Raw genomic sequence first — 44,352 nt, 5'->3', positions numbered from 1 at the left:
GGAACGCCGCCCCTGCCGGAGCAGGGGCGGCGTCTGGTCAGCCGTCGATCGGGTGCAGGAACAGCTTGATCCCCTTCTCCTCGGCGTACGGGACCAGCTCCAGGACCCGGTCCATGTATCCGGGCGGCGGATCCTTCGGGTACGCGACGCGCAGCACCCAGTTGTCGATGTCACCCCGCTTGTACTGCGGCGAGAGAGTCCAGCCGTCGTCGACGCGCTTGCCCTCGTCCAGCTTGTTGATGAGCTGCTTGACCGCGCTCTTGAACCGGCCCGGCGTGTCGTAGCTGTCGCCCCGCCAGTCGATGCTCTTGATACTGGTCCCGGTCCTGGTCGCCGAGTCGTAGCTGTCGATGAACGGGTGGCCGGCCTTGAGGTTGCCGCCGAGCGCGTTCTCGATGGTCAGCCCGTCCGAGCCGGTCTTGTTGTCCCAGAGCCCGGACCGCAGGCCGGCAACCTTCTTGACCGCCTGGACCACCGGGCAGGCGTTGTGCACGAGCACCGGCAGCCCGCCGTTGGCCACGAAATAGGTGTGCACGTCGCGGACCGACAGGTCGTACGTCGTCATCGAGCCGGCGTAGTCGCGGACCGCCAGAACGGTGACCGCCTCGGCGCCGTCGGACAGCAGCCGGTCCCCGGCCGCCAGGCGCCCGGCCTCCACGAACTCGCCGCGCGCCACGTCGTAGAACGGGTGGTTCTGCGTACCGGTGATGACGGTCCGCCGCACCGAGCCGGCCACGGTCAGCTCGGTGAACGCGGTGTCGGTGGTGGTGACGTGCAGCTCGGTGACCTGGTGTGCCTGGAGCCCGCCGCCGGGCTCCGCGTTGCGCACCCAGTCGCCGACCCGGACGTCCTCGATCGGCTTGACGCTGCCGTCGGCCATCAGCACCTTGGTGCCGGCCGCGAAGCTGTGGCCGGTGGCGAGGCAGGAGTTCAGTCCTTCGAGGATGGCCCGCGACCGCGCCGCCATCGCCGCCGCTTCGAGCTTGGCCAGGGTCCGCACGTTGATCGCGGAGGCCCGCAGCATCACGAGCGCCGCGTCGATCCCGCCCACGTTGTACGCCCACATCGCGACGCGCAGTTCCTTGACCGCGAGCGCGACACCCTTGAGCGCGAAGGGCAGAACCAGCTCGGCGGCGACGAAGCCGCAGTCCATCCAGCTGCCGCCGGTGCCCGCGAACTTCTTGTAGCAGCCGATGAACTCGCCGAACAGGATGCCCGGCAGCGCCCGGATCGTCTGCTCGAGGAACTCCTGCTGGGTGATGTGAATCTTCGCGGGGGTGGTGACGTCGAACGGCTCGGTCATCAGCTCGTCGAGCACGACCTGCGGCCCGCTGCCGGTGTTGATGCAGACGTTCGGGTCCGCGCTCGGCGTGACACAGCTCGCCAGCAGATAGACGTAGTAGCCCTGCGAGCGGTAGTTGCCGGTGACGTCGCAGCCGCCCGTGCCGACGCAGTCGCTCGTAGGGTCGAAGCTGTAGCCGGTCTGGACCGTCACCATGTAGACGTTGTCGAGCGAGGTCGCGACGGCGTCGGAGCCGGGACCGGCGAGATCGCCGGGCGACTGCGGGCTGCCGGCGAGCGCCTGGTTGATCGCGGTGAGCGCGGCCTGCGCGGCGTCCGCCGACGCCTCCGCGTTGTCGGCGGCCTCGCGTGCCGCCACCGCGGAGGCCTCCGCGTCGTCGGCGAACAGGTCCGCGAAGTACGCGTCGGCCGCCGCGTCGTCGGCAGCGCCGCGGGCCGAGTCGGCGTCGCGTTCCGCGTCGTCGGCCGCCGCCTCGGCTGCCGAGGCGTCGGCGTCCGCGGCCGCCGCCGAGGCCCGGGCCCGTTCGACTGCGGCCTGCGCCTTGGCGTCCATCTCGTCGATGCGGGCGGACGCCTGCTGGGTCGCCTTGGCGTCCGCGGCCGCCTGCGCGGCGGACTTGGTCGCCGCGGCCGCCGAGGCCGCCGCCTTCGACGCCGACACCGCCGCCTCCGCCGCCGCTTGGGCGGCCAGCTTCGCGTCACCCTGCGCCCGATCCGCGGCCTGCTGGGCCGCGACAGCGAGCGCCGCCGCGTTCGTGGCCTGCGCCGCGGCGACGTTGGCCTGCGCCTCGGCGATGCTCTTCGCCGCCTGCGAGCTCAGCACCGCCAGGCCGGCCGCCGAGTCCGTGGTCGCCCACGGGTCGGCCAGCCCGATCGCCGTGTCCGCGGGTGCGGCCACCTTGGCCGCCGCCGCGGCGGCCTCCTGCGCCGCCTGACCGGTCGCCACCGCCTGGCCGATCGCCACGGCGCTGTCGGCCAGCGCGGCGGCGGCCTCCTGCTTCGCCGCGATCGCCGCCGCTCTCGCGTCGGCGGCCTCCTGCTTCGCCTCCGCGGCCGTCTGCCGGGCCGCGGCCGCGTAACTCGCCGACTCCCGGGCGTTCCGGATCGCGTCGGCGGCGAGCGCGTGGCCCTTCACCGAGGCGGCCCGGGTCTGGGTGGCCGCCGCCTCCGCCTTGGTGACGTCGGCGTAGGCCCGGTCCGAGGCCGCCCGCGCGACGGTGGCCGCGGCTCGTGCCCGGCCCGCGGCCCGCTCCGCGGCGACCGCCTGCTGGTTCGCGTTGTCCGCGGCGACACCTGCCGCATTGGCGGCGGCCCGGGCGGTCCGCGCCTCCGCCTCGGCCTCGTCAGCGGCGTCCGATCCCTGCGCGGCCGCCGCCCGGGCGTCCGCGACGGCCGCCTCGGCCATCGCCTTGTCCAGCGTCTTGCGGGCGGCGTCCGCCCGTGACCGCGCGGCGGCGGCGTCGGACTCGGCCTGCTTCGCGGCCGCCTCGTCGGCGTTGGCGCGCGCCGCGGCGGCCTGCGCCTCGTTCTTCTTCGACTCGGCGATCGCGGCCTGCTGCTGGGCGGCCGCGTTCGCCGCCGCCGCCTTCTGCCGCTCGGCCTCGGCCGTCGCCCGGGCGTCCGCCGCGATCTTCTGCTGCTTGGCCGCGTCCGCGGCGGCCGCCTCGGCCTTGGCCAAGGCCGTCTTGGCGTTCGCCTCGACGACCGCGATCTTCGCCTTGTCCGCCGCGACCTTGGCGGCCGCGTTGGCCGCGGCGGTCGCCTGCTGCTGGGCCTGGGCGGCCAGCCGGGCCGCGTTCGCCGCACTGTCCTGTGCGGACTGCCGCAGGTAGAGGGCCCGGGCGGCGTGCGCCTGGGCGCTGGCGTTCGCGAGCAGGGTCGCCGAGTTGGCCAGCGTCGCGTTGGTCGCGGCCACCACGGTCTGCATGGCGTTCGCGGTGGCCTGGGTCGCGGCCGCCGCGGCCTGGGCGATCTGCGCCGACTGCTGCGTGTACGTCAGCCCGCGCCCGGCCGGGAGCCCGCCGGTGGTGGCGATCGTGTACGCGGCGTCGCGCGCGGCGACCGCCTTGTCCGCGGCCTCCTTCGCGACCGCCGCCTCGTTCTTCGCGGCCTCCGCCAGCGCGGCGACCTTCGCCTTGATCAGGTTGAGGTTCTTCGGCGCGGCCGTCATGTCCACGTCGGACCAGTCGGACGGATACTTCGTCTTCTGGTCCTGGGCCCACAGGATGCCGCGCGCCGTCCAGGCGTAGCCGAGGCCGTCGTGCATCGTCTCGGCGCTGGCCTTGAGCGCCTCCAGCCCCTGAAGCTCGGCGGCGAGGATGTTCGCGCGCTGCTGCGCCTGCGTGTTGACCTCGGCCTGCCACTCGGCCCAGGCCGTCTCCACCACGTCGTAGAGGACCTCTTCCGGGTCCAGCGGGTTGGACGGGTCGCCCTGCGCCCACCGGGTCTTGACCGCTTCGACCTCGACCCGGAACTCCGGGGTGCCCGGCTCCGGCGCGACCGTCGGCCATCCGTCGTACTGGATGAAGCGCCGCACGTCGTCGGCCGAGCCCTCGATCGCCTTGCGCGAGTACCAGCTCCAGTCCGACGCGTTGGCCGGGTCGGCGGCCGCGCGGCGCTCGGCGATCTCGCGCACCTTGGCCTGCGCGGCCGGCTCCGCCTTCGGCATCGGCAGGTCGGCGTGGATGGCGTTGGTCGCGGTCCAATAGGTCGAGCTCTCCGACATGAAGTCGGTGACGTCCGTGTCGTAGTCGGGAAGCGAGCCGTAGCCGGACATCGGGTAGCCGCTCAGGAACTTCGAGCGCCCGAGCTCACGCTGGGCCCTCGCCTGGTCGGCGACCTGCGCCGCCGCGACGTCCTCGCCGAGCGGGCCGCTCTCGCCGTGATACCACTCGGCCAGCCAGCTCTGGTCGGTCCAGCTCGACCACGACATGTTCAGCGGCTCGTCCGGGCCGGCCAGCGTCGTGGCGGCCGCCTCCCGGACCTTGCTGCCGCCGGCGTGCAGCACCAGCGCGATGCGCGCGCGGTTCGTCCGGACGAGCTCCGCGTCCTGAAGCGCGGCGCGCCGCTCCCACCCGGTGCCCGGCGGGATCACCGACGTCGTGGCGGTGGCCGGGCCGGCGAACGTGCGCCCGGCGTGCGGGATGTTCCAGACCTGGGCGTTGGTGTTGTTGCAGGTGTAGATCTGGAGTTGGGTGCCGTTCGTCGTCGTCGAGTTGGGTACGTCGAGGCAGCGGCCGGAGTTCGGGTTCAGCAGCCGCGGCCGCCCGCTCGTGTCCCAGGCCACCGCCCACTGCTGGTCCAGCGTGCCGGCGCACTTCGCCACCGCGGTCAGCGTGCCGTTCGCGGTGGCGGTCTCTCCGCCGTTCAGGCCGAGGCACATCCCGCCCGCGCCCAGGGAGCCGTCGGTGTTGAGCCGCCACGGGATCACCGGCCCGGTCGAGTAGCCGACGCCGCAGCCGTAGAGCACGACCCCGGTGCCGGCGGCCGGCGCGGCCGTCGTGGACGCCGGGACGGCGCACTTGTTCATCAGGCTGTTGGTGATCGGCCCGGTCGGCGCGGTGGGCCGGGTCGGCGGGATGAACCGCTGCGCGTCGCTGCCGTTGCACGCGTAGATCCACAGCGCCACATTGTTGGCGGTGGACGAGTTGGGGGTGTCCACGCAGCGGTTCGACGCCGGGTTGGCGAGCTCGATGCTACCGGTCTTGTTGTACCGGAACAGCCACTCCTGGTTGTCCCAGCCCTCCTGGCAGTCGTACATCTGGACCGGGCGGCCGCTGTCCTTCTCGGTCGTCAGGTCGGTCTCGGTGGTGAAGGCGGTGCCGATGCCGGTCCGCGCGGCGATCAAGCCGTTGCTCAGCACGACGGCGTGCAGGCCACCCGCGCCGGCGGCCAGCGAGTCACCGAAGCCCGGCGACGAGGGCGCCGACACCTCCTTGGTCCAGCCGCCCGCACCGACGCCCTTCTTGGCGTACACGAAGCCGTCCGAGCCACGCATCACCTGCGTGCCGTCCGAACCGGCAGCGATCGCGGTGTCGAAGTCCGGGTCGGTGGCGGTGATCGTGCTTTCCTTGACCCAGCCGCCCATCCCGATGCCGGTCTTGGCGTACACGTAGCCGTCGCTGCCGACCAGCATCTGCACGCCACCGTTCGTGGCGATCGCCTGCGCGCCCGGCGCCAGCTCCTTCACCCAGCCGGCGGAGTTGCCGATGCTCGACCGCGCGTACACGGCGCCGTCGCTGCCGATCATCATCTGCGTGCCGTCGGAGCCGACGGCGATCGCCTTGGCGCCCGGGGCGCTCTCCGCCGTCCAGCCCGTCGAGTCGCCGATGCCCTTGCGGGCGTACACGGTGCCGTCGCTGCCCAGATACATCTGGACGCCGCCGTTGGTGGCGATGTCGTCGACCGAGGAGCCACCCTCGTAGACCCAGTCGTTCGCGCCGATGCTGCTCCGCGCGTAGATCCCGCCCTTGGAGATCATCTGCGTGCCGTCGGAGCCGACCGCGATCTCGTGAGCGTTGTAGTCGTGCTCCTTGATCCAGCCGCCCAGCCCGACGCCGGTCTTGGCCCACACCTGCCCCGACTCGGTCAGCAGCATCTGCACCGTGCCGCCGATCGCGATCGACTGGGCCGCGCCGCCGTTCGTGCTGGTGATGCTCAGGCACTTGGTGGCGTTGGCGACCGGCCGGATCGTCCCGCCGTCCCAGAGACTGGTGAACCGGTTGTAGCTCCAGTTCTGCGCCGCCGCCCCGCTACAGGCCGACGAGACGACCGCGGCGCCGTTGGCCGTGTTGCCGTTCAGATCATCGAGGCACTTGCCCAGCCCGTCGTTGCGGACGATCCCCGACGCCTCCGCGTTGAGGTCGCTGATCTGCGACGCCCCCGTGTTGCCGAGGTTCCAGTCCACAGCGGCATGAGCCGGCGGTACGGAGAGGAGCGACATCCCCAGGGCGACAACGGCCCCCACCGTCGTGCCCCAGACAGCCCGCCCCCCACGTCTGCGAAACAGTTTCGAGCGCACGCCAACAGCCACGACCCCACCCCCGTACCGGCCGTGCGGAAACCGTCGCACACAGCCACGCCCCGATGTTGAGCCGAGACGCTAACGGCCAGGAGATCCACAATGCAATAGACAAACGTCGAAAAGTTACCGGCGAGTTTCCCCACCCTCACATCGACGCCCGTGAAGCACCCGCCCCGCCGACCAAGCAGCCCGACATGGGAGAACAAAACGCGCAACTTGATCAGAAGCACGCCGCCAATGACCTTGCCGGCCGCCACCCCCGGCGCCACCGCCGGCGCCGCCACCGCACCGGGGTCAACAGCCGCATCCGGCCGATCCGGCCGCAGCCGCCCCTCCGCCAAGTCGGACCCTGGCGGCGGCGCCCGTCGCCCCCGCGCAGCCATGCAAAAAGCCCTGCCCGCAAACTCGCGGACAGGGCTTTCTCACTTTGTAGCGGGGACAGGATTTGAACCTGCGACCTCTGGGTTATGAGCCCAGCGAGCTACCGAGCTGCTCCACCCCGCGTCGGCCCATTAACCCTACCCCGCCCCCTAACCCCGCGCCCACCCACCCCCGCCCCGGCCCAGAGGCAAGACAGCGGAAACCCACGAGACCAGGCACAACGCCCCACCCGAAGGACCAGAACGCCGGGAAGGCGAAAGGCCAGAGAGGCGGGAGCACGGGGAGGCAGGACGGGAAGGCGGGAGGACGGGAAGGCGCGAAGACGCGAGAACGCGAAGGCGCGAAAACGCGAGGACGGGAAGGCGCGAGCACGCGAGGACGGGAAGGCGCGAGCACGCGAAGACGGGAAGGCCCGAGCACGCGAAAGCGGGAAGGCGGGAAGGCGGGAAGGCGCGAGGACGCGAGGACCGGAAGGCGCGAGGACGCGAAGACGCGGAGGCCCGAGCACGCGAAAGCGGGAAGGCGCGAGGACGCGAGGACCGGAAGGCGCGCGGACGCGAAGACGCGGAGGCCCGAGCACGCGAAAGCGGGAAGGCGGGAAGGCGCGTGGACGCGAGGACCGGAAGGCGCGCGGACGCGAGGACCGGAAGGCGCGAGAACGCAAAGGCAGGGAAGCAGGAGACGGGAAGGCAAAGGCGCGAGGACGGGAGGGCAGAAAGGCGCGGGGATGAGAAGACCCAACTGCCAGCCAGGCCAAACAGCCGAAGGGCCAGACAGCGAAACGGCCGAACAGCAAAGGCACGGCAAGTCCAACAAGGCCAGAACACCGAACCCAGAAGCCACCCGGCAGACATCAAAGGAAACGAAGCCAACACCAGGCCGGACAAACCCAAAGGGAGATCCTCGCGAGGAAGACCCAGAGCAAGCGCAAGGCCACCCAGAAGCCCACCAACAACCGATGACAACCCAAGGCCAGCGAAGCCGAAGGCGAAGCAAAGCCGACCCCCCACCGAGCCGCAACCGACCGTAACGTGGGGGTCTGGGGGGTCGCCCCCCAGGTAGGTATGACGAAAAAGCCCCGTCCGCGCACTCCGCGGACAGGGCTTTCCTACTTTTCTCGTAGCGGGGACAGGATTTGAACCTGCGACCTCTGGGTTATGAGCCCAGCGAGCTACCGAGCTGCTCCACCCCGCGTCGGCCTGTTAACACTAGCGCAACCGTGCCTTCGCCTGCAAAACGGGTGCCGGTGGCCCTCCTCACGGGGGGCCACCGGCGTTTCGTGTGTCAGCCGCTGGGGGTCGGCGAGGGTGCTGCCGAGCCTGAGGGTGTGGCCGAGGGGGCCGTCGAGGGCGCGGTTGACGGGTTCGGTGTGGCGCCGGTGGCGGCCTTCTGGGCGTTCTGGAAGTTGGTCATTGCCGTGTCGAGCTGCTGGAGGGCTTCGCCGTACTTGGCGAAGTCGCCGGACTGCTGGGCGGTCTTGACGTTGGCGATGGCCGTGTCGAGGGCCGCGGCGGCCTGGGCGAGCTCGCCGGTCAGGGAGGCCGGTGGCGGGTTCGTGGTGTTGCCGTCGCCGGTGTTGTTGTTGCCGGTGTTGTTGTTGCCCGTTCCGGCGCTGGCGTTCTTGCCCTGGTCGACCAGCTGTTCGAGGCCCTGCTTCAGGTTGTCGGCGAGGACCACGTAGGTGCCGCCGTCGCCGTACGACATGAGGACCTTTTGCAGCAGCGGCGCCGCGTTGTCCTGGTTGCCGGTCTTCACGTAGACCGGTTCGACGTACAGGACGCCGCCCTCGACCGGCAGGGAGATCAGGTTGCCGTACAGGACCTGACTCTGGGCATTGTTGGACAGCAGGTTGAGCTGCTGCCGTACCGCCGCGTTGTTGGTCATCTTTTGATGGACCTGGACCGGTCCGGGGATGACCGTCTGGTCGGGTAGTTCGAGCACTTCGAGCACGGGCTTGTTGTCGACGTACGAGCCGGAGATCAGCGCGGCCAGGTTTTCGCGGTTGGCCGGTGTGACGCCGGCGGTCAGCTGGAATCTGGTCTGTTCCTGCTCAGGCAGTTGCACGTTCAGGTAGAACGGCGGCTGCTTGATGTTGCTCGACGGCGAGTCCGGCGCGTTCGGCACCTGCCAGAAGTCCTGGCCGGAGAAGTACGCCTGCGGGTCGGTCACGTGGAACTTGGTGAGCAGGTTGCGCTGCACCTTGAACAGGTCCTGCGGGTAGCGGAAGTGCGCTTCGAGCGATTCCGGCGTGTCGGCCTTCGGGATGATCAGGTCACCGCCGAACGCCTTGTTCCACGCCTTGAGGACCGGGTCATTCTCGTCGAACTCGTACAGCTTGACCGTGCCGTCGTAGGCGTCGACGGTCGCCTTGACCGAGTTGCGCATGTAGTTGACGTCGTCGCGGGCCAGGGCGAACTGTCCCTGGCCGGTGAGCTCGTCGCGCGTCTCGTTCGCCAGGTTGATCTTCTGGCTGTACGGGTAGGTGTTGGCCGTCGTGTAGCCGTCGAGGATCCAGGTGATCCGGCCGTCGACCACCGCGGGGTACGGGTCGCCGTCGATGGTCAGGAACGGCGCGACCTTTTCGACGCGCGAGCGCGGGTCGCGGATGTACATGAGCCGCGACTTGGAGTTGACCGCGTCGGAGAGCAGGAAGTTGCTCTCGGTGTTCTTGACCGCGAAGACGAGCCTGCGGAAGAAGGAGCCGATCGGCACGCCGCCCTTGCCGTCGTACGTGTAAAGCTCCTCGGCGTTGTTGTTCTCCTCCTGCGGACGGTCGAACTCGACCTTCTTGTTGGCGTCCTCCTGGCCGACGATCGCGTATTCGGTGGACTGCTCGCCGAAGTAGATGCGCGGCTGGTCGACCTTGATCTCGTCGGTGGCCGAGGAGCAGCCCGGCGGGCGGTCGTCGCCGAGGAAGCCGGAGACGAAGTAGGGCAGACCACCGCAGACGACCTGGTTGGCCGGGGCCGCCACCAGGCCGTAGCCGTGGGTGTAGACGGTGTGCCGGTTGAGCCAGTTGCGCTGCTGGGCGGTCAGCTTGTCGTCGTTGATCTCGCGGGCGCCGACCACGTAGTCGGCGGTCTTGCCGTCGAGCGTGTAGCGGTCGACGTCGAGCTTCTTGCCGAAGTCGTAGAAGCCGCGGGACTGCTGCGACTGGGTGAAGGCCTGCGAGACCAGCTGCGGGTCGACGAGCCGGGCGTTCTGGGCGCTCGTGTCGCTGGTCAGCCCGGCCTGCGGGACCACGTTGTTGGCCCGGTACGGCGCCGTCTCGGTGCTGTCGATGCCGAACGCCGCTCTCGTGGCCTCGATCGAGCGCTTGATGTAGGGCGCTTCCTTCTCGGCGAGGCTGGGCTTGACCGAGAAGTTCTGCACCGCGAGCGGGTAGATGCCGCCGATCGCGACCGCGGAGATGGCCAGCAGGGCGAGGGAGACACCGGGCCATACCAGATTGCGCATGCCCGCGTTGGAGAACACGATGATCGCGATCGCCACGACGATGGAGATGTACGCGAGGATCTCCTTGGCCGGCAGCAGCGCGTTGACGTCGGTGTAGCCGGCGCCGTAGAGACCCGGCGACACGTGCTGCTCGAGCAGCAGCGCGCGCCGGTCGAGCACGTACGCCACCGCCTTGAGCAGCACGAAGATCGCGACCAGCGTGGTCAGGTGGGCCCGGGCCGCGGTGGTCATGCGGTCGCCGACGCCCTGAAGGCGTACGCCTCCGAAGATGTAGTGGACCGCCAGCGCGCCCAGGACCGAGAGGACGACGGCGGTGAACGCCACGCCGAGCAGGTAGCGCCAGAGCGGGTACTCGAAGATGTAGAACCCGATGTCCACCTTGAACTGCGGGTCCTTGACGCCGAAGCTGCCACCGTTGCGGAACAGCATCCAGTCCTTCCACCGGCCCTGCGCGGAGAGGCCGGCGAAGAAGCCGATGATGACGGTGATCACGGTGATCCACGTGCCCAGGCGCGGCGCGATGATCATGCGGTAGCGCTCGAGGGTCGCCTGCTCGGCGGAGTGCGGCCGCAGCAGGGGGCGCAACCGGTATGCCAGGTAGAGGTTGGCGGCGATGATGACGGCCACGGCGATGCCGATGGCGAGGAACAGCAGGAGCCGGGTGAGCAGGACACCGGAGAAGACGTTGACGAAGTCGACCTCGTTGAACCAGAGGTAATCGGTGTACGCGTCGATGCCCCACCCGAGCAGCGTGAAAAGAAGGAAGACCCCGACCAGGACGCCGACGGTGACGCGACCGCGCCGGCTCATCCTCGGAAGAGGGCTATTTCGCATAACCAACGGAGGCTCCACAAATCAGTCGGGCCGGTGTCTCACAGTACGACATCTGTCACGCGGCCGAGCACGGCTTCGGTGTGCCGCCGCTGGTGAAGGTCTTGATGGCGGTCAGCGCGTCGTCCACGGTCGCGACCTCGGCCATGGGCAGCCCGTCCACCGCGTTCTTCAGGGCCTCGGCGCAGTTGTCCTTGGGCACCAGGAAGATCTGCGCTCCGGCCTTCTCGGCGCCGACCAGCTTCTGCGGGATGCCGCCGATCGGGCCGACCTCGCCGGCGTCGTTGATGGTGCCCGTACCAGCGATGATCTTGCCGCCGGTCAGGTCCTCCGGCTGGAGCTTGTCGAGGATGCCCAGGGTGAACATGAGGCCGGCGCTCGGGCCGCCGATCTTGTTGAGATCGATCTTGACCTTGAACGGGGCGTCCTGCTTGGTGCCGATCTCGATGCCGAGCCGCGGCGTCTTGTCGTCACCGGAGGCCTTGGTGGTGACCTTCGCGGTCGCCGCCTTGCCCGCTCGCGTGTAGGAGATGGTGAAGGTGGTGCCCGCCGGCTTGGCGCGGACCAGCTCGGTCAGCCTGCCCGGCTCGGTGATCTTCGTACCGTCCACGGCGGTGATCACGTCGCCGGCCTGGAGGATGCCGGACGCGGCGCCGCCGTCGGTCACCTTCTTGACCGTGGTCAGCACCGGGTAGCCGAGCTTCTTGAGCGCGACGGTGACGGCGCTGGCCTGCGACTCCGTCCACTCCTCGGCGTTCTGCTGCTCGACCTGCTTCTCCGACTTGTCGGGCGGATAGATCAGCTCGCGCGGCACCACCGCGTCGGACTTGTTGAACCAGCTGCTGATCGCCCAGACCAGCTCCACCTGCGACTGCACGTTCACCGTGGTCAGCCGGAGCTGCCCGGCCGACGTCGAGGTCTTGGAGGCATCCGTCACCTGGATCACCTCGGCGCCGTTGTCCGAACCGAGCGTGTTCACCGTCGGACCGGGCTTCAGCACGACATAGGGCAGGGGTGCGGCCATGACACCGACTGCCAGCAGGGCGGTGATCAGGGCGCCGAGGATTACCGTGACACCACGACGTCTCATGCGCGTGAGACTATCGCCCCTCCCTGAGTGCTCTCTGAGCTGAGGCGGAGTTCTCTCTGAGCTGACACCGCCATCGGTCCGGAGCGGGCGTTTCCCGCGTACGGTTGACTACGTGCCTGATATCCCGTTCGGCTTCTCCCTGCCGGGCGCCCAGCCGCCCGACCCCTCCGACCCGCAGCAGATGCAGCAGTTCATGGCGCAGCTGCAGCAGATGTTCGCCGGCCCCGGCAGCGGCCCGGTCAACTGGGACCTGGCCCGGCAGGTCGCGGCCAGCCAGCTGTCCGCGTCCGGCGACCCGGCGGTGAACATGTACGAGCGCAACCAGGTCGAGGAGGCCCTGCGCCTCGCCGACCTGTGGCTCGACCCCGCCTCCGCGCTCCCGAGCGGCATCCGCACGGCCGCCGCCTGGAACCGCAACGAGTGGATCTACAACACCCTCGACGTCTGGAAGAAGCTGTGCGACCCGATCGCGGGCCGCATGGTGGGCGCCATGGGCGATCTCGTCCCCGAGGAGGCGAAAGCCCAGCTCGGCCCCATGCAGTCGATGGTCGCGACGCTCGGCGGCGCCCTCTTCGGTGGCCAGCTCGGCCAGGCGCTGGGCCAGCTCGCCGCCGAGGTGCTCTCGGCCGGCGACATCGGCCTGCCGCTCGGCCCGACCGGCACGGCCGCGCTCGTCCCGGCCAACATCAAGGCCTACGGCGACGGTCTCGAGATCCCCGAGGACCAGGTCCGGCTGTACGTTGCCCTGCGCGAGGCGGCGCACCAGCGGCTCTTCGGGCACGTCCCGTGGCTGCGGGCGCACGTGCTGAGCGCCGTCGAGACGTACGCGAACGGCATCACGGTCAACCGCGAGGCGATCGAAGAGGCGATGAGCCGCGTCGACCCCACCGACCCGGAGTCGATGCAGGCCATGGCGCTCGAGGGCATCTTCACGCCCGAGGACACCCCGCAGCAGAAGGCGAGCCTCGCGCGCCTCGAGACCGCGCTGGCCCTGATCGAGGGCTGGGTCGGCCACGTCGTCGACTCCGCGGCCGGCGACCGGCTCCCGTCGGTCGTCCAGCTCGGCGAGGCGTTCCGCCGCCGTCGCGCCGCGGGCGGCCCCGCCGAGCAGACCTTCGCCGCCCTGGTCGGCCTGGAGCTGCGCCCCCGCCGCCTCCGCGAGGCGGGCGCGCTGTGGGCCGCCGTCACCGAGCACCGCGGCATCCAGGGCCGCGACGCTCTGTGGGGTCACCCCGACCTGCTGCCCACCGACGAGGACTTCGCCAACCCGCAGGTCTTCGCCCAGGGCAGCCTCGACTGGGACATCAGCGAGCTCGACGACCTCGACAAGGGCGACGACTCCGCGAAGGGCGACGACAAGTAGAAGCGCCTTCGAAGGGCTGAGCCGTGACTCGCGGTTCAGCCCTTCGCCGTTCCGCCGCTGCCGTGTCTCAGCCGCTTCGCCGCTGCCGTGTCTCAGCCGCCGAGCAGGGCTCGGGTGTTCTCCCAGCCCTCGAGGGCCGGGTCGAGGGAGGCCAGCTCGGCCGGGCCGCGCAGACGGCGCCACTCGGGGGTCGAGCTCACGTCGCCGGGCTGGGGAGCAGCACGGCGGACGATCTGGGCGGTCGCCGCATCGAGGTCGTGATCGGCCAGCCAGGACGGGGCGGGCAGGCTCGTGGCCAGGCCGAGGAGGCCGTTCCCGGGTCCGCCGGGGGCCACGGCGACAGCCTTGCTCTCGAGCGGACGCAGGAGCTTGCCGAGGATCATGCCGGGCAGGTCGGGGGCGTCCGCCGCGATCACCGCGGCCTGGTCGAACCCGTCGGCCGCGGCAGCGGCCAGAACGGGCAGGTAGGTGGCCGTGGGCACCTCATAGATCCGCATGCCGGGCCAGGCGATCTCCTCGGCCAGCTCGCGGTCGGCCGCGGTCGCCGCGATGGCGGCCTCGGCCTGGGCCAGGCGGGCCAGGAGGTCGACCACGTCCTCGGCCAGCGCCGCACGCCAGGAGGCGAGCTCGACGCCCGGCGGGCTCCATGCGACGGGCACCAGGAGCGCAGCCACGAGCCGTTTCACCACGGCTTCACCCTAGTGGTCGCGCTCTAGTCGTCGGCCAGCACGAGGCCGGTGGCGGCGGAGATGCCCTCGAGGTAACCGCGGGCCCGTTCGGCCTTGGGGTAGCGGTTGACGAGATCCCAGAAGCGGGCGCTGTGGCTGGGGACGACCAGGTGGGAAAGCTCGTGCAGGAGCACGTAGTCGATCACCCAGTCGGGCATCTCCTGGATGCGGTGGGAGATGCGGATGGTGCCGTCGTCGGGAGTGCACGAGCCCCAGCGGCCGTTCTGGTTGGTCACCCAGCGGACGCTGGCCGGCTGCACGCGGGCGGCGTGGTCGGCGAGGTAGCGGGACGTGAGGCGGCGGGCCCGGGCCAGCAGCTCGTCGTCGGTGCGGCGGATGCGTTCCTCGCGGGCCGCGAGGCGGGCGAGCATGCGCTCGACCCATTCGGTCTCCTCGGCACGGGAGAACCTGTCGGGGATGAGCACGACGACGCGCTCGCCGTCCCTGTACGCGGACACTGTGCGACGCCGGCGTTGGCTACGCCGCACTTCGACGACAGGCTTGCGCGTCCGGGCCATTACCGGCTCGCGCGGCCCAGATTCGGGTTCACGTTGAGACGCTAATCCGTGAGACCCATGTCACCGCAAGAGTACGGCGGATGACACCCGCCTGATATGTGTACTTCGTCCCGGTACTACCGAAAAAATTTTCCACTGCCGCAACATCGGTGTCCGCACGCCAACCTAGCGCACTCCGTTACAGGGCGCTCAGCGTCCTATTTCTGCCCGTTTGACGGCAATCCCCGGCGTGTTGCGGCACAACTTCCCAAAAAGGGCGATTCCTCCCGGCACACTCACGTCGGCGCCGACACCAGCGGCGCCGCGCTGACATGGAACCGGCTTGACCTGGGTAGTGGACGGCCCTGACGGGTGGCCACATCCACGTGGTCGCGGAGCGGTCCAGTCGCGGCCTGTCACCGCAGCAGGCATCGGGGCCGACCCCGGCCGACAACATGACGAGGAGGAACCGTGGCCGACAACACGTACAACGGCTACTGCGTGAAGTGCAAGGAGAAGCGTGACTTCCAGGGGACCGTCGAGGTCTCGAAGACCGGCATGAACATGGCGAAGGGCAAGTGCCCGGTTTGCGGCACCACCGTGAACCGGATCCTGGGCAAGGCCAAGGCCTGACCCCGGCGCGCCCTGGGCATGAAGTGGCTTAGGCCAGTTCGGCGCCCATGGCAAGGCTGTTCACCCACCCGGGGAGGGCAGGTCGCCCTCCCCGGTGCATTACCCCCGCACCGCCATATCCGCATCGAACCGGGCACGTTGAGTGAGGTTGTGGACAACCGTCTAGCCTGTGGATAACTTGCCCAGGCTTGTGGATAACCCGCTTCACACGCGGTACGGGCCTGTGGACAACGAACTCGCTCCGCATCGCCGCGGTGACATGCTGTCATCCATGAACCGCCCCCTCCTCCTCCCCGGGCTTCCCCGAGTCTGGCGCGACGACACCGAGCTCCAGCTGGGCGCCGACCCGGCCGGAGCGGTCCTGCTACGCCTGCCCGACCCCCGGGCCGCCGAGATCCTCGACCTGATGGACGGCCGGCGCCCCGAGCGGCTCGTGCTGCTCCGAGCCGTCGAGATGGGCATTCCCGCCGCCGAGGCCCGGGCCCTCATGGAGTCGCTGCGCGTCGCCGGCCTGGCCGTTCCGGCCACCACCCTCATCCCGCGTACGGCGGAGGGCGTCGTCCAGCAGCGCCTGGTGAGCGAGGCCGCGGCCCTGGCCTTCCGCGACCGCCGAGACGTCCCCGCGGCGTGGCGCGCCACCCGGGGCGAGGACCGGGGCCACCGGTTCCGCCGGAGGGCCACACCGGCGACGACATTGCGCCGCAGGCGGACGGCCTGCGTGGTGGTCGCCGGGCACGGCCGCCTCGGCGCCTCCATCGCCGTCGCACTGGCCGAGGCGGGCGTCGGTCACGTGGCGCCCGAGATGCCCGGCACCGTCACCAAGGACGAACTCGTCGGAGGGCCGCTCCGCGCCGGGGCGGAGGGCCTGCCGAGGAACGACGCGATCGACGCCGCCATCGCCGCCGTCGCTCCCGGCGTCATCCGGCGCCGGCTGCGCACAATGCGGCCGACCCTGGTGGTCCAGCTCGATAACGACAAGCCCGCGCCGCTGCTCGCGGCCGTGCACGGTGGCCGCCGCCAGGCGCACCTCGCCGTGACCATCCGCGAGGGCACCGCGGTGATCGGACCCCTGGTCCCGCCGACGGGCGGACCCTGTCTCGGGTGCCTCCACCTGCACCGGCTCGATCGCGACGCGCGCTGGCCCGGTCCGCCGCGCACGGACGTCCCGGAGCCGTGCACGGTCACGACGCTGCTGGCCGCGACCGGCTACGCGACGGCGCAGGCCCTCGCCTACCTCGACGGCGACATCCCCGAGACGCTCGGCGCCTCCGTCGAGATCACCTCCGCCGGGAGCTTCCGCCGCCGTACGTGGCCTCCGCACCCCCACTGCGACTGCACCCGGCGACGCCCCCGCCCCGCGGCCTCGAAGCAGCCCACCAGGAAGGCGATCCAGGCCGGGGAGCGCCGACCCGCTTCCTCGTAGCCCCGCAGCAGCGACGCGCCCAACAGCGCCGCCCGCGAAGCGGCCCGGCAAGGGCGCGGCCCCGAAGAAGGCAGGGCCACAAGGGGGCGAGGCCGTGAAGCGATAGGCAGCGCGGAAGGCGAGCCAGACGGAAGATGCGGCCGCACAGCGACGCGACCGAGGGAAACAAGGGGAAAGGTGTGATCGATTGGCGGAGGAGCTGTGCAACGGCGGGAAACTCGGAGCGGACTTTTGGGGCAAGCCGCCCGAAGGGTCCCCAGCCGGGCCGAGGAACGGCGCGGCGTCGGTCACAATGATCTGGTGAGCGACATACCGCGGCGGGCGGCGGCCCGGACGGCCAAGCTGGCCTCGCTTCCTCTGGGGTTCGCGGGGCGGACGGCTCTGGGGCTGGGCAAGCGGGCCGTCGGGATCGCCACCGACGTCATCTCGGCCGACATTCAGCAGCGCACCGCCGAGCAGCTCTTCAGCGTGCTGGGGCAGCTCAAGGGCGGCGCCATGAAGTTCGGCCAGGCGCTGTCGGTCTTCGAGGCGGCGATGCCCGAGGAGATGGCCGGCCCGTACAGGCAGGCGCTGACCAAGCTGCAGGAGGCCGCGCCGCCGATGCCGGTGGCCAGCCTGCACAAGGCGCTCGCCGAGCAGCTCGGGCCGGACTGGCGGGAGCTGTTCGCCGAGTTCGACGACAGCCCGGCCGCGGCCGCCAGCATCGGGCAGGTGCACCGCGCGGTGTGGAAGCTGCCGCCGGCGCGCAAGAACGCCAAGCCCAAGACCCTGCCCGTCGCGGTGAAGGTGCAATATCCGGGCGCGGGCGAGGCGCTGCTGGCCGACCTCAAGCAGCTGTCCCGCCTCGCCGGCATGTTCAAGATCATCCAGCCGGGCATGGACATCAAGCCGCTGCTGGCCGAGCTCCGCGATCGGATCACCGAGGAGCTCGACTACGCGATGGAGGCCGAGACGCAGAGCGCCTTCGCCACCGCGTACGCCGGCGATCCGGAGATCTTCGTTCCCCGGGTGATCGCCTCGGCGCCCAAGGTGCTGGTCACCGAGTGGGTCGAGGGCACGCCGCTGGCCAAGGTGATCACCGACGGCAGCGAGGCGGAGCGGGACGAGGCGGGCCGGCTGATGGCGCTGCTGCACTTCTCGGCGCCGGCGCGGGCCGGTCTGCTGCACGCCGACCCCCACCCGGGCAACTTCCGCATCCTGGCCGACGGCCGGCTCGGTGTGATCGACTTCGGGGCGGTCGCCCGGCTCCCCGAGGGGCATCCCGAGCCGATCGGGCGGCTGGTGCGCCTCGCGCTCGAGGGCGACGCCGACGCGGTCGCCGACGGGCTGCGCGAGGAAGGCTTCATCAAGCCCGACGACGAGCTCGACGCCCAGGCCGTGCTCGACTTCCTGCGGCCGATGATCGAGCCCGTGGCGGTCGACGAGTTCCGGTTCACCCGGGCCTGGCTGCGCGGCGAGGCGACACGGCTCAGCAGCCCGCGCTCCCCGGCCTACCAGCTGAGCCGCAAGCTCAACCTGCCGCCGTCCTACCTGCTCATCCACCGGGTCACGCTCGGCTCGATCGGCGTGCTCTGCCAGCTCGAGGCGTGCGCGCCCTACCGCGGGATCCTGGAGAAGTGGCTTCCGGGGTTCGCCCCGGTGCGCTGAGCGGGCCCGGCTCCCCGGTGAGCAGAATGGGCACATGAACGCCCACATCGACGACCTGGCCGCATTCGTCTCCGCCTCCCCGAGCTCGTACCATGCGGCCGCCGAGGTGGCCCGCCGGCTCGGCGAGGCCGGGTACCGCACGCTCGACGAGACCGCCGACTGGCGCGACGACGTACACCCGGGCGCCCGACTGCTCGTCGTCCGGGACGGCTCGGTGATCGCGTTCGCCGTGCCCGAGGGCGCGCACGCCGGCACCCCGTTCCGCATCCTCGGCGCGCACACCGACTCGCCCGGCTTCAAGCTCAAGCCCAAACCCTCCCTGTCCAGCCACGGTTGGCTGCAGGCCGGCGTCGAGGTGTACGGGGGACCGATCGTCGCCTCGTGGTTCGACCGCGAGCTGGAGCTGGCCGGGCGCGTCGTGCACCGCGACGGCACCAGCCACCTCGTGCGGACCGGACCGTACGCCCGCATCCCGCACCTCGCCATCCACCTGGACCGCGAGCTCAACAACGGCTTCTCCCCCGACCGGCAGCGCGAGGTCCAGCCGGTCTTCGGGGTGGGCACCGCCCAGGACGCCGACGTCGTGGGGCACCTGGCCGAGCTGGCCGGCATCGACAGCGAGGCCGTCGCCGGATACGACATCATCACGGTCGACAGCGCCGCGCCCGCCCGCTTCGGCCAGGACGGCAAGCTCTTCGCCTCGGCCCGGCTCGACAACCTCTCGTCGGTGCACGCCGGCCTCACCGCCCTGCTCGCCGCCGAGCCGGCCAACGCCATCGCGGTGCTCGCCGCGTTCGACCACGAGGAGATCGGGTCGGAGAGCCGCTCCGGCGCCGCGGGCCCCTTCCTCGCCGACCTTCTCGAGCGCATCTCGTACGCCCTGGGCGGCAGCCGCGAGTCCCTGGCGCGCGCGATCGCCGGCTCCTGGTGCCTCTCCTCGGACGCCGGCCACGCCGTCCACCCGAACCGCCCCGAGAAGCACGACCCGGTCAACCGCCCACTCGCCGGCGGCGGCCCCCTCCTGAAGATCAACGCGAACCAGCGCTACACCACCGACGCGACCGGCGCCGCCCTGTGGGCCCGCACCTGCGCCAAGGCGGGCGTCCCGTGGCAGGAGTTCGTCTCGAACAACGCCGTCCCGTGCGGCTCGACGATCGGCCCGATGACCGCCGCCCGCCTCGGCATCCCCACCCTCGACGTCGGCATCCCGCTCCTGTCGATGCACTCGGCCCGCGAGCTGGCCCACGTCGACGACCCGTCCTACCTGGCCGCCGCGATCACGGTCTTCCTCTCCGCCGGCGCCTGACGCATCCCGCCCCACCCCTTTCCGCCGCGCGGAGGAGGGACCGGAGGGCGCCTGACACATCCCACCTCACCCTTCGCTCGACACGACCTCCGCGCGAAAGAAGGAAAGGGAGAGCGCCTACCGCATCCCACCCCACCGTTCCCTCGACACGGTCCTGATCGGCGTCCTCGTCGCGCTCGCCGCCGGCGCGGGCGGCACGAGCGCGGTCGTCAACGCATTCCGCGACGAGGAACGGCAGTATGCGGTCTTCATCGCGCACCTCCGCGCGAAAGAGGGAAGGGAGAACGCCTACCCATCCCACCCCACCCTTCCCCTCGACACGACCTCCGCGCGGGAAGGGCGCCTGACGCATCGCCTCGACATTGCTCGCGGAGAGTGCGTCAGAACAGGAAGGGAAAGATGGGAGGAAAGAGGCGCCCGCGTCACCTTGGTCCGCTTCGCCACCACACCCCTTGAAACGCTCCCTACGCACAACCCGACAAAAGGGATCCGGAAAGGGCAGGAGGCGTCCGCAGGGAGACGGCGCAGGGCGGAAGTGGGCCGCCTGCTGCATCCGCGCTCGTTCCGCCACCACATCCCCCTCCCTCGACACGGCTCCAACGGTGAGGGGAAAGGGTGACCCCTGGCTCACGAAGCCAAGGGAAGGGGAAGAGCGACCCTCGCCCACAAAGCGCGGGGCAAGGGCAAGGGGCAGGCCTCGCCCACAACGGAAGGGGCGAGGGGCGCCCCTGGCCCACGAAGCAGGAGGAGCGGAAAGAGAGCGCCCTCACTGGACGGGGGCGCCCGGCCGGATGGACACGAAGAGGCCCGGCCGTGTGGCCGGGCCTCTTGCTGTGTGTGGAGCTCTTCAGTGGCGCCGGATCAGAAGCGTCCACCACCGAGTTCGCGGGAGGCTCGGTGCTGGGCCTCCATGGCTACTCGACGAGCGGGACGGTGTGCCTCAGGTGTGTAGTCACGCTGAGGCCGACGCATTCGGGCACGGGACAACGCTTCTTGGAGGAGTCTCATCTTCGTTCCGTTCGTGTGCATCTCGATGCTCGGCTTTCGGGTAAGGAGGTCGATGTTCGTGTTCATGTCATGCCGCCAGGCGGACGGAGTTGCGGGAGTCGAGCCCGTTCGCGGCGAGCCGCTCCTCGACCTCGTGGGCCAGCTCGGCGTCGCGCGCCACGTCGGCCTTACGGGGACGGCCACGCGGCCGCTTGCGCGGAACCACGGCACCGCGCTCGAAGATCTCGCCACCCCAGACACCCCAGGGCTCGTTGCGCTCCACCGCGCCGGCCAGGCACTCGACGCGCAGCGGGCAGTCCCCGCAGAGCGACTTGGCCAGTTCCAGCTGGGCCGGGGAGTCGGAGAACCACAGGTCCGGGTCGAACTTCCGACAGGGCAGGTTTGCCTCGATCTCGACGCTCACGTCGAGTGGGGCCAGCGCCAGACTCATAAAGCCCGGTCACCTCTCTCTTCTCATCGATCTTCTGGATCGCCGTACGGGTCGTGCACCGGCCGGTGAGCCGGCAAAAAAGTAAGGCCGCGGATCCCGGTTACGGGTTCCGCGGCCTCGAGGTGAGCCGGAGGTCTGAGTCTGTCAGACCGGCCTTCCTCGAGGCGGGACACCGCTGCCACCATCCGTGTAGCGCTTGGAGATGGAGACATTGCTGCCCTTGAACCCAGGGGTGTTGCCAGTGGTGCCTTCGATGCGACCGCGCTCGCTCAGCTCGGCCTGAGCGGAGACCTGGTGCACCCGCGACACCGGAGCCCGCTCGGCAGCCAGCACAGCCACCGGGGCAGCGAGCTGGAGAGCGGACGGAGCGCAGGCAAGGGTCAGCGGCATCGACGGTCGCGTCATCGTCATCTCGAAGATCTCCATGTCTGCCACCTCCTCCATGTGCTTGCACTCGTGTCGTGAATCCCGCCGAACATTGCTGCTCGGCGAGCTGTGTCCTGAGGCTATGCCTGCCCCTACGGCGAGGGCAAACGAATTAACGGGTTGATTCTCAAAGATTTTCCGAGGCCGCCGCGACGGGGTCCGCGCCGCCCACCAGAGCGAACACCGCGGGCCCGTACTGGCCGAGCTTGCGTGGCCCGATCCCGGCGATCGCGAGAAGCTCCGCCGGGGTGCTCGGCCGGCGCTCCGCGATGGCCACCAGCGTGGCGTCGGTGAACACCACGTACGCAGGGACGCTGAGCTCCTCGGCCATAGTCGCGCGCCAAGTCTTCAGTCGCTCGTAGAGATCCTCGTCGAGGTCCGACGGGCAGGTCGGGCAGCGGCCCAGCTTGCGGTCGGCGCCGGCCAGCAGCGTGGCACCGCAGATGCGGCAGGACGACACCTGCGGCCGCCTGCGGTCGGGTTTCCGACTCCGGTCCCCGGCCCGCTCGGTCGTCGAGTTGCGCTCGAGCTGCGGCAGGAACCGGCAGGGGCGGCGCGCCCGGCCGCCCGACGCGCGCGTCTGCCCGTACGAGAGCCAGAGGTATTGCCTTGCCCGGGTGACCCCCACGTAGAGCAGCCGCCGCTCCTCCTCGAGCTGCTCAGGGGTCTTGGCGTACGTCGTCGGCAGCGTGCCGTCGGCGAGCCCGACCAGGAAGACCGCGTCCCACTCCAGGCCCTTGGCGGAGTGCAGCGAGGCGAGCGTGACCCCCGCGACGGTCGGCGCGTGCTGCTGCTCGGCGCGGCGGGCCAGCTCGTCGTTGAAGCCGGCCAGCGTGAGGTCGCGCTGCACGGCGCCGGCCTGGCCGATCGGCTCCAGGGTGGGCGTCTTCGCGTACTCCTCGGCGAGGGTGACCAGGGCGGCCAGCGCCTCCCACTGCTCGCGCGCGGCGCCACCGGCCGGCGGATGGCCGCGCTGCCAGCCGGTCGCCGCGAGCCCCTCCTCGACCGCCTGCACCAGCGGGGTCTCCCCCGGGATCGAGCGCACGGCGGCGCGCAGCGCGATCATCGCCTGCCGGATCTCGGTGCGCTCGAAGAACCGCTCGGCCCCGCGGACCACGTACGGCACCTCGGCCTCGGCGAGTGCCTTTTCGTACGTCTCGGATTGCGCGTTCGTCCGGAAGAGCACCGCGATCTCGCTCGCCGGGGTGCCCGCCGCGATCAGGTCGCGGCACTTCTTGGCGACCGCGGCCGCCTCGCCCGTCTCGTCCGGGAAGATCTTCAGCTCCGGCTCGGCGCCGGGCGGGCGCTGGCCGACCAGCTCGAGCCGCAGCCGCGCCTCGCTGCCGCGGGCCTGCCGGATCACCGCGTTGGCGAGGCCGACCACCTGCGGCGTGGAGCGGTAGTCACGCACCAGCCGGACCACGACGGCGTCGCGCCGCTGCCGGGGGAAGTCGATGAGGTACGCCGAGGTCGCGCCGGTGAAAGAGTAGATCGTCTGGCTGGCGTCGCCGACCACCGTGAGGTCGTCGCGCCCGCCCAGCCACGCCTCCAGCAGGCGCTGCTGCAGCGGGTTGACGTCCTGGTACTCGTCGACGACGAAGTGCCTGTACTGCGCGCGGATCTGCTCGGCGACGTCCGGGTGCTCCTCGATGCCCCAGACCGCGGCGCGCAGCATGTCCTCGAAGTCGATCACGCCCTGCCGCCGCTTGAGCTCCTCGTAGGCGGCGAAGACCTCGGCCACCTTGGCCGGCTCGAACGGCGGCTCGCGCAGCGCCTTGGTGGCCGCGACGGGGTATTCGCCGGGCTCGACCAGCGACGACTTGGCCCACTCGATCTCGCTCGCCAGGTCGCGGGCGCCGGTGCGGTCGGCGCGCACGCCCACCCGGGCGGCGGCGAGGCCGACCACGCGCGCCTTGCTCTCCAGCAGCTCCGGCATCGCCCGGCCCTCGAGCAGCCGCGGGGCGAAGTAGCGCACCTGCCGCAGCGCCGCCGCGTGGAACGTGCGCGCCTGGACGCCGCCCGCGCCGAGCTCGGTGAGCCGCGAGCGCATCTCGGCGGCGGCCCGCGCGGTGAAGGTGACGGCGAGAACGTGCCGCGGGTTCACCTCGCCGGTGAGGGTGCGGTACGCGATGCGGTGGGTGATCGCCCGGGTCTTGCCCGTGCCGGCGCCGGCGAGGATGCAGACCGGTCCCGCGGGAGCGGTCACCGCCGTCCGCTGCTCAGGGTCGAGCCCGGCCAGCACCGCATCAGTCAGCACAACAGGGAATCATGACACCTGCCCGGGACGTTGTTGCTGAAGGCGCTGTGCCATGTGACCCATCCGAAGGGATCCTGACCGATGCTGACCATGTACTCGACGTCCTGGTGCGGGTATTGCCACCGCCTCAAGTCGCAGCTCGACCGCGAGGGCATCGCCTACGACGTCGTGGACATCGAGCGCGAGCCGGCCGCGGCCGAGTTCGTGATGAGCGTCAACGGCGGCAACCAGACGGTCCCCACGCTCAAGTTCGACGACGGGTCGGCGCTGACCAACCCGTCCATCGTCCAGGTCAAGGAGCATCTGGCGGCGCTGAGCGCGAGCTGACGTCTTCCTCGCCGGAAGGCTCGGGAATCGGGGCGGCGAGTTCTTCGGCCTGTTTGACCAGGTCGTCGAGCTCGCCGTCGGTCATTGCCAGCTCGTCGGCGAGCGAGGCCGACAGCAGCAGGTGCACGCCCGAGCGCACGGTCGCGTCGATGTCCTCGACCGGCACCTTCTCGCCGAGCGCCTCGCGCACCAGCATCTCGGCGTCGAGGGCCGGCAGCGCCGCGGCGGCGTGGAAGTGCACGGCGGTCGCCACGCTGCGGCCGATCTCGGCGAGCGGGCTGTCCGTCAGGAAGCGGCGGCGCACCATGAGACCGAAAGCGATCTCCCAGACACGCCGTTCCGTGTCGGACAGGGGGGCGCCCAGCCGGGCCGGCACGTCCTGGCGGGAGACGGCCTGGAGCAGGTGGCCGAGCCGCGGCGGGGGCGGGAAGACGGCGCTCACCGGGCACGCTCCGCGCGGCGCTCGGCCTGCTCGACGAGGTCGATCAGGTGGGCGGGCGGGATGCCCGGCGGGCGCACCAGGTCACCCACGACGTAACAGATCAGCTCGAAGCGGCGCAGGTCCGGGATGCGGTACGCCAGGTCGGGCTCGCCGACCGCGGAGCGGATCACCGCCTCGGCCTCGCGGGCGAGCGCCCCGCCGGTCGGCATCGACTGGTATTCGAGCAGGTCACGCACGTAGCCGGTGACGTCTCGCGGGTCGCGCCCGACGAAGCTGCGGCGCACTGCCACGGTGAACAGCTCGCGCAGCAGCCGGACCGCCCCCGGCGAGTCGCTCAGCCGGGACAGCGACCGCGCCGGGTGCTCCTCCCCGAGCGCATCGAGGACGTGCCGGCCCGCCGCCGTCGCCGTCTGAACTAATGTCCCGTTTTGTACCACATACGGATGTTAATGCGGATCTACGGAATCAGTGCCGGAATGCTGGAGTCCAGCAGCCCCTGCTCGCGGAGCACGCCGTAGAGCGGCGTGGTCTGCGGGAAGTGACCCCACGCGTGGTCGCCGCTGCCGTCCCCGGCGTGACCGAGCAGCTGGCGCTGCACGCCGGAGAAGCCGGCCCACTCCGGGCGGTTCGGCAGGTCCGCCGTCTCGTCGCGGCCGGCGATCCAGCGGTACGTGTAGCCGAAGAACGCGCCGACGCGGGTGATCGGCGAGTAGTTGTCGGAGCGGGCGTGCCACAGCCGGCGGTCGAAGACCACCACGTCGCCCGGATTCGCGGTGATCTGGATGGCGCCCTCGGGCTGCGGCCACGGGACCCCGCGGGTCGGCGGCCCGGGCAGCCAGTTGGTCTTGTGGCTGCCCGGCAGCACGGTGAAATTGCCCCGGCCGGGCTCGCTCACGTCGGACAGCCAATAGGCCAGTTTGACCGACATCATCGGCCGCGGATCGGTCTCGATCTCACGATTCTGCCGGCCGCCGTCCTGGTGCCAGTGCCACCAGTCCTTCTGTTTCTCGTGAATCTGCGGATGCACATCGATGTGCGAGTGATAGACGTGCACGTTCCAGCCGAGCAGCGACCAGATGTAGCGGAACGCCACCGGATGGTCGAGCAGGAACGCCAGCTCGGGCAGGGTGGTCACCGCGGAGAGCTGGTGCAGCGAGCCGGTCGCGCTGAGGCCGTGGCCACCCGGCTGGGCGGCCCGCTCGAAGGCGCCCAGAATGGCCCCGCGGGCGATGTCGATCTCACTGGGCGACAACACCCCGGGCACGACGAGAAAGCCGTCCCGGTCGAAACGGGCGCGCTCGTCCGCCGTCATCGGGGTCCAAGCGGGCGCTTCCACCTGCGTCATCGAATTCCACCTCTCGGTCTTTGTATATCGAAGACGCGGCTGGCGCGTGTTCTGGTTACCGAGGAAGCGAAAAACTTTTCTGATTAGAGGAATTTCAAAGCGCGAGCCAGCTCTCGATGAGATAGAAAGCAATCGAAGAAGGCATCGGCAGGCCCATCGGGACACCCGTTTCGGGATGGCGATAGTCGCCCGCGATCATGCGCTTGATGTCGTCGCGGGTGAACCAGTGCGCCTCGTCGATCTCGGCGGGATCGAGGGTGAGCGGCTGCGCCGGGTCGGCGGTCGCGTGGTAGCCCAGCATCAGCGAGCCCGGGTAGGGCCAGGACTGGCTGCCCGCGTACCGCAAGGAGGTCAACCGCAGCCCGACCTCCTCGCCGACCTCACGCACGACGCTCGCCTCGGCCGACTCCCCCGGCTCGACGTAGCCGGCCAGGCACGAGAAGCGCAGGCCGCCGTCGGGCGCGGCCCCCCAGGTGGCGTTGTGGCCGAGCAGGCAGCGCCCCCGCGGGCCCGGCTCGCCGTCGTGCACCAGCACGATCATGGCCGGGTCGGTGCGCGGCCACATGAGCTTGCCGTCGGTGTCCGCCCGCGCCCAGCCGGCCTCGACCGCCTTGGTGGGCTCGCCGGTGCGCGGCGAGAACTTGTGGCTCAGGTGCCAGTTGCCGAGCGCGGCCGCCGTGGTGAAGACGCCGGCGTCGCGGTCGTCGAGCAGGTGGCCGACCTCGCGCAGCGTCGCCGCGCGGGCGCCCTCGACCTCGGGCAGCGCCGTGTCGATGGTCCAGAGCGGGGTGCCGTCACGGTCGACGCCGAGGAACCAGTGCTCGCCCTCGGGCGCCTCCGCCGAGGGGACGAGCACCAGGGCGTTGTCCTTGACCAGCGCGCGGCCACCCTTGGCCAGGTCGACCACGAGCACGAGGCCGCGCTGCCAGGCGTCGGCGAGCCAGGCCTCATCGGTACGGCGGTGCGCCGCCCGGTCGAGGGTGGTGCGCGCCAGCGGCGGCGAACCGGGCTGCTCGTGGATGTCGGGCTGATCCGGAGCGCTCACTCGGCGCCGCGTTCCACGGTGGTGAGCGCGGCGAGCGGGCCCTCCACCTTGTCGGCGTCGCCGAGCACGACGGTGACCGCCTTGGCCGGCGCCAGGAAGCGCGACGCCGCCTCGGCCACCTGCTCGCGGGTCGCCGAGGCGAGCGCCGCCGAGTAGTCGCGCAGGTAATCGAGGCGCAGGCCGAAGCCCGCGTACATGCTCGCCAGGCCCGCGAGGCCGGCCTGCGTGGACATGCCCAGCCGCAGCGTGCCCAGGGCGTAGCGCCGGGCCTGCTCGAGCTCGTCGTCGCCCGGCGGCAGGCTCGCGATGCGGCCCAGCTCGTAGAGCGTCTCGAGCAGCGACGGGCCGGTCACCTCGGTGGCCACCTCGGCCGCAACGAGCAGCGCGGAGCCGGCCGCGAAGTGCTCGATCGACGTGTGCGGGCCGTACGTGTAGCCCTTGTCCTCGCGGATGTTCTCGACCCAGCGCGACGAGAAGTAGCCGCCGAAGATCAGGTTGGCCAGCTGGAGGGCGGCGTAGTCGGGATCGGTGCGCTCCACGGCCGGCAGCGCCATGCGCAGCGACGACTGCACCGCGCCGGGCCGGTCGACGAGCAGCAGCGGGCCGGCCTCCAGCGGCGGGGTCGGCGGGATCGTGCCGTCCTTGGCCGGGCCGGTCCAGCTGCCGAGCGCCTTCTCGGCGGCGTCGATCGCCTTTTCCGGGTTGATGTCGCCGACCAGCACCAGCACGGCGCCCTCGGGGCGCACCCGATCGGCGTGCAGCGCGCGCAGCTGGGCCGGGCGCACCGCGCGCACCTGCTCGGGCTCGGGGGTCTGCACCGCGTACGGATGCTTGCCGTAGATCCTCTTGAGCAGCGCGGTGCGCGCCAGGTGGGCCGGCTGGGTCAGCGCGACCTGGATGTGGTCGATCAGGCGGTCGCGCTCGGTGGCGACCTCCTCGTTGGGGTACGCCGGATCGGTCAGCACCGCGGCGAGGATCTCCAGCATGCGGTCGAGCCCGGAGGCGAGCGCGTTGCCGCTGATCAGCAGCTTGTCCGGGTCGAGGCCGGCGGAGAGGCCGCCGCCGACCGCCTGAAGCTCGGCGGCGATGTCGACGCTGGTCATCGTGCCGGTGCCGGTGAACAGCGCCTGCGACAGCAGGGTGGCCCGGGGCAGCGGCGTCTTGCCGAACGGCACCCGCAGCCGCAGCTCGACCAGCGGCACCGCCGGGCGCCGGATGGCGATCACGGTGAGCCCGCCGGCCAGCGTGCGCTCCGCCTCCTTGGGGAGCTTGAGCTTGGCGTCCGGGATCAGGTCGGGAAGGGGTTTGACGGTCATGCGGTGGCTCCCGGGAGGACCTCGACGGTGGCGCGCCGCTCGGGGCGCAGGGTGGCCGCGGCGGCGACGATCTGCGCCTCGGTCACCTCGCCGATCAGCTTGGGCAGTTCGTTGAGCATCTCGGGACGGCCGCGCTGGAGCTCGAGCACGGCCATCGGCAGCGCCCGGCCGAGCACGGCATCGGTGTCCCGCAGCAGGTGGGTGGCGATGCGGGCCTGGGTGCGCTCCAGCTCGCCGGGGCGCAGCCCGTCGGTGGCCAGCCTGTCGAGCTCCTCGTCGACGGTGCGCAGCACCTTGTCGGAGTCGCCGCCGGGCGGCATGTGGGCCTGGAGCAGCAGCGCGGTGGGGTTGCGCACCTGGAACTCGTCGCCCATGAAGCCGATGTAGCCGCCGATGCTGGTCACCGAGCGGTCGCGCTGGACCAGCCGCTCGACCAGGCGGGACGCGTCGCCGTCGGTGAGCACCTCGGCCAGCACCACGAAGGGCAAGTAGTCGGCGAAGGAGCCGATCGGATCGGGCACCCGCCACGCGCTGGCCACGCCGGGCAGCGGGGCGAGCTTGTCCGTGTAGGTCTCGCGGCGCTCGGCGTCGAGGTCGGGCTCGTCGAAGTCGGGCCGGTCGGGCGCCGGGCGGGCCGGGACGTCGCCGAAGTGCCGGCGGATCATCTCGGTCGCGGTGGCCACGTCGAAGTCGCCGGCGACCGCGAGGGTGGCGTTGCCGCACGCGTAGTAGCGGTCGAAGAAGGCCTGCGCGTCCTCGACGGTGGCGCTGTCGAGGTCGCCGAACGAGCCGTACCCGTCGTGGGCGTTGGCGAAGGTCCGGAACATCACCGGGGGCAGCTTGAGCCACGGGAACCCGCCGTAGGGCCGGTTCATCACGTTGACCCGGATCTCCTCCTTGACCACGTCGATCTGGTTGAGGAGGTTCTCCTCGGTGAGCCGGGGCCCGCGCATGCGGTCGGCCTCGAGGAAGAGCGCCCGCTCGAGCGCGCCGGAGGGCAGCGCCTCGAAGTAGTCGGTGAAGTCGAGGTGGGTGGAGCCGTTGAAGGTGCCGCCGGCTCCCTGCACGTGCCGGAAGTGAGCCAGCTTCTCGAGATTTTCCGAGCCCTGGAACATCAGGTGCTCGAATAGGTGGGCGAAGCCCGTGCGCCCCTCGGGCTCCGAGCGGATGCCGACGTCGTAGACGACAGCGACGCCGACGACCGGGGCGCTGCGGTCGGGGGTCAGCACCACCCGCAAACCGTTGTCCAGGGTGAATCGCTCGACCGGATACTTCGTCGCGGGGATCTTGATTCTGCGCGCCACGAAATGACATTAGCGCCTTACGTGGTCACCGGCGCGACTGCATGTCACCGCGCGGCCACCGAGTGATCCGGGTCCCGTGATACGGGCGGGGCTTGACGACAATCCCTACCTAGGAGATTATTCCTATCCGCTAGATAGATTAAGCAGACTTTGGTGCGGACGGTCAGGGGGACCCGTGTACGTCTCGGCACGAACCGACTACGCCGTCCGCGCGATGCTCGCCGTCTCGGCGGAGCACCCGAGCCTGGTGAAAGCCGCCTCGCTCGCCGCCGCGCAGGACATCCCGCTCAGCTTCCTCCAGGGCATCCTGCTCGACCTGCGCCGTGCCGGGCTGCTGCACAGCCACCGCGGTGTGGACGGCGGTTACGCCCTGGCCCGCCCGGCCACCGACATCACGGTCGGCGACGTCGTACGCGCGGTCGGCGGCGCGCTGACCACCGTGCGGGGCCTGCCCACCGGCACCACGACCTACCACGGGGCGGCCCGCGGGCTGCGTGACGTGTGGGTCGCCGTCGAGGAAGCCATCGAGGGCGTCGTCGACCACCGAACCCTGGCCGAACTCAACACCATCTAGGAGTAGTGAGCCATGAGCTCCCGCCCCATACGCGCGCTTGCCCTCGCCGCCACCGCCCTGCTGTCCGTCTCTCTGCTGACCGCCTGCGGCGGCGACGACGACAGCACCTCCGCGTCCGGATCCGGCGAGGCGAGCGCCCTCCGGCTCGGATACTTCCCGAACATCACCCACACGCCCGCGCTGATCGGCGTGAACAAGGGCTACTTCCAGAGCGCGCTCGGCAGCACCAAGCTCGAGACCAAGACGTTCAACGCGGGGCCCGCCGCCATCGAGGCGCTGTTCTCGGGCGCGATCGACGCCACGTACATCGGCCCGAACCCGGCGATCAACGGCTGGGCGCAGTCGAAGGGCACCGGCCTCAAGATCATCGCGGGCAGCACCTCCGGCGGCGCCGGCCTGGTCGTCAAGGAGGGCATCAACAGCCCGGCCGACCTCAAGGGCAAGAAGATCGCCACCCCGCAGCTCGGCAACACCCAGGACGTCGCGCTGCGCGCCTGGCTCAAGGAGCAGGGCCTCAACGCCGACACGCAGGGCGGCGGTGACGTGTCCGTGCTGCCGCAGGACAACGCGACAGCGCTGCAGGCCTTCGCGCAGGGCTCGATCGACGGCGCCTGGGTGCCCGAGCCCAACCTGAGCCGCATGGTGCTCGAGAGCAAGGGCAAGGTGCTGGTCAACGAGAAGGACCTCTGGCCCAGCGGGCTCTTCGTCACCACCCACCTGATCGTCACCCAGGACTTCCTGAAGAAGTACCCGGCCACGGTCAAGAAGCTGCTGCAGGGCCACCTCGAGTCGCTCGACTACATCGAGAAGAACAACGCCGACGCGCAGAAGGCCGCCAACGCGCAGCTCGAGGCCCTCAGCGGCAAGCCGCTCAAGGACGAGGTGCTCGCGTCCTCGTTCAAGAACCTGACCTTCACCGCCGACCCGGTCGCCTCGTCGCTCTACACCAGCGCGAAGCACGCCGAGGACGTCGGCCTGCTCAAGCCCGTCGACCTCAAGGGCATCTACGACCTCGGGCCGCTCAACGAGCTGCTCAAGGCGGCGGGCAAGCCCGAGGTCAGCGACTCCGCCGCCTGAAAGGCCGTCATGCGATGAGTCTCCTGGAACAAAGCGACGTACGCACCGACGCGGTCGTGCGACTGGAGAACGTCTCCAAGACGTACGGCACCGGCACCAACGCGCTGCTGGCCCTCGACGGGGTCTCGCTCACGGTCCGGCGAGGCGAGTTCGTCTGCCTCCTGGGCGCGTCCGGCTGCGGCAAGAGCACGCTGCTCTCGCTCGTGGCCGGGCTCGACCGGATCACCGGGGGAACCCTGGACATCGGCGGGCGCACCGTCTCCCTGATGTTCCAGGAGGCCGCGCTCTTCCCGTGGCTGTCGGTGCGGGCCAACGTCGAGCTGCCGCTGCGGCTGCAAGGCCTGTCCCGCCCCGAGCGCCGCAAGCGCGCCGAGGAACTGCTCGACATCGTCCGGCTGCGCGGCTTCGGTGACAAGCGGCCGCACGAGCTCTCCGGCGGCATGCGCCAGCGGGTCGCGCTGGCGCGTGCCCTCGCCCAGAACGCCGACATCCTGCTGATGGACGAGCCGTTCGGCGCGCTCGACGCGATGACCCGCGACATCCTGCACGACGAGCTCGAACGGATCTGGCGGGAACAGGAACTGACCGTCCTCTTCGTCACCCACAACGTGCGCGAGGCGGTGCGGCTCGGCGACCGCGTCATCCTGCTGAGCAGCCGGCCCGGCCGGGTGATCGAGGACTACCCGATCACCCACCCGCGCCCCCGGCGCATCGACTCCCCCGAGGTCTCCGCCCAGGCGGGCGAGATCACCGATCGGCTGCGAGCGGAGGTCGCCCGCCATGCCCATTAAGTACCCGTCCGCCCGCGCGGGCCTCGAAGGTGTCTCCGGTGACGCGACCGCGCACACGCCGGACAAGGCGGTCGACGCCGAGATCAGCGGTCTCGACGCGCTCGAACTCCAGCCCCAGCGTGACAAGGGCGCCCTCGGCAAGCGGATCTGGCGCAGCACGTGGCCCAAGCTGCTCGCCATCGCGATCGTGCTGCTCGCCTGGCAGATCGTGGTGTGGGCGGAATGGAAGCCGATCTACGTGCTGCCGTCGCCCGAGACGGTCTTCAGCGACCTGGGCAGCGTCATCGCGACGGCCGACTTCTGGGACGGTGTGCGGGTGACGATGACCCGGGCCGTCACCGGATTCCTGCTGGCGGTGGTCATCGGCACCGTGGTGGGCGCGCTGGTCTCCCAGTTCGCCCCGCTGCGGGCGGCGATCGGCTCGCTGATCACCGGCCTGCAGACCATGCCGTCGATCATGTGGTTCCCGCTGGCGATCCTGCTCTTCCAGCTCAGCGAGAGCGCCATCCTGTTCGTGGTGGTCCTCGGCGCGGCGCCCTCGGTGGCGAACGGCCTGATCAGCGGCATCGACTACGTGCCGCGCACGTGGCTGCGCGTGGGCCAGGTGCTGGGCATGCGCGGCATAGCGAAGTACCGCCACCTGATCCTGCCGGCGTCGCTGCCGTCGTTCATCTCGGGCCTGAAGCAGGGATGGGCGTTCAGCTGGCGCAGCCTCATGGCAGGCGAGTTGCTGGTCATCGTGCCGGGGGCGCTCTCCATCGGCGTACGCATGCAGCAGGCCCGCGACCTCAGCGACTCGAGCCTGGTCATCTGCTACATCATCGTCGTCCTGATCATCGGCATCCTGATCGACGTCCTCTTCAACGCCGCCGACAACGCGCTGCGCAAGCGGTGGGGCCTTACAGGGGCCTGACGCTCTTGAGGACGTCGTCCACCACGTAGTCGAACTGTTTGTGGGTGCCGGGGATCGAGACGTAGAGGACGGCGGCCGTGGTCTTGCCGACGTCGATGACCGCCACCGCGGACAGCTCCTCGGTGGCGGTCAGGCCCGGCGCCGAGAAGTGCAGGCGGAACTCGCTCACCCACGCCGGGCGGCCGCCCAGCGTGGTCAGCTCGTCGCGGATCGCGTCCATCGTGTTCGGCTGCGGGTAGTACTCCGCGCGCACGTCGGCGGCGACCTGACGGCCCACGCACTCCAGGTTGAGCGTCACCGCGTCGTTGTCCGCCGCCGGCACCGCGGCCGACAGGATCGACGCGTGGTAGCTGCCGCCGCTGTACTGCTCGGTGACGAAGTGCTGGCCCACCTTGTACGGCACCTCGAGCGTCCCCGCGCGCCACACGTCGGTCCACGGCACCCACGGCGCGCCGTACGCCTTGTAGGAGATGCCCGCCTCGGTGTCGGTGGTGCGCCGGCCGCTCTCCGGCGGCGGGGCGGTGGGCGCCTGGGTGGCCCCCGCGCTCGGTGACTCGCTCGGCGCCGGGCAGGCCTGCGCGAGCGGCGGCCGCACGTCGGCCGGGGCCGAGGCCTGGTCGCGGAACGGGTTGGTGTCCGACGACAGCACCACGACCAGCACGACCGTCAGGCCGATGGCGAGGATGGCGCCGGCGATCGCCGCGAAGATCTGGATCTGCCGCTTCTGCCGGCCCTTGTCATCGCGTGGCGGCTCGGGCGCGGGATCCGGGGGCGGTGCCGCCGGCGCTGCGCCCGTGACGAGCCCGGAGCCGAACCGGCCACCCGGTCGTTGCCACGTCTGCTCGGACATGAATCCCAGTGAACACCACGATCGTGAAGAACCCTAAACGCCCCCGAGCAAGCCCAGCATCTGATGGAGCACGGCGGGAGCGGCGCCCGCCGGGTCGGACAGAGCCGGATACCACGGGGCGAAGGCCACGACGAGGACCAGCGCGACGCCGAAGGCGGCGAACCCGACAACGAACGCCAGCTCCCGGCGGGCCGAGGGTCCCCGCATAGTCGGCGCCTCCCGCTCACACTCGCCGGCCCCGGGCCGGCGAAAAGAAACAGATAATTGTTAGACGCTCGATCGGGGAGATCCGTTGCACGCGGCCCAGGAGAAATTCAGGGAGTTCCGCTACCGTCTTGCCATGGAACTCGTGTATCCCCCGGTCGTCGCGGCTGCCAAGGCCTGGTTCCGCGCGCTCGATCTGAAGATTCAGGTGGACGGGGCCGAGCACATCCCGCGCACGGGCGGAGCTGTGCTGGCGAGCAACCACGTGAGCTATCTCGACTTCATCTTCTGCGGCCTCGGCGCCCAGCCGGCCAAGCGGCTCGTCCGGTTCATGGCCAAGAAGTCGGTCTTCGACCACAAGGTCAGCGGCCCGCTGATGCGCGGCATGCGGCACATCCCCGTCGACCGTGACGCCGGCGCGGCCTCGTTCCGCGAGGCCACCCAGGCGCTGAAGGACGGCGAGGTGGTCGGCGTCTTCCCCGAGGCGACGATCAGCGAGTCGTTCACCGTCAAGGAGCTCAAGTCCGGTGCGGTCCGGCTGGCCCGCACGGCCAAGGTGCCGCTGATCCCGATGGTCGTCTGGGGCCCGCAGCGGCTGTGGACCAAGGGGCACAAGCGCGAGCTCGGCAAGCGTCACGTACCGGTCATCATCAAGATCGGTGAGGCGCTCGAGATGACCAAGGGCGTGTCTCCCGAGGCGCTGACGGCGACCCTCAAGGAGCGGCTCAGCGGCCTGCTCGACGCGGCCCAGCGCGCCTACCCCGAGAAGCCCTCGGGCCCGGACGACCGCTGGTGGCTCCCCGCCCACCTGGGCGGGACGGCGCCGCTGCCGGAAGCCGCCGCCGTCTGACACGCGAAAACGGCGCCGCACCCCCGGGGGATGCGGCGCCGTTCGGTGTTTCTACCTGCTACGTGATCTGTACGGAGATCAGAGCGGGCGGATGTTCGCGGCCTGCGGGCCCTTCTGGCCCTGCGTGACCTCGAACTCAACCCGCTGGTTCTCGTCCAGCGAGCGGTAGCCGGAAGTCTGGATCGCGGAGAAGTGGGCGAAGACGTCGGCGCCGCCGTCGTCCGGGGTGATGAACCCGAAGCCCTTGTCCGCGTTGAACCACTTCACAACGCCGGTAACCATGCTCGTCTCCTCGACGGTCGATCGTTCCCGGCCATTATGGACGGGAACGAGGTAGTAAGACCCACACTTCGTGAGTCTCGTGTCGCCGTACTGATCGCCCGTACCGGAGAAACCCGGGTTACGACAAAGAGCGCCTGGGGCAGACTTCCCCACAGGCGCTCCTGAGTACTTGGGAACCAAACTGACAACGCGGAAAGCCTAACACGAAGAAGGGGGACTGCCGGTGATCGGCGTACAACTCGCGGGGCAACTGAAGGAGGCCGGGCTGACCTGGAAACCGGCGCTCGGCGACCGGTTCGCCATCCCCGACCGCGACCTGGACGACGAGGTCTTCGTGCTGAGCAACATGACCATCGAGGTGCACTCGATGCCGGAGGGCCAGGTCATCGGCTTCAACGGCACCACCGAGTGGGCGCTGGACGACGTCGAGATGGACGAGACGGTCTGGCTGCCCCGTGAGGACCAGCTGCGCGAGCTGCTCGGCGGCACGTTCCGGCAGCTCAGCCGGGGCGCGGACGGCTACGAGGTGCTGATCGACCTGCTCGGCGAGCGGCGCGTCTTCACCGCCGGCTCGGCCGAGGGCGCCTACGCGGCGGCCCTGCTGCACCTTTTGGCCGCGGCCGGGCTCAATCACCCGTTGGAGTAGGGATCCGCTCGACCAGGGCCGCCAGCTCCTCCGCGCTCAACAGGTCGACCGGCCGCACGGTCACCTGCTCGCGCACGTAGTGGAAGCCGGCCCGGACCCGGTTGACCGGCACCCCGGCGAGCGACGCCCAGGCGATCCGGTACGCGGCGAGCTGAACCGCGGCGGCCTCGGCGTCCGCACCCTCCGGCCGGCGGCCCGTCTTCCAGTCGATGACGTCGTAGCGGTTGGCCGACTCGGCGAAGACCGCGTCCATCCGGCCGCGCACCACCACCCCGGCGATCGTGGTGGCGAACGGAACCTCCACCTCGACGGGCGTGCGCCCCGCCCACTCGCTCTCCAGGAACGCCGCCTGCAGCGCCGCCAGCTCCTCGTCGGCGGCCGCGTCGTCGTCCGCCGCGCCCGGCAGCTCGTCGATGTCGATCAGGCGCTCGGTGCCGAACCGCTGCTCCAGCCAGGAGTGGAACGCCGTGCCCCGGCGGGCGTGCGGCATCGGCCGGGGCGGCAACGGGCGGCGCAGCGAGCGGGCCAGCGCCTGCGGGTCGCGGCGCAGCACCACGAGCTGCGAGACCGACAGGTGCGCGGGCAGGGCCACCTCGATCGGGCCGTCGCGGCGAGCGCGCTCCTCGCGCTCGGCCAGCAGCAGGTCGGCCTCGCGCCGCCAGCGGTCGACGTCCGGATCGCCGTCGCCGGGGATGCCGACCAGCTCGGCGGCCAGGCCGGCGCGCGCCAGCACCTCCGGGTCGTGCTCGGCCAGCTCGGCGAAGGCCTCGGCGGCCGACGGGTCCGGCTGGGCGATCATCCGGCGGATCAGGTCGGCGGCGGCCGCCATCGCGGGGCGGCGCCGGCCGAGCGGGTCGGACGGCCACTCCACCCGCCGCTCCTGCTGGTCGGCCGGGTTGGTGGCGCCGGGCGCCGGCTCGGGCGTCCACACGTCCACCACCCCGGCGCCCTCGTCGCACGCCGTGCGGATCTCGTCGAGGAAGACCGACGGGCCGCGCGGGCGCTTCACCCCGTCACCCCACCAATAGGCGGAGCAGAGCAGCAGGCGCCGCGGCCGGGTGACCGCGACGTACGCCAGGCGGCGCTCCTCGCGTTCGTCGTGCTCGCGCCAGGCCCGCCCGAACTCGGTGACCGCGCCGACCACGTCCTTCTGCTCCAGCGCGTCGGAGAGGTCGAACCGGGGCAGGCCCTCCTTGTCGCCGCGCAGCGGGAACGGCAGCACGCCGACGCCCATCAGGTAGTGGTCGGTGCTGCGGCTCTGCCCCGGCCACACGCCCCGGCTCAGGCCGGCCACCGAGACGACGTCCCACTCCAGGCCCTTCGCGGCGTGCGCGGTGAGGATCTGCACCGCACCCTCGACCACGTCCACCTGTCCCGGCTCGAGGCCGCGCTCCTCCTCCTCGGCGGCGGCCAGGAAGGCGAGGAAGCCCGCGAGCGTGCCCCCGTCGGTCTCGGCGGCGTAGCGGGCGGCGGTGTCGCCGAGCGCGTCCAGGTGGCCGCGGGCCAGGCCGGCGTCGCCCGCCGCCCAGCCGCGCACGGCGACCTCGACGTCCAGGCCGATGGTCCGCTCGATGTCGGCGACCAGGTCGGGCAGCGGCTGGTCCAGGCGCTGCCGCAGGGCGCTGAGCTCCCGGCTGTACGCGTGCAGGCGCGCGTAGCCCTCGGCGGAGTACTGCTGCGGGGCGCCCAGGTCGGCCATGGCCTCGACCAGCGTGGCGTCGTCGAGCCGGTCGCCGACCACGTCCTCGGGCTCCGCCTTGGCCACCACGGCGGCGCGGGCGGCGGCCAGATGCCGGGCGCGCCGGTGCAGCGCCACCAGATCACGCGGCCCGATCCGCCAGCGCGCGCCGGTGAGCAGGCGTAACAGCGAGGCGCCGTCGGTCGGGTCGGCCAGCACGCGCAGGGTGCAGACGACGTCGCGTACCTCGGGGGTGTCCAGCAGACCGCCCAGGCCGACCACCTCGACCGGCAGGCCGCGGTCGCGCAGCGCCTCCTCGATCGCCGGGATCTGGCTGCGCACCCGCACCAGCACGGCGCTGGTCGGCCGCTTTTCGATCGGGATCTCGTCGGGCGGGGTGTCCGGCAGGCCGGCGACGATCTGCCAGGCGCGCAGCATCGAGTCGGCGATCCAGTCGGCCTCGTCGGCGAAGGTCGGCAGCAGCGCGCACGCGACCGTGCGGCCGCCGACCGGGGGAACCTTGGCGGCGGACCGCAGCTCCTCGACCCGCGCGCCGAACGCCCGCAGCGGCTCGGAGAGAACGTTGGCGACCTGGAGGATCTCGGGCCGGTTGCGCCAGCTGCGGGTCAGGGCGCGGATACGGGCACGGGTGCCGTCGCGGCGGGGGAACTCGGTGGGGAACCGTTCGAGCGTGCCGGCCGAGGCGCCGCGCCAGCCGTAGATCGACTGGCAGGGGTCGCCGACGGCGGTGACCGGATGGCCTCCGCCGAACAGGTTGTTCAGCATGGTCACCTGCGCGTGGCTGGTGTCCTGGTACTCGTCCAGCAGAACGATCTTGTAGCGGCCACGCTCGATCTCGCCGACCTCGGGATGGTCGCGGGCGACGGTCGCGGCCCGGGCCATCTGGTCGCCGAAGTCCATCGCCCCCAGGTCGAGCTTGCGCCGCTCGTAGAGGCGCACCAGCGGCAGCAGGGTCAGCCGCAGGCGCTGCCGGGCGAGCATGTCGGCGACGTCCTTGTAGACCCGGCCGGGCAGCTCCTGCACCTCGGCGAAGAACCGGCCGGTCCAGGCGGCCAGCTCGTCGGGCGAGACCAGATGCTCGGCGAGCTCGCCGGAGAGAGCGAGCACGTCGTCGGTGACCGTGCCGGGCGCCCGGTTCACCCCGGTCATCTCCCCCGTGTACGACCGGACGAGCGAATCGACGATCTGCCACCGGGCGGCCTCGGTGAGCAGGCGCGCCGACGGCTCGAACCCGGCGCGCAGGCCGTGCTCGGTGACGACCCGGGCCGCGTACGAGTGGTAGGTGGAGATGGTCGCCTCGCCGGCGAGCGCGTCGTCGCGGCCCAGCCGGCGCACCAGCTGGCCGAGGCGGGTGCGGACCCGGTGGGCGAGCTCCCCGGCGGCCTTGCGGGTGAAGGTGAGGCCGAGGATCTCGTCCGGGTGCGCGTAGCCGTTCGCGACCAGCCAGACGACCCGCGACGCCATCGTCTCGGTCTTGCCGGAGCCGGCCCCGGCCACGACGAGCAGCGGTTCCACCGGCGCGGAGATGATCTCGGCCTGCTCGGGGGTGGGCCGGTGCAGGCGCAACAGCCGGGCCAGCTCCTCCGGGGTGTAGCGGGGGCCGGCGTCGGCTCGTCTGCGGGGAGCCGGCGGCTCGTCGGCGAAGAGGGTCGGCTGGGTCACTGCTCCACCACTTGGCGGCCCTTCCCGGAGATCGGGCAACTGGTGCGGACGGGACAGACCCGGCATCGGCTGTTGGCCACGGCCGAGAAGGTGGCGGCGGCCATCGTCTCGGCGGTGCGCTTCACCATCGCGTACGCCCATTGCGGGTCGGCGGCGTCGGCCAGCGGAAGCTGCATCTGCTCGCGAGCATCCTTGCCGGGCCCGAGCTGCACGAGCGCGGCACCCCCGCTCTCGTCGCCGTAGTCGGCGAAGGCGCCGGCCTGCACGGCGGTCTGATAGCCGGCGAGCTGGGCGTGCTCCTCCAGGTCGGCCGAGGAGACGGCGGTGGTCTTGCCGGTCTTGAGGTCGATCACCACGAGGCGCCCCTCCTCGTCGATCTCGAGCCGGTCGACCCGCCCGGTCAGCTCGATCGGCCGCTTCTCGTCCTCGAGCCGCACGGTGAACTCGTGCTCGATGGCGAGCAGCCGCCGAGGGTTGACGGCGAGCCAGCGCAGCAGCTTGTCCACCATGGTCTGGGCACGCTCCTGCTCGGGCCCGGCCAGCCACCGCGCGGCGAGCTCGATGGCGTCGAACCGGGCACTGACGTATTCGACCAGCTTCTCGCGATCGGCGTTGGCGTCCTCGGCCAGCATGGCGGCGGCGTGCACAAGGTTGCCGACACCCTGCGCGGGCCCGGCCGGTGCGGCGCCGCCGTGCCTTTCGAGCAGCCAGCGCAGGCTGCACCGCAGGGCGCTCTCCATCGAGGAGGGAGTCACCTTGACGGGCTGCCCCTCGTCGACGAGAGGCCGGTCGTCGGAGAGCGGCCGCAGCCCCCACCAGTCGTCGGGGTGAGCTCCGGGCACGCCGGCCCGGGCCAGCTTGGCGAGCTCGGCCGCCGCGGCCCGCCGCCGGCCGGGCGTCTGGTTGCTCCCCACCACGACGGTACGCAGCTCCGCCACGAGCGCCGAAAGCGTGAGCGCCCGCGGCGGCCGGCCCATGGTCAGCTCGCCGTCCCGCTCCCCGGCCGGCCGGCCCCCGGCGGCGCCGGACTCCCCCGCCTCGCCTTCGGCCGGGGTCTCGAAGCCCGCCTCGACGTCGGGACGAGGACCGAACAGAACCGCGGCCTCCAACGTGGCCTCGTCGCCGGCGGGCCTCCGCGGAGAGGGCGCGCCGTTCTCGGCGGGCTCCCTCCGATCGGCCTGCCCCTCACCGGCCGCGCGGGAAACAGGGGCGGGCGCCACAGAGCCGCGCCTCGCGGCGGCAGGCGCTTCTCGGCGGGGACGGATCGTCGGCGGCCCCGCGGGGTCGAATGGCGCGCTATCCCATGGATCCGGGTCGGTGGGACCGGGCTCGGTTGGACCGGGGTCGGTGGGACCGGGGTCGGTGGGACCGGGGTCGGTGGGACCGGGGTCGGTGGGACCGGGGTCGAGGTCGGAGGGGCTGGGCTCCGTCGGGCCCGGGCCGGGGTCGGACGGGTCAGGCTCGGTGGGGCCGGGGTCGTCGGGGTCGGTGGGACCGGGTTCGACGGGACCCGGGTCGAGGTCGGGCGGGCTGGGCTCCGCCGGACCCGGGCCGGGGTCGGACGGGTCCGGCTCGGTGGGGCCGGGGTCGTCGGGGTCGGTGGGCGGGGCCGAGGGGCCCTGCTCGGCCTCGGGCTCGGCGAGCTCGCTGAGGAAGCGGCTGGGCTGTTCCTCGCCCTCGGAGCCGCCCACGCCGGCGGAGGCCACGGCGGTGGCGATCAGCTTGCGGCGGGCCCGGGTGGCGGCCACGTAGAACAGGCGGCGCTCCTCGTCGAGCAGCGCCGACGTCTGGCCGACCACCGCGGCCTCGCCCGACGCGGCGCGGCCGGCGATGAAGTCGACGAGCCGCTCGGAGCCGAGCAGGCTGCCGCGCAGGCGCAGGTCGGGCCAGATGCCCTCCTGCACGCCGGCGAGCACCACGACGTCCCACTCCAGGCCCTTGGCGGCGTGGGCGGTCAGCAGCCGCACCGCCTCGCCCCGGTCGGCGCTCGGCGCGATCGAGTCGGCCGGCAGGTCCTGGCCGAGCACGTGGTCGAGGAAGACCTCGGTGCGCGCGCCCGGCAGCCGGTCGACGAAGCGCGCCGCCGCGTCGAAGAGCACCACCATCGAGTCGAGGTCCCGGTCGGCCGCCTCGGCACGCCACTGCCGCGCCCGGCCGGCGTCCGCGTTCTCCGGGGCGGGGCCGTTGCGGGTGCTCATCGCATACCACCGGTCGGCCAGGCCGCTGGCCTTCCAGACCGTCCACAGCACCTGCTCGGCGGTCGCACCGGGCGCGGCGGCCGCCTCGCGCGCGGTGGCGAGCAGCCGGGCCACATTTTGCGCGGGCACGGCCCAGCGCCGCTCCACCATGTCGAGGCCGGCCGGGTCACGCACCGCGTCGACCAGCAACTCCCCGGAGGGGCGCCGGTCGCCCGCCGCCAGCGCGAGGGCCCGCAGCCCCTGCCGGAGCCGCCGCTCGGCCAGCGGATCGGCCCCACCGAGCGGCGAGTGCAACAGGGCGACGGTCGCCTCTTCGTTGAGCGTCTCGGGCGTGAGCGCGCACCGCAGCAACAAGAGGAACGGGGCCACGGCGGGCTGAAGGTGAAGAGGAAGGTCTTCGGCGTGGGTGACGGTCGGCACCCCGGCGGCGGCCAGCGCTCGCTGGAGCGAAGGCAGCTGAAGCGAGGTCGACCGCAGCAGCACGGCCATGCGCGACCACGGCACGCCGTGCAGCAGGTGAGCCTCCCGAAGGGCGTGCGCCACATAGGCGGCCTCGGCGGTGGCCGCCCGGAAGATGCGCACCACCGCCCCCGGCCGAAGCCCGTCGGCGGCGGAGGGCCGGGACCCCGGCACAGCGGGCGACCCGGGCTCGGCGGGTGGGCGGGGCGCGGCGGAGGGCGGCTCGGCGCCGGCACCGGCACCGGCGCGTGCGGGCTCGGCCGGCGAGCCAGCGGGTGGCGGCTCGACGCCGGCACCGGCGCGTGCGCGCTCGACCGGCGAGCCAGCGGGTGGCGGCTCGGCCGGCGACCCGGCGCGTGCGCGCTCGACCGGCGACCCGGCGGGTGAGGGCTCGGCCGGCGACCCGGCGGGTGAGGGCTCGGCCGGCGACCCGGCGGGTGAGGGCTCGGCCGGGGTATCGGCCGGGGGCGGGTGCATGGGGCGGTGGGTGATCGGGCCGCGCATGCGGCGGGCGACCCGGGTGGTGGCGCCGAGCAAGGGGGCTTCGGCTCGGTAGTTGGTGTGGAGGGTGAGGGTCTCGGCGACGGCGCCCGACGCCGTGCGGAAGCGGGACGGGAAGGTGGTGACGACGCTGGGGTCGGCGCCCCGGAAGCCGTAGATGGAGGCGTCGGGGTCGGCGAAGGCGACCAGGGGCTTGCCGCCGCCGGCGACCAGGGCGAGGAGCTCGATCTGGGCGGGGTCGGTGTCGGCCAGCTCGTCGACGTAGACGTGTTGCAGGCGGCGGCGCTCGGCCTCGAGCAGGTCGGGGTTGTCGTGCAGGAGGCCGGCGGCGGCGCGGACCAGCTCGGCGGGGTCGTAGGCGGCGGAGCCGCGGGTGGTGACGTCGCGCAGGGCCAGGACGGCCACGTATTCGCGCAGGAAGCGGGCGGCGGCCGGCCAGTCGGCGCGGCCCAGGCGCTCGCCGAGGCGGGCCAGGTCGGCCGGGCCGATGCCGCGCTCGGCGGCGCGCTGCATCAGGTCGCGGAGCTGCTGGGCGAAGGCGCGGGTGGGCAGGGCGGGGCGCAGGGCCTCGGGCCAGCCGATCGCGTCGGGCGCCTCGGGGTCGCCGGCGACCTCGAGCAGCTCACGGATGATCAGGTCTTGCTCGGGGCCGGTGAGCAGGCGGGGCGAGGGCTCGCCGCGCTCGGCGGCCGCGCGGCGGAGCAGGCCGAACGCGTAGGCGTGGAAGGTGCGCACCAGGGGCTCGTGGACTATGCGGCCGGGGTCGCCGGCTATGCGGGCCTCGATGCGGTCGCGCAGGGCCGCCGAGCCGCGGCGGCCGAACGTGAGCACCAGGATGCGCTCGGGGTCGACGCCCTCGGACACACGGGCCGCGACGGACTCCACGAGGGTCGTCGTCTTGCCGGTGCCGGGGCCGCCGACGACGAGGAGCGGACCGTCGACGTGCTCCGTCGCGTACCGCTGGAGGGGATCTTGGGTGATCGGCGGGAGGGGCGCGGGGGGACGCCGGACCAGGCGGTACGCCGGCCGGCGCACCGCGGCGGAAGGGGCCGGCGTGCTCACGGCATCAAGGAAACCACGGGGGTACGACGTTTATTCACCGGGCGGCCGGCCGACCGAGGCCCGCGCGCGCACCGGCATCGGCAGCCGGGTCACCGCGGGGTCGCTGGGCGGGCCGAGCAGCTTCTCGACCGCCTGCCAGCCCAGCTCGTAGTGGGGCAGCGCGATGCTGGTGAGCTGGGGCCGGAGCCACGCGGCGAGCTCCGAGTCGTCGAACGAGACGACCGAGACGTCGCCGGGCACCGAGCGGCCCGCGTCGCGCAGGGCCTGGTAGGCGCCGAGGGCTATCCGGTCGTTCAGGCAGATCAGGGCGCTCGCCGCCAAGCCGTCGTCCAGGGCGCGGGAGACCGCGTCGTACGCCGAGTCGGGCCACCAGTCGCACTCGACGACGCCGGCCAGCTTCGCGCCCTCCTCGGCGAGCGCCGCCCGGATGCCGGACAGCCTTTCCCGGGCGGCGAAGACGTTCGGCGCGGGCGTGCCGACCAGGTGGATGTGGTGGCGATGCCCGGCGCCGAGCAGGGCGTCGGCCGCCGCGGACCCGGCCGCCGACTCGTCGGGGACGACCTGGTGGTGTGCCGGGCGAGCGCCGCGGGTGAGGCAGTTGAGCAGCACCACGGGGCGGCCCTTGAGCTGTTTGGGCACGCGCACGTAGCGGGTGAACATGCTCGCGTAGACGAAGGCGTCGACCTGCCTGTCCAGGAAGTCGGAGATGAGCTTCTCCTCGATCACCGGGTTGCCCTCGGTCTCGCCGATGAACAGCAGGTGCCCGTGCGCGACGGCGGCGGCGAGGCTGCCCTGGATGGCGCGGCCCGCGTACGGGTCGGAGGCCAGCGTGTCGGAGACCAGCGCGATGGTCCTGGTGACCTTGGTGCGCAGGCTCCGGGCCATGAGGTTGGGCCGGTAGTCCAGCTCCTGGGCCGCCCGGAGCACCCGTTGCCGGGCGTCTTCGGAGATCCTCATGTCCACATGGCGTCCAGCCAGGACGAAGGAGGCCGTGCTGCGGGACA

At 71.7% G+C, this 44,352-nt stretch carries 32 protein-coding genes and 2 tRNA genes; 12 read left to right on the top strand and 22 right to left on the bottom strand.

The window, feature by feature from the left end; translation table 11 throughout:
• Nucleotides 1–37 precede the first annotated feature (37 nt).
• The 5 genes from Ade02nite_RS25630 to Ade02nite_RS25610 all read right to left on the bottom strand — a co-directional run bounded on the left by Ade02nite_RS25630 (nucleotide 38) and on the right by Ade02nite_RS25610 (nucleotide 12,083).
• Nucleotides 38–6,208 carry a ricin-type beta-trefoil lectin domain protein gene (locus Ade02nite_RS25630; RefSeq protein ID WP_203768974.1) on the bottom strand — a complete coding sequence of 2,057 codons (6,171 nt, stop codon included), beginning with the start codon at nucleotides 6,206–6,208 and terminating at the stop codon, nucleotides 38–40.
• A gap of 547 nt (nucleotides 6,209–6,755) precedes the next feature.
• Nucleotides 6,756–6,829, bottom strand: a tRNA-Met gene (locus tag Ade02nite_RS25625).
• A gap of 997 nt (nucleotides 6,830–7,826) precedes the next feature.
• Nucleotides 7,827–7,900 (bottom strand) — tRNA-Met (locus tag Ade02nite_RS25620).
• Between the two features lie 90 nt (nucleotides 7,901–7,990).
• Nucleotides 7,991–10,972 carry a UPF0182 family membrane protein gene (locus Ade02nite_RS25615; protein ID WP_203768972.1) on the bottom strand — a complete coding sequence of 994 codons (2,982 nt, stop codon included), beginning with the start codon at nucleotides 10,970–10,972 and terminating at the stop codon, nucleotides 7,991–7,993.
• 79 nt (nucleotides 10,973–11,051) lie between these two features.
• On the bottom strand, nucleotides 11,052–12,083 hold the full coding sequence (locus tag Ade02nite_RS25610; RefSeq protein ID WP_203768970.1) for a YlbL family protein: 1,032 nt from the start codon (nucleotides 12,081–12,083) through the stop codon (nucleotides 11,052–11,054).
• A gap of 181 nt (nucleotides 12,084–12,264) precedes the next feature.
• Here Ade02nite_RS25610 and Ade02nite_RS25605 point away from each other — a divergent pair, with 181 nt between their 5' ends.
• Nucleotides 12,265–13,446 carry a zinc-dependent metalloprotease gene (locus Ade02nite_RS25605; RefSeq protein WP_239169044.1) on the top strand — a complete coding sequence of 394 codons (1,182 nt, stop codon included), beginning with the start codon at nucleotides 12,265–12,267 and terminating at the stop codon, nucleotides 13,444–13,446.
• Nucleotides 13,447–13,538: 92 nt separating this feature from the next.
• On the opposite strand, the gene Ade02nite_RS25600 is transcribed toward Ade02nite_RS25605, so the two are convergent.
• Both Ade02nite_RS25600 and Ade02nite_RS25595 read right to left on the bottom strand, forming a co-directional pair.
• Nucleotides 13,539–14,135, bottom strand: a complete 597-nt coding sequence (locus Ade02nite_RS25600; protein WP_203768966.1) for a hypothetical protein — start codon at nucleotides 14,133–14,135, stop codon at nucleotides 13,539–13,541.
• A gap of 23 nt (nucleotides 14,136–14,158) precedes the next feature.
• Nucleotides 14,159–14,692: a M48 metallopeptidase family protein gene (locus tag Ade02nite_RS25595; RefSeq protein WP_203768964.1), complete on the bottom strand. Its 534-nt coding sequence runs from the start codon at nucleotides 14,690–14,692 to the stop codon at nucleotides 14,159–14,161.
• A 450-nt stretch (nucleotides 14,693–15,142) separates the two neighbouring features.
• Here Ade02nite_RS25595 and Ade02nite_RS25590 point away from each other — a divergent pair, with 450 nt between their 5' ends.
• The 4 genes from Ade02nite_RS25590 (at nucleotide 15,143) to Ade02nite_RS25575 (ending at nucleotide 19,680) form a co-directional block, all read left to right on the top strand.
• Nucleotides 15,143–15,304 (top strand): DUF5679 domain-containing protein, encoded by a 162-nt coding sequence (locus Ade02nite_RS25590; protein WP_015625326.1) that lies wholly within the window; start codon nucleotides 15,143–15,145, stop codon nucleotides 15,302–15,304.
• Nucleotides 15,305–15,575: 271 nt separating this feature from the next.
• Nucleotides 15,576–16,727: a hypothetical protein gene (locus Ade02nite_RS25585; protein WP_239169042.1), complete on the top strand. Its 1,152-nt coding sequence runs from the start codon at nucleotides 15,576–15,578 to the stop codon at nucleotides 16,725–16,727.
• Nucleotides 16,728–17,027: 300 nt separating this feature from the next.
• Complete coding sequence (locus Ade02nite_RS25580) at nucleotides 17,028–18,374, top strand: ABC1 kinase family protein (protein ID WP_203768963.1); 1,347 nt, start codon at nucleotides 17,028–17,030, stop codon at nucleotides 18,372–18,374.
• A gap of 34 nt (nucleotides 18,375–18,408) precedes the next feature.
• Nucleotides 18,409–19,680, top strand: coding sequence for a M18 family aminopeptidase (locus Ade02nite_RS25575; protein WP_203768961.1), 1,272 nt, complete (start codon nucleotides 18,409–18,411; stop codon nucleotides 19,678–19,680).
• A gap of 1,075 nt (nucleotides 19,681–20,755) precedes the next feature.
• Here Ade02nite_RS25575 and Ade02nite_RS25570 read toward each other — a convergent pair.
• The 3 genes from Ade02nite_RS25570 to Ade02nite_RS25560 form a co-directional block, all read right to left on the bottom strand.
• Complete coding sequence (locus Ade02nite_RS25570) at nucleotides 20,756–21,118, bottom strand: WhiB family transcriptional regulator (RefSeq protein ID WP_203768959.1); 363 nt, start codon at nucleotides 21,116–21,118, stop codon at nucleotides 20,756–20,758.
• Between the two features lie 144 nt (nucleotides 21,119–21,262).
• Entirely contained in the window at nucleotides 21,263–21,544 is a 282-nt protein-coding gene (locus Ade02nite_RS25565; protein WP_203768957.1) for a hypothetical protein, read from the bottom strand.
• A gap of 127 nt (nucleotides 21,545–21,671) precedes the next feature.
• Nucleotides 21,672–23,801, bottom strand: coding sequence for an ATP-dependent DNA helicase UvrD2 (locus Ade02nite_RS25560; RefSeq protein WP_203768955.1), 2,130 nt, complete (start codon nucleotides 23,799–23,801; stop codon nucleotides 21,672–21,674).
• 81 nt (nucleotides 23,802–23,882) lie between these two features.
• Between Ade02nite_RS25560 and Ade02nite_RS25555 the strand changes: the two genes are divergently transcribed.
• The gene (locus tag Ade02nite_RS25555; protein WP_203768953.1) at nucleotides 23,883–24,128 is read left to right on the top strand and encodes a mycoredoxin; all 246 of its coding nucleotides are present in this window, start codon (nucleotides 23,883–23,885) and stop codon (nucleotides 24,126–24,128) included.
• Here the strand turns inward: Ade02nite_RS25555 and Ade02nite_RS25550 are convergent.
• From Ade02nite_RS25550 to Ade02nite_RS25525, 6 genes are all read right to left on the bottom strand, one after another.
• Entirely contained in the window at nucleotides 24,094–24,570 is a 477-nt protein-coding gene (locus Ade02nite_RS25550; protein ID WP_203768951.1) for a hypothetical protein, read from the bottom strand. The two genes, Ade02nite_RS25555 and Ade02nite_RS25550, sit on opposite strands and share 35 nt — an antisense overlap.
• Complete coding sequence (locus tag Ade02nite_RS25545) at nucleotides 24,567–25,007, bottom strand: hypothetical protein (protein ID WP_203768949.1); 441 nt, start codon at nucleotides 25,005–25,007, stop codon at nucleotides 24,567–24,569. Before Ade02nite_RS25545 ends, Ade02nite_RS25550 begins: the two co-directional genes overlap by 4 nt.
• Nucleotides 25,008–25,027: 20 nt before the next feature.
• On the bottom strand, nucleotides 25,028–25,915 hold the full coding sequence (locus Ade02nite_RS25540; protein WP_203768947.1) for a phytanoyl-CoA dioxygenase family protein: 888 nt from the start codon (nucleotides 25,913–25,915) through the stop codon (nucleotides 25,028–25,030).
• Nucleotides 25,916–26,009: 94 nt separating this feature from the next.
• Nucleotides 26,010–26,936: an NAD(+) diphosphatase gene (nudC, locus tag Ade02nite_RS25535; RefSeq protein ID WP_379038541.1), complete on the bottom strand. Its 927-nt coding sequence runs from the start codon at nucleotides 26,934–26,936 to the stop codon at nucleotides 26,010–26,012.
• 20 nt (nucleotides 26,937–26,956) lie between these two features.
• On the bottom strand, nucleotides 26,957–28,276 hold the full coding sequence (locus Ade02nite_RS25530; protein ID WP_203768937.1) for a M16 family metallopeptidase: 1,320 nt from the start codon (nucleotides 28,274–28,276) through the stop codon (nucleotides 26,957–26,959).
• The gene (locus Ade02nite_RS25525) at nucleotides 28,273–29,580 is read right to left on the bottom strand and encodes a M16 family metallopeptidase (RefSeq protein ID WP_203768935.1); all 1,308 of its coding nucleotides are present in this window, start codon (nucleotides 29,578–29,580) and stop codon (nucleotides 28,273–28,275) included. The genes Ade02nite_RS25530 and Ade02nite_RS25525 overlap by 4 nt, the downstream gene beginning before the upstream one ends.
• A 175-nt stretch (nucleotides 29,581–29,755) precedes the next feature.
• Between Ade02nite_RS25525 and Ade02nite_RS25520 the strand changes: the two genes are divergently transcribed.
• Genes Ade02nite_RS25520 through Ade02nite_RS25505 form a run of 4 tightly spaced genes read left to right on the top strand, consistent with a single transcriptional unit; the run spans nucleotide 29,756 to nucleotide 32,935 of the window.
• Nucleotides 29,756–30,154, top strand: coding sequence for an RrF2 family transcriptional regulator (locus Ade02nite_RS25520; RefSeq protein ID WP_203768933.1), 399 nt, complete (start codon nucleotides 29,756–29,758; stop codon nucleotides 30,152–30,154).
• Nucleotides 30,155–30,166: 12 nt separating this feature from the next.
• Nucleotides 30,167–31,231, top strand: coding sequence for an ABC transporter substrate-binding protein (locus tag Ade02nite_RS25515; protein WP_203768931.1), 1,065 nt, complete (start codon nucleotides 30,167–30,169; stop codon nucleotides 31,229–31,231).
• Between the two features lie 14 nt (nucleotides 31,232–31,245).
• Nucleotides 31,246–32,022, top strand: a complete 777-nt coding sequence (locus Ade02nite_RS25510) for an ABC transporter ATP-binding protein (protein ID WP_203768929.1) — start codon at nucleotides 31,246–31,248, stop codon at nucleotides 32,020–32,022.
• The gene (locus Ade02nite_RS25505) at nucleotides 32,012–32,935 is read left to right on the top strand and encodes an ABC transporter permease (protein WP_203768927.1); all 924 of its coding nucleotides are present in this window, start codon (nucleotides 32,012–32,014) and stop codon (nucleotides 32,933–32,935) included. The genes Ade02nite_RS25510 and Ade02nite_RS25505 overlap by 11 nt, the downstream gene beginning before the upstream one ends.
• On the opposite strand, the gene Ade02nite_RS25500 is transcribed toward Ade02nite_RS25505, so the two are convergent.
• The gene (locus Ade02nite_RS25500; RefSeq protein WP_203768925.1) at nucleotides 32,922–33,785 is read right to left on the bottom strand and encodes a hypothetical protein; all 864 of its coding nucleotides are present in this window, start codon (nucleotides 33,783–33,785) and stop codon (nucleotides 32,922–32,924) included. The genes Ade02nite_RS25505 and Ade02nite_RS25500 overlap by 14 nt on opposite strands.
• A gap of 33 nt (nucleotides 33,786–33,818) precedes the next feature.
• Nucleotides 33,819–33,992 carry a hypothetical protein gene (locus Ade02nite_RS25495; protein ID WP_203768923.1) on the bottom strand — a complete coding sequence of 58 codons (174 nt, stop codon included), beginning with the start codon at nucleotides 33,990–33,992 and terminating at the stop codon, nucleotides 33,819–33,821.
• A 133-nt stretch (nucleotides 33,993–34,125) separates the two neighbouring features.
• On the opposite strand from Ade02nite_RS25495, the gene Ade02nite_RS25490 reads away from it, so the two are divergent.
• Nucleotides 34,126–34,839: a lysophospholipid acyltransferase family protein gene (locus tag Ade02nite_RS25490; protein WP_203768922.1), complete on the top strand. Its 714-nt coding sequence runs from the start codon at nucleotides 34,126–34,128 to the stop codon at nucleotides 34,837–34,839.
• Between the two features lie 78 nt (nucleotides 34,840–34,917).
• On the opposite strand, the gene cspE is transcribed toward Ade02nite_RS25490, so the two are convergent.
• On the bottom strand, nucleotides 34,918–35,121 hold the full coding sequence (gene cspE / locus Ade02nite_RS25485; RefSeq protein ID WP_015625344.1) for a transcription antiterminator/RNA stability regulator CspE: 204 nt from the start codon (nucleotides 35,119–35,121) through the stop codon (nucleotides 34,918–34,920).
• Nucleotides 35,122–35,344: 223 nt separating this feature from the next.
• Here cspE and Ade02nite_RS25480 point away from each other — a divergent pair, with 223 nt between their 5' ends.
• Nucleotides 35,345–35,767, top strand: coding sequence for a pilus assembly protein CpaE (locus Ade02nite_RS25480; protein ID WP_203768920.1), 423 nt, complete (start codon nucleotides 35,345–35,347; stop codon nucleotides 35,765–35,767).
• Here the strand turns inward: Ade02nite_RS25480 and Ade02nite_RS25475 are convergent.
• The 3 genes from Ade02nite_RS25475 to Ade02nite_RS25465 are packed head-to-tail and all read right to left on the bottom strand — an operon-like array spanning nucleotide 35,748 to nucleotide 44,305.
• A complete protein-coding gene (locus Ade02nite_RS25475) occupies nucleotides 35,748–39,128 on the bottom strand; it encodes an ATP-dependent helicase (RefSeq protein ID WP_203768918.1) in 3,381 nt (1,126 codons plus the stop codon). The two genes, Ade02nite_RS25480 and Ade02nite_RS25475, sit on opposite strands and share 20 nt — an antisense overlap.
• Nucleotides 39,125–43,348, bottom strand: a complete 4,224-nt coding sequence (locus tag Ade02nite_RS25470; RefSeq protein ID WP_203768916.1) for a UvrD-helicase domain-containing protein — start codon at nucleotides 43,346–43,348, stop codon at nucleotides 39,125–39,127. Before Ade02nite_RS25470 ends, Ade02nite_RS25475 begins: the two co-directional genes overlap by 4 nt.
• 30 nt (nucleotides 43,349–43,378) lie before the next feature.
• Nucleotides 43,379–44,305, bottom strand: coding sequence for a LacI family DNA-binding transcriptional regulator (locus Ade02nite_RS25465; RefSeq protein ID WP_438871000.1), 927 nt, complete (start codon nucleotides 44,303–44,305; stop codon nucleotides 43,379–43,381).
• Nucleotides 44,306–44,352: the final 47 nt, after the last annotated feature.

The organism is Paractinoplanes deccanensis (assembly GCF_016862115.1).
GTDB lineage: Bacteria > Actinomycetota > Actinomycetes > Mycobacteriales > Micromonosporaceae > Actinoplanes > Actinoplanes deccanensis.
The sequence above is the reverse complement of the archived record's forward strand: the minus strand, read 5'-3'. Positions and strand labels throughout refer to the sequence as shown.

Coding starts and splice junctions, on each gene's coding strand:
- Ade02nite_RS25615 (WP_203768972.1), bottom strand. CDS start 10,972: ATGAGCCGGCGCGGTCGCGTCACCGTCGGCGTCCTGGTCGGGGTCTTC.
- Ade02nite_RS25610 (WP_203768970.1), bottom strand. CDS start 12,083: ATGAGACGTCGTGGTGTCACGGTAATCCTCGGCGCCCTGATCACCGCC.
- Ade02nite_RS25605 (WP_239169044.1), top strand. CDS start 12,265: ATGCAGCAGTTCATGGCGCAGCTGCAGCAGATGTTCGCCGGCCCCGGC.
- Ade02nite_RS25595 (WP_203768964.1), bottom strand. CDS start 14,692: ATGGCCCGGACGCGCAAGCCTGTCGTCGAAGTGCGGCGTAGCCAACGC.
- Ade02nite_RS25585 (WP_239169042.1), top strand. CDS start 15,576: ATGAACCGCCCCCTCCTCCTCCCCGGGCTTCCCCGAGTCTGGCGCGAC.
- Ade02nite_RS25575 (WP_203768961.1), top strand. CDS start 18,409: ATGAACGCCCACATCGACGACCTGGCCGCATTCGTCTCCGCCTCCCCG.
- Ade02nite_RS25570 (WP_203768959.1), bottom strand. CDS start 21,118: ATGAGTCTGGCGCTGGCCCCACTCGACGTGAGCGTCGAGATCGAGGCA.
- Ade02nite_RS25565 (WP_203768957.1), bottom strand. CDS start 21,544: ATGGAGATCTTCGAGATGACGATGACGCGACCGTCGATGCCGCTGACC.
- Ade02nite_RS25555 (WP_203768953.1), top strand. CDS start 23,883: ATGCTGACCATGTACTCGACGTCCTGGTGCGGGTATTGCCACCGCCTC.
- Ade02nite_RS25540 (WP_203768947.1), bottom strand. CDS start 25,915: ATGACGCAGGTGGAAGCGCCCGCTTGGACCCCGATGACGGCGGACGAG.
- Ade02nite_RS25530 (WP_203768937.1), bottom strand. CDS start 28,276: ATGACCGTCAAACCCCTTCCCGACCTGATCCCGGACGCCAAGCTCAAG.
- Ade02nite_RS25515 (WP_203768931.1), top strand. CDS start 30,167: ATGAGCTCCCGCCCCATACGCGCGCTTGCCCTCGCCGCCACCGCCCTG.
- Ade02nite_RS25510 (WP_203768929.1), top strand. CDS start 31,246: ATGAGTCTCCTGGAACAAAGCGACGTACGCACCGACGCGGTCGTGCGA.
- Ade02nite_RS25505 (WP_203768927.1), top strand. CDS start 32,012: ATGCCCATTAAGTACCCGTCCGCCCGCGCGGGCCTCGAAGGTGTCTCC.
- Ade02nite_RS25500 (WP_203768925.1), bottom strand. CDS start 33,785: ATGTCCGAGCAGACGTGGCAACGACCGGGTGGCCGGTTCGGCTCCGGG.
- Ade02nite_RS25495 (WP_203768923.1), bottom strand. CDS start 33,992: ATGCGGGGACCCTCGGCCCGCCGGGAGCTGGCGTTCGTTGTCGGGTTC.
- Ade02nite_RS25490 (WP_203768922.1), top strand. CDS start 34,126: ATGGAACTCGTGTATCCCCCGGTCGTCGCGGCTGCCAAGGCCTGGTTC.
- cspE (WP_015625344.1), bottom strand. CDS start 35,121: ATGGTTACCGGCGTTGTGAAGTGGTTCAACGCGGACAAGGGCTTCGGG.
- Ade02nite_RS25465 (WP_438871000.1), bottom strand. CDS start 44,305: ATGAGGATCTCCGAAGACGCCCGGCAACGGGTGCTCCGGGCGGCCCAG.